General features: G+C 61.3%; 51 protein-coding genes and 1 tRNA gene (1 of these 52 only partly in view). 25 read left to right on the forward strand and 27 right to left on the reverse strand.

Annotated features, from left to right (window positions below):
• The 3 genes in view from P9250_RS19930 to nagE are tightly spaced (at most 57 nt apart) and all read left to right on the forward strand, a layout consistent with a single transcriptional unit that may run on beyond the window.
• Nucleotides 1-545: the 3' portion of an SIS domain-containing protein gene (locus tag P9250_RS19930; protein WP_244827954.1), read on the forward strand. 463 nt of this gene lie to the left of the window's left edge; only the last 545 of its 1,008 coding nucleotides appear in the window; its start codon lies beyond the left edge, outside the window; its stop codon occupies nt 543-545.
• A 12-nt stretch (nt 546-557) separates the two neighbouring features.
• A complete protein-coding gene (ptsP, locus tag P9250_RS19935) occupies nt 558-3,146 on the forward strand; it encodes a phosphoenolpyruvate--protein phosphotransferase (protein WP_310394757.1) in 2,589 nt (862 codons plus the stop codon).
• A 57-nt stretch (nt 3,147-3,203) separates the two neighbouring features.
• Entirely contained in the window at nt 3,204-4,988 is a 1,785-nt protein-coding gene (nagE, locus tag P9250_RS19940; RefSeq protein ID WP_250491731.1) for an N-acetylglucosamine-specific PTS transporter subunit IIBC, read from the forward strand.
• Nucleotides 4,989-5,464: 476 nt separating this feature from the next.
• On the opposite strand, the gene rpoH is transcribed toward nagE, so the two are convergent.
• Entirely contained in the window at nt 5,465-6,400 is a 936-nt protein-coding gene (rpoH, locus tag P9250_RS19945) for an RNA polymerase sigma factor RpoH (protein WP_310396815.1), read from the reverse strand.
• 354 nt (nt 6,401-6,754) lie between these two features.
• Between rpoH and P9250_RS19950 the strand changes: the two genes are divergently transcribed.
• A complete protein-coding gene (locus P9250_RS19950; RefSeq protein ID WP_284502949.1) occupies nt 6,755-7,321 on the forward strand; it encodes an acyloxyacyl hydrolase in 567 nt (188 codons plus the stop codon).
• A gap of 45 nt (nt 7,322-7,366) precedes the next feature.
• Nucleotides 7,367-7,750 (forward strand): nuclear transport factor 2 family protein, encoded by a 384-nt coding sequence (locus P9250_RS19955; protein ID WP_250508523.1) that lies wholly within the window; start codon nt 7,367-7,369, stop codon nt 7,748-7,750.
• 23 nt (nt 7,751-7,773) lie between these two features.
• Here P9250_RS19955 and leuA read toward each other — a convergent pair whose 3' ends face one another.
• Both leuA and ybiB read right to left on the reverse strand, forming a co-directional pair.
• Complete coding sequence (leuA, locus tag P9250_RS19960; RefSeq protein ID WP_310394760.1) at nt 7,774-9,429, reverse strand: 2-isopropylmalate synthase; 1,656 nt, start codon at nt 9,427-9,429, stop codon at nt 7,774-7,776.
• A gap of 467 nt (nt 9,430-9,896) precedes the next feature.
• Nucleotides 9,897-10,874: a DNA-binding protein YbiB gene (ybiB, locus tag P9250_RS19965; protein WP_244826899.1), complete on the reverse strand. Its 978-nt coding sequence runs from the start codon at nt 10,872-10,874 to the stop codon at nt 9,897-9,899.
• 297 nt (nt 10,875-11,171) lie between these two features.
• On the opposite strand from ybiB, the gene P9250_RS19970 reads away from it, so the two are divergent.
• From P9250_RS19970 to P9250_RS19980, 3 genes are read left to right on the forward strand one after another with little or no spacing between them, the layout of a single operon-like run.
• A complete protein-coding gene (locus P9250_RS19970; RefSeq protein WP_250462832.1) occupies nt 11,172-11,870 on the forward strand; it encodes a fumarylacetoacetate hydrolase family protein in 699 nt (232 codons plus the stop codon).
• A 9-nt stretch (nt 11,871-11,879) separates the two neighbouring features.
• On the forward strand, nt 11,880-12,524 hold the full coding sequence (gene maiA, locus P9250_RS19975) for a maleylacetoacetate isomerase (RefSeq protein ID WP_250491734.1): 645 nt from the start codon (nt 11,880-11,882) through the stop codon (nt 12,522-12,524).
• Nucleotides 12,521-13,153: a LysE/ArgO family amino acid transporter gene (locus P9250_RS19980; RefSeq protein ID WP_250462836.1), complete on the forward strand. Its 633-nt coding sequence runs from the start codon at nt 12,521-12,523 to the stop codon at nt 13,151-13,153. The genes maiA and P9250_RS19980 overlap by 4 nt, the downstream gene beginning before the upstream one ends.
• A gap of 31 nt (nt 13,154-13,184) precedes the next feature.
• On the opposite strand, the gene P9250_RS19985 is transcribed toward P9250_RS19980, so the two are convergent.
• Both P9250_RS19985 and ftsY read right to left on the reverse strand, forming a co-directional pair.
• Nucleotides 13,185-14,552, reverse strand: a complete 1,368-nt coding sequence (locus tag P9250_RS19985) for a Fic family protein (RefSeq protein WP_310394764.1) — start codon at nt 14,550-14,552, stop codon at nt 13,185-13,187.
• 106 nt (nt 14,553-14,658) lie between these two features.
• Entirely contained in the window at nt 14,659-15,948 is a 1,290-nt protein-coding gene (gene ftsY / locus P9250_RS19990; protein ID WP_310394766.1) for a signal recognition particle-docking protein FtsY, read from the reverse strand.
• 244 nt (nt 15,949-16,192) lie between these two features.
• On the opposite strand from ftsY, the gene rsmD reads away from it, so the two are divergent.
• From rsmD to P9250_RS20005, 3 genes are all read left to right on the forward strand, one after another.
• Nucleotides 16,193-16,840: a 16S rRNA (guanine(966)-N(2))-methyltransferase RsmD gene (gene rsmD, locus P9250_RS19995; RefSeq protein WP_310394768.1), complete on the forward strand. Its 648-nt coding sequence runs from the start codon at nt 16,193-16,195 to the stop codon at nt 16,838-16,840.
• A gap of 103 nt (nt 16,841-16,943) precedes the next feature.
• Nucleotides 16,944-17,450 (forward strand): pantetheine-phosphate adenylyltransferase, encoded by a 507-nt coding sequence (gene coaD / locus P9250_RS20000; RefSeq protein WP_244826906.1) that lies wholly within the window; start codon nt 16,944-16,946, stop codon nt 17,448-17,450.
• A gap of 80 nt (nt 17,451-17,530) precedes the next feature.
• The gene (locus P9250_RS20005) at nt 17,531-17,788 is read left to right on the forward strand and encodes a YfhL family 4Fe-4S dicluster ferredoxin (protein WP_310394770.1); all 258 of its coding nucleotides are present in this window, start codon (nt 17,531-17,533) and stop codon (nt 17,786-17,788) included.
• Nucleotides 17,789-17,805: 17 nt separating this feature from the next.
• On the opposite strand, the gene hisC is transcribed toward P9250_RS20005, so the two are convergent.
• The 8 genes from hisC to P9250_RS20045 all read right to left on the reverse strand — a co-directional run bounded on the left by hisC (nt 17,806) and on the right by P9250_RS20045 (nt 24,951).
• Complete coding sequence (gene hisC / locus P9250_RS20010; RefSeq protein WP_310394772.1) at nt 17,806-18,876, reverse strand: histidinol-phosphate transaminase; 1,071 nt, start codon at nt 18,874-18,876, stop codon at nt 17,806-17,808.
• Nucleotides 18,877-18,894: 18 nt separating this feature from the next.
• Nucleotides 18,895-19,497, reverse strand: coding sequence for an aminoacyl-tRNA hydrolase (gene pth, locus P9250_RS20015; RefSeq protein ID WP_310394774.1), 603 nt, complete (start codon nt 19,495-19,497; stop codon nt 18,895-18,897).
• A 148-nt stretch (nt 19,498-19,645) separates the two neighbouring features.
• The gene (locus tag P9250_RS20020) at nt 19,646-20,263 is read right to left on the reverse strand and encodes a 50S ribosomal protein L25/general stress protein Ctc (RefSeq protein ID WP_244826910.1); all 618 of its coding nucleotides are present in this window, start codon (nt 20,261-20,263) and stop codon (nt 19,646-19,648) included.
• Between the two features lie 152 nt (nt 20,264-20,415).
• A complete protein-coding gene (locus tag P9250_RS20025) occupies nt 20,416-21,369 on the reverse strand; it encodes a ribose-phosphate pyrophosphokinase (protein ID WP_310394776.1) in 954 nt (317 codons plus the stop codon).
• Nucleotides 21,370-21,419: 50 nt separating this feature from the next.
• A tRNA-Gln gene (locus P9250_RS20030) sits at nt 21,420-21,496 on the reverse strand.
• A 53-nt stretch (nt 21,497-21,549) separates the two neighbouring features.
• Nucleotides 21,550-22,431 carry a 4-(cytidine 5'-diphospho)-2-C-methyl-D-erythritol kinase gene (ispE, locus tag P9250_RS20035; protein ID WP_310396818.1) on the reverse strand — a complete coding sequence of 294 codons (882 nt, stop codon included), beginning with the start codon at nt 22,429-22,431 and terminating at the stop codon, nt 21,550-21,552.
• A 16-nt stretch (nt 22,432-22,447) separates the two neighbouring features.
• Nucleotides 22,448-23,083, reverse strand: coding sequence for a lipoprotein insertase outer membrane protein LolB (lolB, locus tag P9250_RS20040; protein WP_310394778.1), 636 nt, complete (start codon nt 23,081-23,083; stop codon nt 22,448-22,450).
• A complete protein-coding gene (locus P9250_RS20045; protein ID WP_310394780.1) occupies nt 23,083-24,951 on the reverse strand; it encodes a tetratricopeptide repeat protein in 1,869 nt (622 codons plus the stop codon). Before P9250_RS20045 ends, lolB begins: the two co-directional genes overlap by 1 nt.
• Nucleotides 24,952-25,037: 86 nt before the next feature.
• Here P9250_RS20045 and mutM point away from each other — a divergent pair, with 86 nt between their 5' ends.
• Both mutM and mutY read left to right on the forward strand, forming a co-directional pair.
• Nucleotides 25,038-25,868 (forward strand): bifunctional DNA-formamidopyrimidine glycosylase/DNA-(apurinic or apyrimidinic site) lyase, encoded by an 831-nt coding sequence (gene mutM / locus P9250_RS20050; protein ID WP_250491739.1) that lies wholly within the window; start codon nt 25,038-25,040, stop codon nt 25,866-25,868.
• A 5-nt stretch (nt 25,869-25,873) separates the two neighbouring features.
• Nucleotides 25,874-26,935 (forward strand): A/G-specific adenine glycosylase, encoded by a 1,062-nt coding sequence (gene mutY, locus P9250_RS20055; protein WP_250525342.1) that lies wholly within the window; start codon nt 25,874-25,876, stop codon nt 26,933-26,935.
• Nucleotides 26,936-26,939: 4 nt separating this feature from the next.
• On the opposite strand, the gene P9250_RS20060 is transcribed toward mutY, so the two are convergent.
• The 11 genes from P9250_RS20060 to kdsD all read right to left on the reverse strand — a co-directional run bounded on the left by P9250_RS20060 (nt 26,940) and on the right by kdsD (nt 36,511).
• Entirely contained in the window at nt 26,940-27,572 is a 633-nt protein-coding gene (locus P9250_RS20060; RefSeq protein WP_244826917.1) for an LON peptidase substrate-binding domain-containing protein, read from the reverse strand.
• A gap of 35 nt (nt 27,573-27,607) precedes the next feature.
• Complete coding sequence (gene rapZ, locus P9250_RS20065; RefSeq protein ID WP_310394784.1) at nt 27,608-28,504, reverse strand: RNase adapter RapZ; 897 nt, start codon at nt 28,502-28,504, stop codon at nt 27,608-27,610.
• A gap of 80 nt (nt 28,505-28,584) precedes the next feature.
• Nucleotides 28,585-29,553 (reverse strand): HPr(Ser) kinase/phosphatase, encoded by a 969-nt coding sequence (gene hprK, locus P9250_RS20070; RefSeq protein ID WP_061172712.1) that lies wholly within the window; start codon nt 29,551-29,553, stop codon nt 28,585-28,587.
• A gap of 222 nt (nt 29,554-29,775) precedes the next feature.
• A complete protein-coding gene (gene ptsN / locus P9250_RS20075; protein ID WP_244826919.1) occupies nt 29,776-30,231 on the reverse strand; it encodes a PTS IIA-like nitrogen regulatory protein PtsN in 456 nt (151 codons plus the stop codon).
• Between the two features lie 396 nt (nt 30,232-30,627).
• Nucleotides 30,628-30,987 carry a ribosome hibernation-promoting factor, HPF/YfiA family gene (hpf, locus tag P9250_RS20080; RefSeq protein WP_244826921.1) on the reverse strand — a complete coding sequence of 120 codons (360 nt, stop codon included), beginning with the start codon at nt 30,985-30,987 and terminating at the stop codon, nt 30,628-30,630.
• Between the two features lie 179 nt (nt 30,988-31,166).
• Nucleotides 31,167-32,684: an RNA polymerase factor sigma-54 gene (locus P9250_RS20085; RefSeq protein ID WP_244826922.1), complete on the reverse strand. Its 1,518-nt coding sequence runs from the start codon at nt 32,682-32,684 to the stop codon at nt 31,167-31,169.
• Nucleotides 32,685-32,833: 149 nt separating this feature from the next.
• A complete protein-coding gene (lptB, locus tag P9250_RS20090; RefSeq protein WP_244826923.1) occupies nt 32,834-33,601 on the reverse strand; it encodes an LPS export ABC transporter ATP-binding protein in 768 nt (255 codons plus the stop codon).
• Between the two features lie 11 nt (nt 33,602-33,612).
• The gene (gene lptA, locus P9250_RS20095; RefSeq protein ID WP_309841269.1) at nt 33,613-34,314 is read right to left on the reverse strand and encodes a lipopolysaccharide transport periplasmic protein LptA; all 702 of its coding nucleotides are present in this window, start codon (nt 34,312-34,314) and stop codon (nt 33,613-33,615) included.
• A 40-nt stretch (nt 34,315-34,354) separates the two neighbouring features.
• Entirely contained in the window at nt 34,355-34,957 is a 603-nt protein-coding gene (gene lptC, locus P9250_RS20100; protein ID WP_244826925.1) for an LPS export ABC transporter periplasmic protein LptC, read from the reverse strand.
• 4 nt (nt 34,958-34,961) lie between these two features.
• Nucleotides 34,962-35,528, reverse strand: coding sequence for an HAD family hydrolase (locus P9250_RS20105; protein ID WP_310394788.1), 567 nt, complete (start codon nt 35,526-35,528; stop codon nt 34,962-34,964).
• Nucleotides 35,528-36,511 (reverse strand): arabinose 5-phosphate isomerase KdsD, encoded by a 984-nt coding sequence (kdsD, locus tag P9250_RS20110; protein WP_244826927.1) that lies wholly within the window; start codon nt 36,509-36,511, stop codon nt 35,528-35,530. Before kdsD ends, P9250_RS20105 begins: the two co-directional genes overlap by 1 nt.
• A gap of 161 nt (nt 36,512-36,672) precedes the next feature.
• On the opposite strand from kdsD, the gene P9250_RS20115 reads away from it, so the two are divergent.
• The 5 genes from P9250_RS20115 (at nt 36,673) to purU (ending at nt 41,839) form a co-directional block, all read left to right on the forward strand.
• Nucleotides 36,673-38,667: a monovalent cation:proton antiporter family protein gene (locus P9250_RS20115; RefSeq protein WP_250462867.1), complete on the forward strand. Its 1,995-nt coding sequence runs from the start codon at nt 36,673-36,675 to the stop codon at nt 38,665-38,667.
• A 57-nt stretch (nt 38,668-38,724) separates the two neighbouring features.
• Nucleotides 38,725-39,291 (forward strand): adenine phosphoribosyltransferase, encoded by a 567-nt coding sequence (locus P9250_RS20120; protein ID WP_244826929.1) that lies wholly within the window; start codon nt 38,725-38,727, stop codon nt 39,289-39,291.
• 1 nt (nt 39,292) lies between these two features.
• Nucleotides 39,293-39,907, forward strand: a complete 615-nt coding sequence (locus P9250_RS20125) for a LysE family translocator (RefSeq protein ID WP_309841275.1) — start codon at nt 39,293-39,295, stop codon at nt 39,905-39,907.
• A 192-nt stretch (nt 39,908-40,099) separates the two neighbouring features.
• Nucleotides 40,100-40,945, forward strand: a complete 846-nt coding sequence (locus P9250_RS20130; protein WP_250462876.1) for an NUDIX hydrolase family protein — start codon at nt 40,100-40,102, stop codon at nt 40,943-40,945.
• Nucleotides 40,946-40,969: 24 nt separating this feature from the next.
• On the forward strand, nt 40,970-41,839 hold the full coding sequence (gene purU, locus P9250_RS20135; RefSeq protein WP_310394791.1) for a formyltetrahydrofolate deformylase: 870 nt from the start codon (nt 40,970-40,972) through the stop codon (nt 41,837-41,839).
• Nucleotides 41,840-41,911: 72 nt separating this feature from the next.
• Here purU and P9250_RS20140 read toward each other — a convergent pair whose 3' ends face one another.
• Together P9250_RS20140 and uvrA are read right to left on the reverse strand one after the other, a co-directional pair.
• Nucleotides 41,912-43,000: an AI-2E family transporter gene (locus P9250_RS20140; RefSeq protein WP_244826933.1), complete on the reverse strand. Its 1,089-nt coding sequence runs from the start codon at nt 42,998-43,000 to the stop codon at nt 41,912-41,914.
• A 103-nt stretch (nt 43,001-43,103) separates the two neighbouring features.
• A complete protein-coding gene (gene uvrA, locus P9250_RS20145) occupies nt 43,104-45,977 on the reverse strand; it encodes an excinuclease ABC subunit UvrA (RefSeq protein WP_250462882.1) in 2,874 nt (957 codons plus the stop codon).
• A 348-nt stretch (nt 45,978-46,325) separates the two neighbouring features.
• Between uvrA and P9250_RS20150 the strand changes: the two genes are divergently transcribed.
• From P9250_RS20150 to P9250_RS20175, 6 genes are all read left to right on the forward strand, one after another.
• Nucleotides 46,326-47,528 carry an MFS transporter gene (locus P9250_RS20150; protein ID WP_250462885.1) on the forward strand — a complete coding sequence of 401 codons (1,203 nt, stop codon included), beginning with the start codon at nt 46,326-46,328 and terminating at the stop codon, nt 47,526-47,528.
• Between the two features lie 117 nt (nt 47,529-47,645).
• The gene (locus P9250_RS20155; RefSeq protein WP_310394794.1) at nt 47,646-48,170 is read left to right on the forward strand and encodes a single-stranded DNA-binding protein; all 525 of its coding nucleotides are present in this window, start codon (nt 47,646-47,648) and stop codon (nt 48,168-48,170) included.
• 425 nt (nt 48,171-48,595) lie between these two features.
• Nucleotides 48,596-49,243 carry a response regulator transcription factor gene (locus P9250_RS20160; protein WP_250525352.1) on the forward strand — a complete coding sequence of 216 codons (648 nt, stop codon included), beginning with the start codon at nt 48,596-48,598 and terminating at the stop codon, nt 49,241-49,243.
• Between the two features lie 120 nt (nt 49,244-49,363).
• Complete coding sequence (locus P9250_RS20165; protein ID WP_310394796.1) at nt 49,364-50,044, forward strand: response regulator transcription factor; 681 nt, start codon at nt 49,364-49,366, stop codon at nt 50,042-50,044.
• Nucleotides 50,045-50,134: 90 nt separating this feature from the next.
• Nucleotides 50,135-50,785 (forward strand): response regulator transcription factor, encoded by a 651-nt coding sequence (locus tag P9250_RS20170; RefSeq protein WP_250508538.1) that lies wholly within the window; start codon nt 50,135-50,137, stop codon nt 50,783-50,785.
• A 180-nt stretch (nt 50,786-50,965) separates the two neighbouring features.
• Nucleotides 50,966-54,022 carry an ATP-binding protein gene (locus tag P9250_RS20175; RefSeq protein ID WP_310394799.1) on the forward strand — a complete coding sequence of 1,019 codons (3,057 nt, stop codon included), beginning with the start codon at nt 50,966-50,968 and terminating at the stop codon, nt 54,020-54,022.
• A 55-nt stretch (nt 54,023-54,077) separates the two neighbouring features.
• Here the strand turns inward: P9250_RS20175 and P9250_RS20180 are convergent, their stop codons facing one another.
• Nucleotides 54,078-55,013, reverse strand: coding sequence for a LysR family transcriptional regulator (locus P9250_RS20180; protein WP_310394801.1), 936 nt, complete (start codon nt 55,011-55,013; stop codon nt 54,078-54,080).
• 437 nt (nt 55,014-55,450) lie between these two features.
• On the opposite strand from P9250_RS20180, the gene P9250_RS20185 reads away from it, so the two are divergent.
• The gene (locus P9250_RS20185; RefSeq protein WP_409014968.1) at nt 55,451-56,635 is read left to right on the forward strand and encodes a porin; all 1,185 of its coding nucleotides are present in this window, start codon (nt 55,451-55,453) and stop codon (nt 56,633-56,635) included.
• Nucleotides 56,636-56,783 lie beyond the last annotated feature (148 nt).

The following is a 56,783-nucleotide window of genomic DNA, read 5'->3' on the forward strand; positions in this document are numbered from 1 at the left end:
CCATCGTCGTCGCGCATGTTCAACGCGATACCGAACTGCTCGACGCGCTCGAGTCGTTGCCGGACGCCTTGCGCGCGGCGGGCAAGCTCGACTGGACGCGTGCCGTGAACGAACTCACGAACGTCGATCGCATGATCGTGATCGGCCGTGGTCTCGGTCTCGCTATCGCGCAGGAAGCGGCGCTCAAGCTCAAGGAAACCTCCGGCATTCAGGCGGAAGCGTTCTCCAGCGCCGAAGTGCGTCATGGTCCGATGGAGATCATCGACAAGGACTATCCGCTGCTCGTGTTCGCCCCGCGCGGGCCGGAGCAGGCAGGCTTGATTCAACTGGCGGCCGACATGCGCGCACGCGGCGCACGCGTGCTGCTCGCGGCGCCTGCCGACGTGCCCGGCGCGGAATTGCCGCTCGTCGCCACTAATCACCCGGCGCTCGATCCGATCGCCGCAATCCTTTCGTTCTATGTGATGGCCGCGGGTCTGGCCGCCGCGCGCGGGCGCAATCCCGACGCGCCGCGCCACCTGAACAAGGTCACCGAAACCCACTAAGCGAGTAAGCCGATGCGTCGCGCCGAGGAGTCACTGTTGAATCATCCCATCGATAACCCGAACGACGTCGTGTTGCTCGCGCCGTTCACCGGCCCCGTCGTCCCGCTCGCCGACGTGCCGGACCCTGTGTTCGCGGAAGGCATGTTCGGCGACGGCATCGGCATCGATCCGCTCGATGGCGTGCTCGTCGCGCCTTGCGACGGGACGGTGACGCATCTGGCGCGCACGCATCACGCGGTCACGTTGCGCACGCCGCACGGGGCGGAAATTCTCGTGCATATCGGCATCGATACGGTCGAATTGGGCGGCCAGGGCTTCGCGCCGATGATCGAGCAGGGCGCAACCGTGCGCGCGGGTCAGCCGCTCATCGAGTTCAATGCGGATTTCGTCGCGCAGCACGCGCCGAGTCTCGTCTCCGTTATTGCCGTCGCCAATGGCGATGCCTTCGAAGTCATCGAGCGTGCCGGTCGCGGCATGTTGAAGGCTGGCGCACGCATGCTCGTGCTGCGCGCGAAAGACGGCGCCAGGGCCGAAAGCGCGCGTTCGAGCGCGAACGTGACGGAAGAAGCGCGCCGCACGTTGACGCTCGGTCACGCGGGCGGTTTGCATGCGCGTCCGGCGGCGCGCGCGCGCGAAGCCGCACGCGGTTTCGATGCAAAGGTCGAGATCCGTTATCAAGGCCGCAAGGCGCCGGTGGAAAGCGTCGTCGGGTTGCTGGGTCTCGGCGCGGGCGAAGGCGCGACCGTCGAGCTGCTGGGTATCGGCGCGCAGGCGAAGGAAGCCGTCGAAGCCGTCGCGGCGGAGTTGCTGCGCGCGGGTCAGGGCGAAGTCGAAGAGTCACCGGCACGCGCGAAATCGCCCGCGCCGGTCGTCGCTGCGAGCGCGGTCGCGCAACCGCTCGCGCCGAACACGCTTGCGGGCGTGTGCGCGGCGCCGGGCATCGCGGTCGGGAAACTGGTGCGCTGGGACGATAAGGAAATCGTGCCGCCCGAAGCGGCCACGCAATCGTCGGCGGCGGAAAGCCGTGCACTCGACCGCGCCATCTCGCAAGTCGATGCCGAACTCGACGAAACCGTACGCACCGCATCGCAACGCGGCGCGGTCGGCGAGGCGGGAATCTTCGCGGTGCATCGCGTGTTGCTGGAAGACCCGACGCTCGTCGATGCCGCGCGCGATCTCATCAGCCTCGGCAAGAGCGCGGGCTTCGCGTGGCGCGAGGCGATCCGCGCGCAAATCGCGCTCTTGAACAACGTGAAGGACGAACTGCTCGCCGAACGCGCCGCCGATCTGCGCGATATCGAGAAACGCGTGCTGCGCGCGCTCGGCCACACGAACACCGCCGCGCGCGAATTGCCCGCTGAAGCCGTGCTCGCGGCTGTCGAATTCACGCCTTCCGATTTGTCTTCGCTCGACCGCACGCGCGTGACCGCGCTCGTGATGTCGCGCGGCGGCGCCACGTCGCATGCGGCGATCATCGCGCGACAGGTGGGCATTCCGGCCCTCGTCGCCATCGGCGATGCACTGCACGCGATTCCCGAAGGCACGCAAGTGGTCGTGGACGCGTCGGCGGGACGTATCGAACATGCGCCGACCGAACTCGATGTCGAACGCGCGCGCAACGAACGCGATCGTCTTTTGAACGTGCGCGAGGCGAATCGCAAGATGTCGGGACAGGCCGCGACGACCCGCGACGGTCACGCCGTCGAAATCGCCGCGAACATCGCCACGCTCGAAGATGCGCAAGCCGCTGTCGAAAATGGCGCCGACGCGGTCGGCCTCCTGCGTACCGAATTGCTGTTCATTCATCGTCAGTCGGCGCCGACGCCCGGCGAACATGCGTCGAGCTATCAGGGAATCGTGGATGCGCTGCAGGGCCGCACCGCGATCATTCGCACGCTGGATGTCGGCGCGGATAAGGAAGTCGATTATCTGACGCTGCCGCCCGAGGAAAATCCGGCGCTCGGTCTGCGCGGCATTCGCCTCGCACAAGTGCGGCCCGATCTGCTCGACGATCAACTGCGTGGTCTGCTCGCCGTGAAGCCGCTCGGCGCGGTGCGCATTCTTCTGCCGATGGTCACCGACTCCGGCGAACTGCAACGCCTGCGGGTACGGATCGACGAACTGGCGCGCGAAGCGGGCCGCACGGAACCGATCGAAGTCGGCGTGATGATCGAAGTGCCGTCAGCGGCGCTGCTTGCCGATCAGCTCGCGAAATACGCGGATTTTCTGTCCATCGGCACCAACGACCTCACGCAGTACACGCTCGCGATGGACCGTTGCCAGCCCGATCTCGCCGCGCAATCCGACGGCCTGCATCCGGCCGTGCTGCGGCTCATCAAGACGGCCGTGCAAAGAGCGCAAAAGCACGGCAAGTGGGTCGGCGTGTGCGGTGCGCTCGGCGGCGATCCGCTCGCGGTGCCGTTGCTGATCGGCCTCGGCGTGACGGAATTGTCGGTCGATCCGGTGGCGGTGCCCGGCATCAAGGCGCGCGTGCGTAATCTCGATTACCAGCTTTGCCGGCAGCGCGCGGAAGACGTGCTCGCGCTCGAATCCGCGCAGGCAGTAAGAGCGGCCAGCCTTGAAATCTGGCCGCAAGACTGACGAACGCAGTCATCCCCAAGCAGCAAAGACAAGACCTATATCTTTTGGAGAACCCCGATGGACGCTAACCCGTTTGCAAAGATGCAGCGCCTGGGCCGAGCCCTGATGCTGCCGATTGCCGTACTACCGGTAGCCGGCCTGCTATTGCGTCTAGGCCAGCCCGATGTCTTCAACATCAAGATGATCGCCGACGCGGGCGACGCCATCTTCACGAACCTGCCGCTTCTGTTCGCCATCGGCGTGGCGGTCGGTTTCGCGAAGGACAACAACGGCACGGCGGGTCTTGCCGGTGCCATCGGCTATCTCATCGAGATCGCCGTGATGAAGGACATCAACGACAAGCTCAACATGGGCGTGTTGTCGGGGATCGTCGCGGGCGTGGTCGCGGGCTATCTGTATAACCGCTACAAGGACATCAAGCTGCCGGAATATCTGGCGTTCTTCGGCGGCAAGCGTTTCGTGCCCATCGTCACGGGGGTCGCGTGTCTCGCGCTCGGCATCATATTCGGCTACATCTGGCAGCCGGTGCAGGCGGCTATCGACCTGGCCGGAACGTGGCTCACGACGGCGGGCGCGCTCGGCACTTTCGTCTTCGGCGTGCTGAACCGCATTCTGCTGGTGACGGGTCTGCATCACATCATCAACTCGCTCGCGTGGTTCGTGTTCGGCTCGTTTACGCCGCCGGATGGTGGCGCGGTCGTTCATGGCGATCTGCACCGCTTCTTTGCCGGCGATAAAACCGCGGGCGGCTTCATGACGGGCTTCTTCCCGATCATGATGTTCGGCCTTCCGGCCGCGTGTCTGGCGATGTTCCACGAAGCGCCGAAAGAGCGCCGCGCGGTCGTCGGCGGCCTGCTGTTTTCGATGGCGCTCACCGCGTTCCTGACGGGCGTGACCGAGCCGATCGAATACAGCTTCATGTTCCTGGCTCCGGTGCTTTACGCGATCCATGCGGTACTTACCGGCGTGTCGCTCGCGATCTGCTCGGCGCTCGGCATTCATCTGGGCTTCACGTTTTCGGCGGGTGCGATCGACTACGTGCTGAACTACGGTCTGTCGCAACGCGGCTGGATGGCGATTCCGCTCGGGCTCGTCTACGGCGTGATCTATTACGGCCTGTTCCGCTTCTTCATCCGCAAGTTCAACATGGCGACGCCGGGCCGCGAGCCGGCCACGACCGATGCCGAAACGTCCGCCACGCCGGTTGCAGGCGGCTACGGCACGCCGCTGCCGGGTGCAGCGAACACGCGCGCCGCGAAGTACATTGCGGCGCTGGGCGGCGCGTCGAACCTGACGCTCGTCGATGCCTGCACGACGCGTCTGCGTTTGTCGGTGGCGGATACGGAGAAGGTGTCGGAAGCGCAGTTGAAGAGCATCGGCGCGCGTGGCGTGCTCAAGCGGGGCGCGACGAACGTGCAGGTGATCATCGGACCGGAAGCGGACATCATCGCCGATGAAATTCGCGGTGAACTCGAACATTCGTCGACGCGCGGAGCGACGCCGGCTTCGTCCGCTCCGGCGGCTGCTTCGGTGGCTTCTGCGAACGTTGGCGCCTTCGATCAGACTGCCGGCCCGCTCGATCCCGATCCGCTGCGCTGGCTGGCGGTGTTCGGCGGCGCGACCAATGTCGTCACGCTCGATGCCGTCGCGCAAACGCGACTGCGCGTGGTCGTGCGCGATCCTTCGGCGGTGGATCGTCAGCGCCTGTCGACGCTGGATGTCGCGTGGGTGTCGGCGGATACGTTCCACATTGTCGTGGGCGCGGCCGCGCAGCGTTACGCGGCACAACTCGCGACGCGCGTGCCGGGAAGTGGCGGCGGGGCATCGCCGTTGCCGGCTTGATGCGAGATTCGGTCTGGTTTGATGAACGGCGCTTTCGGGCGCCGTTTTTTTATGCCTGGCAAGTTTTGCGTGACAGGCGGAGTTCTTTGTTCGGGAGATTGAGCGGCTGAGTCACCGAGAGCCAAGAACCACGAAGCACGAAGCACGAAGCACGAAGCACGAAGCACGAAGCACGAAGCACGAAGCACGAAGCACGAAGCACGAAGCCAAGAAGCCAAGAAGCCAAGAGGCCAAGAGGCCAAGAGGCCAAGAGGCCAAGAAGCCAACGCCCAAGCCGATTCACTTGTACTTCAAGTCCTGCCGCACAGCCCTTTGCGCCGATGCCAACAAGCGTCATGGACAGAAAAAAACGCCAAGCACTACATTGCTCCGCGCGCCGCCATCGATAGACGAAAACAAAAACCCGCTGTCCTTTCGGAACAGCGGGCTTCGAACTTACTTCAGCACCGAACTACGGTCATCGAGCTACCGCGATATCACGCGTACTCGGCCAGCGCGGAACGCATCTTCTTCATCGCGCTCGCTTCGATCTGACGGATACGCTCAGCCGATACGCCGAATTCGTCCGCCAATTCGTGAAGCGTCATCCCGCCCGAGCCGTCGTCCTGCACTTCGAGCCAGCGCGCTTCGACGATACGGCGGCTACGCGCATCCAGCGATTCCAGCGCGGAAGCCAGACCGTCGCTTTGCAACTTGTCGAACTGACGCGCGGCGATGACATTCGTCGGCTCGCTATGCGAGTCAGCCAGATAGGCGATCGGCGCATAGGCTTCCTCGCCATCTTCGATCTGGCCTTCGAGCGCGATATCTCCGCCCGACAGACGCGTTTCCATCTCGGCGACTTCCTCGCGCTTCACGTTCAACTGGCTTGCCAGACCTTCGATTTCCTCCGGTGTGAACGCCGAAGTGCCGGTCTTGTGGCTGCGCAGGTTGAAGAACAGCTTGCGTTGCGCCTTGGTCGTCGCGACCTTCACCATGCGCCAGTTGCGCAGGATGTACTCGTGAATCTCCGCCTTGATCCAGTGCATGGCGTACGACACGAGGCGTACGTTTTGTTCCGGATCGAAGCGCTTGACGGCCTTCATCAGACCGATATTGCCTTCTTGGATCAGGTCCGCGTGCGGCAGACCATAACCCAGGTAATTCCGGGCGATGGACACGACAAGGCGCAGGTGCGAAAGCACCAGTTGCCGCGCCGCATTCAGGTTGCCCTGTTCGCGAAACTCGGTGGCGTACTGACGCTCCTCTGCTTGCGAAAGCATTGGAATGCGGTTCACCGCTTGTATGTATGAATCGATGTTGCCGATCTGGCCGGTCAACATGGACGATTGTGCGTACGTCAGCGCGCCTGCCGAAGTTGCCTTGGCAGGTGCCGAGCTAAGAACATTCGGAAGGGTCATCGCATTGGACACGCTCATAAGCTCCTTATCAACAAATGCCTGTTGCCGCAAAGGCGCGGCAAGTCAGACATGATATTAGCACTCCGCTTCAACGAGTGCTAAGTGTTAGAGGGGAAACGAATGTGAGAGTTCCCACAAAGCCTATCAACTTTGTGGATTCATAGCCGAGCACTGTATCCGAATCGTACCATTGTTACCGATTCGTCGCGTGCGATAGAATTAGTTACCTTACTTTGACGTAAGGAAGACAGGATATTCAAGCAAATAGGCTAATGGCAATCATTCGTGCAATTATGAGACGATGAATCTACAATGCGCGAAGCCCGCTTGGCGGCTCGACTCGTCAAACCCACAGATGGGGTGTCCATGCAGAAAAATAAAGGCCCTTGGCGTCATCTGTTGTCCCACGGCGCAATTGCCCTGTTGCTAGGAGTCACGTCGGCGGCAGCGCATGCCGACCGCTTTGGTTTGCAAATCGCGGGCGGCGTGGCCGATCGCGACATCAAAAAGGCGGATCTCGGCTTCGTATGGGACCCGAATCTGACCTGGTGGGAAATCGGCGGCTTCCACTTCACCTTGCTCGGCGAAGGTCACGTTGCCTACTGGCACTCGCAGGAAAGCAACGCCGTGCACCCGAACATCTGGGAATTCGGTGTGACGCCGGTTCTGCGCTTCGTGAAGAGTTCGGGATATATCCGGCCGTTCATTGAAGCGGGCGTCGGCGTGCGGCTTCTGTCGCATACGCGAATCACGACGGATTTCACGGTGTCGTCCGCGTTCCAGTTCGCGGATATGGTCGGCGTCGGTGCGATCTTCGGCGAGAAGCAGAACTATCAGGCGGGCTTCCGGTTTCAGCATCTGTCGAACGCCAGTATCAAAGAGCCGAATCCTGGTATAAATTTCAGCCAGCTATATCTGCAATACAACTTCTGACGGGGCGCCGGCGCATCGGTTTCTCGACACAAGGGGAACCGACAGATGCCGGCAAAATCCATGGAGGCCATTCGAGGCCTCGAGCGCGATCGCTTCCGGGCGATGGTCGACAGCGACGGCCCGGCTCTGGATGCGCTTCTCGCCGAGAACGTCAGCTACGTTCACACGAACGGCAAGCGCGAGACGAAGCGCCAGTTCATCGACGCGATCACCGCTGGTCGACGCCGCTATCGGCAGATCGAGATCCAGTCGCAGGACGTGATCGTCGCCGGCAAGGACACCTGCCTCGTCTCGGGACGGGCGCTGATCGAGATGGAATCGAAGAACGGCGCGCTGCTGTTTCCCATTGCCTATACCGCGGTTCACGTTCAGACCGACGGCCAATGGCTGCTGCTAGCCTTGCAGGCGACGCGCGTGGCGCTGGAGTAGCCGCCGCGCGCGACGTCGAGGCATCAAGCCTCGACCGCTTCGTCTTGCCGCTCTGCCTGACGGCCCAATGGTTTCGACCGATTCACCGCACTGACGACCGCATCCACGACAGCCAACGCCGGATTCGCGTGCACCGCGACGCCGAAGCGCAACGGCTCGTCGCCGACGCGGCAGCCTACGAAGACGGCCGTATCGCCGCTCGCCGTTACCGCCGTTTCGAACCAGCTCACGTTTGCCGATACATCGAAACACGCCGCCACGGCTTGCGCGTAGACATCGCCGCTCGTCGCGCCTGATGCCGGCGGCACCGCGACGTTGCGCCCGAACACGGAGAGCGTCGCCGCATCGACGCGCGCGACCACGCCGCCCGCGTCGAAGTATTCTTGCGTGAAGAGTGTGCAGATTGCGTCACCGGTGACTTCCTCGCCCGACATGTCCGCAAGTCTTTGCACGGCGTGGCTGAACTCGATCTGCACGCGGCGCGGCGGCGTGAAGCCGAGCCCGCGTTCGAGCAGATAAGTCGCGCCACCCTTGCCGGACTGGCTGTTCACGCGGATCACGGCGTCGTAGCTGCGACCGAGATCGGCGGGATCGATCGGCAAATACGGCACTTCCCAGACCGTGCCCGGCTGACGCTGCGCAAAACCCTTGCGGATGGCGTCCTGATGCGAGCCCGAAAACGCCGTAAAAACGAGATCGCCCGCATACGGATGACGCGGATGCACCGGCAACTGATTGCAGCGCTCGACGACGCGACGCACCGAGTCGATATCGGAGAAATCGAGGCCCGGATCGACGCCCTGCGTGTAGAGATTGAGCGCAAGCGTGACGAGGTCGACGTTGCCCGTGCGCTCGCCGTTGCCGAAAAGACAACCTTCGACGCGTTCCGCGCCCGCGAGCACCGCAAGCTCCGCGGCCGCGACCGCCGTCCCGCGATCGTTATGCGGATGCACCGAAAGCACGATGCTGTCGCGATAACCGAGATTGCGGTCCATCCATTCGACCTGATCGGCGAATACGTTCGGCGTCGCGGCTTCCACCGTGGCCGGCAAATTGACGATCATCTTGTGATCGGGCGTCGGACGCCACATTTGCGCGACGGCGTCGCAGACTTCACGCGCGAACGGCAACTCCGTCATGCTGAAGGTCTCGGGCGAGTACTGGTAGGTCCAGCGCGTCTGCGGCCGTGCATCGGCGCATTCCTTGATGATGCGCGTGCCTTCCACCGCCAGCGCCTTAACTTCTTCCTGCGACTGATTGAACACGATGCGCCGGAACGATGGCGCGATCGCGTTGTACAAGTGCACGATCACCTTGCTCGCGCCCTCCGCTGCCTCGAACGTGCGCTCGATCAATTCGCGGCGCGATTGCACCAGCACTTCGATCGTCACGTCGTCCGGGATGCGCTTCTCGTCGATCAGCTTGCGCACGAAATCGAAATCCGTCTGCGATGCCGACGGAAACCCCACCTCGATTTCCTTGAAGCCCGTTGCCACCAGCATCTCGAAGAATACGAGCTTTGCGGCGATGCTCATCGGCTCGATGAGCGACTGGTTGCCGTCGCGCAGATCGGTGCTCATCCAGATGGGCGCTTTTTCGATCGTGCGGTTCGGCCAGCGGCGGCCATTCAGGCGGACTTGCGGAAACGGGCGGTATTTCTCGGCGGGGTTCGGCATCATGATCGTCGATCTCTCTTCGGACAGTTTGCGTAGCGTCTGCAAGAGATGCCTTGACCGGCGGCTGGCCGGCAATGGCGCGATGCACGTGAGACAGCGCCTGGCGAGCGTACACGTTGCGTCCCGGCGATGGTGACGCCTGCGACCAACGTGAACGTGCGCGAAGCAGCGTGCATTTGACCCTCGCGTTTTCAGTTCGCAGGATGAGCGAGCCGAAAAGCTGACGACTACAAGTGGTAAGGAAGGAACTACGAGAACTACTGGCAGGACCGCGCGCCTTGACGACGCGAGGCGCTACGCCTGGCGATTTACGCTAGACGTAGCGATAGGGGCCGCGCTAGGCGGCCCGAAATAATTCGGAGGGAGGAAGACTGGGTGAGACGCATATTTGCACTCTAAACCACTGCTTAAGATCGTGTCAAATACGTGCTGAATCTTTTTGCAATCGGCACAAGCCGAATCCGGGGCACTCAGACCGGCTTTCGAACGATCCCGGCGATGACTTCCACCTGACGCGCGATGGCGGGCGGCACGGGCACGTCGCCGCGCATCACGCTTTCGATCCAGCGCGCGGTGATCGCGGCATCGAGCGACTCGGGCAAATCGATGGGCGGCGCATCCGGTTGCGAATGTTCGGGCGAAATCAGCGTTTCCGCGTGGCCGTCGTGGAACCAGTCGACCTGGACTTGCCGGCGCGTGTCTGCCACCGCTTCGCCTTCCGTGCCGCGCGCGAGCAGCGCACCACCGGCAGCGGCGTCCGGATGCTCGGTGAAAAGCCCGGTCAGGCTTTCGCGATATTCCGGATGCGTGTAGTTCACGAGCCGCAAGCCCGGATCGGCGAACGGCTGAAGAATCTTCACGAGCGTATGCGTCGAATTGCGCACGCCCATCACGCGGCGCAGTTTCAAAAGGCGCGCGAGCTTCGGCGCGAGCGAGGCGATCGGCGCGAACGCGAGCCGGCGGGACGCGAGACTATCCTCGATTTCGTCGCGGGAAGCCGCGTGCGGAATGCCGAGTTCGCCGAAAATCGCGGCGCTCGTCACGCGGCCGGGATCGTCGACGACACCGTGCACCAGCACCGGCACGCCTTCGCGCGCGAGCAAAAGCGACAGGAGCGGCGTGAGATTGGGCTGCTTGCGCGCGCCGTTGTAGCTTGGAATCGACACGGGCCGCGCATGTTCGCGGCCTTCCTGCACGTGCAGCGGCTCGAACGAGCGATGCGCGGCGGCAAGCATAGCGGCGAGTTCGGCTGATGTCTCGCCCTTCACGCGATAAGCGAGCAGCACGGCGCCGAGTTCGATATCGGACACGCGGCCGTCGAGCATGGCTTCGTAGAGCGCGTAGGTGTCGTCGCGAGACAATGCGCGCGCGCCGTTCGGCCCGCGGCCGATTTCCTTGATGTAGCGTGCGCAGGCAAAGTGGTTGGCGGGGGTTTCTGTCTCTGTCATTGGCGGCTTGCGCGGGCCGCAGGCTCGATGTTCAAGTTCGTGAGCGATGCGGCACGCGAGTTCGAAGGAGCGGGATAGACCTTCAGTATCGCATTTAAGCGATGCTGGCAAGTTGCCAACGCCGAATCCGTTCGCGCCGGTAAGCCCGCTGTCGGCTCGGCGAAAGCACGCGAATGCCCGCGAAAGCCCGCCAGACAAGCGCCGCCACGATTCGGCCTCGCGCGTTACACTCGCTCTCTCGCCGCGCGTTCGCACCGAACGAGGCGGCAACCCAGAAAACAGCAAAAGGAGAGCGGAATGAGTTACGTGTTTCCTCCGGCGCCCGCAGCGGCGGTGCCAGTCGACGGTTCGAGCGAGCAATTCCCGGTGCGCCGCATTTACTGCGTCGGCCGCAATTACGAAGCGCACGCGCGTGAAATGGGCCACGATCCCGACCGCGAACCGCCGTTCTTCTTCAGCAAGCCCGCCGATGCCGTGCTGTATGTCGCGCCGGGAGCCACGGGCGAGTTTCCGTATCCGTCGCAGACGAAAAACCTGCACTTCGAGATGGAACTCGTCGCCGCTATCGGCAAGCAGGGCAAGGACATTCCCGCCGACGAGGCGCTCGATTACGTCTACGGTTACGCGCTCGGCCTCGACATGACGCGTCGCGACTTGCAAGCCGAAGCGAAGAAAATGGGTCGCCCGTGGGATACCGCGAAGGGTTTCGACCGCTCCGCGCCCATCGGTCCGATTCATCCGGTATCGAAAGTCGGGCATCTGGAAAAAAGCGCGATCTGGCTGACCGTCAACGGCGAGGAAAAGCAGCGCTCCGACATCTCGCAGCTGATCTGGTCGGTCGGCGAGACGGTGGCTTACCTTTCCACGCTTTTCGAACTCTTCCCTGGCGATCTCATTTTCACCGGCACGCCCGAAGGCGTCGGCGCGGTGGTGAAGGGCGATCTGCTCAAGGGCGGCGTGGAAGGTATCGGCGATTTCTCCGTGCGCGTGGTTTGAGGCTCACCCGTGAAGCTCTATAGCTACTTTCGCAGCTCGGCGGCGTATCGGGTGCGTATCGCGTTGAATCTGAAGGGGCTCGGCTACGAGTACGAGGGCGTTCATCTGCTGCGCGAAGGCGGTCAGCAACTGAAGCCCGAATACCGCGCGCTCAATCCGGACGGCATCGTGCCGACGCTCGTCGATGGCGCTGACGTGCTCACGCAGTCGCTCGCGATCATCGAGTATCTGGAGGAGACGCATCCGCAGCCGCCGCTGTTGCCCGAGCGCCCGGTGGATCGCGCGTTCGTGCGTTCGGTCGCGCTGCAGGTCGCGTGCGAGATTCATCCGCTCGACAATCTGCGCGTGCTCAAATACCTCAAGCACGAAGTGAAGACGCCTGATGACGTGAAGGACGCCTGGTACCGGCACTGGGTGGAGGCGGGGTTCGAATCGCTTGAGAAGCGGCTGGCGCGCGACGAGCGCGTCGGCGCGCTCACTTTCGGCGATACCCCGACCGTCGCCGATTTATGCATCGTGCCGCAGGTGTTCAATGCGCGACGCTTCGGTATCGATCTGAATGCGTATCCGACGATCACGCGCATTGCCGATCACGCCGGCCAGATCGACGCCTTCGCGCGCGCCGCGCCTGGCCAGCAACCGGACGCCGAATGACGGCGGTGATTCCGGCGGGTGCGCTGTCGAGTTATCTGTCAGGCGCGGGTTTGGGCGCGAGTCTGATCGTCGCGATCGGCGCGCAGAACGCGTTCGTGTTGCGGCAGGGTCTGAAACGCCAGCACGTGGGGATCGTCGTGGCAATCTGCGCGGCTATCGACGTCATGTTGATCGGGCTTGGCATTGGCGGAATGGGCGCGCTGATCGAACGTGCGCCGGTTCTGCTCGACGTGATCCGCTGGGCGGGCGCGGCTTTCGTCTTTCTGTACGGCGTGCGGGCGTTTCTCGCGGCGTGGCGCGGGCCGGGACATTTGAATGCCTCGGAGCGCGATTCGCAGACGGCGGCTGGCGCGGCGGCAACGGTTTTTGCGTTGTCGCTGCTGAATCCGCATGTTTATTTGGATACCGTGGTGCTGCTAGGTGGAATCGGCGCGCGCTATGCGTGGCCGGGAAACGCGTGGTTCGCGGCGGGCGCGATGTGTTCGTCGGTCGTCTGGTTCACGGCGCTAGGGTACGGCGCGCGGTTGCTAAAACCGTGGTTCGAGAAGGACGTGTCGTGGCGCGTGCTGGATGTGATCGTCGGCTGCGTGATGTGGTGGATTGCGGGGACGTTGGTGGTGGCGCGGTGAAGAGTCCAGCGCGCCATGAAGCAAGCCGACGCTAGAAGCGGCGTCCTTTGTCTATCCATTCCTGTGTCTTGATCATCGGGAGACGATATCTTGCACAGTTGAACGCTTCGAGGTGCTCGAGTTCTGTCCTGAGCATTCCGTTGAAAGCGGCCATATCGGTTTCGGATAAGCCTGCGCCTTCGACTGCCTGATTCAAGGTAGAACCGAAAAACACGATCTGTCGAATCGCTTCACCAAGCTGCTCACGATAGCGGGCTCTCAACGGGTCTGGGCCGCCCATGGACTCGACGATGACCTGATATTTATCGATCGAGCGGCGGTAGGTCCACTCGAACAAATCGATTGCCAAAGTGACGTCGAGTCGCTCGTAGACGCCTATCATCGCCAGCGCGTAATCGCTTTGCTCGACGTCGAGGAAGGACAAGGGTGCGCAATTCGACAACATGAGCGGCATATTTGCGCTCAGGCGACTAGTGCGCTTGTTCCCGTCGACGAAAGGCTGCAGATACGCGAGATTCACCCAAACGAAAAACGCTGCTTCCACAGGATTATGGATTCGAGTCGCTTTATCGATGATTTGCAAAAGCATCTCTTCGAGCAGCTTCGGCACCTGACTGGGCATGTACACCGACCCATGAATGCTAACGATCTTGCTTCGGATAGCACCGAGATCGGCTGCATCCGGCAGAAGATCGCGCATGAGCAGACTCTGCAAATTTCGAACGACAGGCACCGTCATGCCTTCGGTGGGAACCGCATCGACCATGAATTCGATCGCTTCCTTGTGATTCAAAAGCATGGTCGCGTCGCGGTCATCGGTTTCCGTTCGTCCCCTTTCGAACAGTTCTCGCGTATCTAGCAGGGTCTTCTGATTGCCTTCGAGTCGCGATGACGACCATGACAAGTCGATGAGCAGTTGTTCCAAAACTTTTCGCGCATATGTTCCGGCAGGCTGTTGATCCTGCGACTTGCCTTTTGAATACAGATCTTCGGCTAGAGCGGCGGGCAGTAGACCGCCGAAATTCGGCCGATAAGCATCGACAAATGAGCGTTGATAAGAGACAGGTTGTCGCATTCCCAGCGGAGCCGACAGCGCGGCAATCAGTTTCCGCGCTTCGTCATCCAACGCACGATAGCGTGTACCGGCAGGCCCGCGGAGTTCCTCTTGCACCTCGACCAACGACGAAGAATTGGGCGTTCGATAGATGGTCGACCTTCCCGCGCCTTGTCGCTCCAGTGAGCCTTGCGCGACCAGCCGGGCCAGAGCGCGGTTGACTGTCGGTCTGGACCACGGCCCGATGCTTGCCTCGATGACGCCAGCAGAAACACCGGGATCACCCGCCTCGATGCGTTGCGCTACGCACTGGACGATGGCTAGAAGAAGCGATTGGTCGATCATAACGGCGCCGATGATAAGAATAGCTTAATCTTATCATCGGCTTGATAAGATTGATAAGATTGATAAGATTAACGCCGATCTCATCGAATCTCATCAGCGCCACACCTCACCCCAACAACGCGTCCGCGAACTCTTCCGCGCTGAACGGCTGCAAATCCTCGACCTTTTCTCCAACGCCGATGAAATACACCGGAATCGGCCGCTGACGCGCGATAGCCGCGAGAATGCCGCCTTTCGCCGTGCCGTCCAGCTTGGTCACGATAAGACCCGTCAAGCCGAGCGCGTCGTCGAAAGCCTTCACTTGCGCGAGAGCGTTCTGTCCCGTGTTGGCATCGATCACGAGCAGCACTTCGTGGGGCGCGTCGGGCATCGCCTTGGCGATCACGCGGCGCACCTTGCGCAGTTCTTCCATCAAATGCAACTGCGTCGGCAGGCGGCCGGCGGTGTCGGCCATCATCACGTCTATCTTGCGCGCGCGGGCAGCGCCCACGGCGTCGAAGATGACGGCGGCCGCGTCGCCGCTTTCCTGCGCGATCACCATCACGTTGTTGCGCTCGCCCCAGACCGTGAGTTGTTCGCGCGCGGCGGCGCGGAATGTGTCCCCGGCGGCGAGCAGCACCGACTGATTGAAATGCTGCAGATGCTTCGCCAGCTTGCCGATACTCGTCGTCTTGCCGACGCCGTTTACACCCGCGATCATCATCACGAGCGGTTGGGCGCGGCCGAGCATCAGCGACTTTTCGAGCGGACGCAGCAAGTCGATCAAGAGCACGCGCAGTGCGGCCTTCACTTGCGTGGCGTCCGTCAAACGCTCGGCGCGCACTTTTTCGCGCAAGGATTCAAGCAGATATTCGGTGGCATCGACGCCCGCGTCGGACATCAGAAGCGCGGTTTCGAGCTCCTCGTAGAGATCTTCGTCGATCTTCGCGCCGACGAAGATTCCCGTGAGGCTCGTGCTCGTCTTCGATAACCCATTGCGCAGACGCGCGAGCCAGGACTTGCGCGCGGCCGGATCGGGCTCGGGCGGCGGCATGATTTCCTCGCTCGCCTGATCGGTCTCGGGCGCGCGCAGCCATTGAGATTCGGTGCGGCCTTGCCAGTATTGCGTAGGCTCTGCGGCCGAAGGCGCCGGTGCTCGATGTGATGATGTGTTTGCAGCTTCAGCCTGATGCGGCTTCGCGTTGCCGCCATGAACATGTTCGTCAGACGCCGCCGCGTCGCCGCGAATAGCTTGCGTGTTCGAGGCCGCCGCGTCTTCACCATGAACATGCTCGCCCGACGCCTCGTCCTCTAATGCAACCGAGGAACCGTCGTCGTCCGCTTCGAGGTTGTCCTCTTCCGGCGTGTAGAGCGGCTCGTCAGCCGGCTTTTTGAATCGTTTGAAGAAGCTGAACATAGTATGTGAGGAGAGCGCGCGTGCTTGCCGGTTCGCGTCTACGCGCCGATGCGCTCGCGTTTGCGCGGCTCGCGCTGAGATGTGTAAGCCGCGTATTTTATCAGGCGCGGCCCGACGCGCCTGTGCGCCTCCCGGCACGACGCCGCGCTGTGGTAACGTGGGCGCTCACGGCCCGCGCCAGTCGCCGGGAACAGTCAAAACGCCCATCGGCCGGGCCGCGCGCCAGTCTCACTCAATCTCTTTTATGTCCCGTTCGTCCGACACTCGTCCGCATATTCCGGCCCGTTCCTCGGCCTCTTCGAGCCGCGCGTCATCGCGCAGCGGCAAGCCGCACACCATTCGCATCATCGGCGGAAACTGGAAGCGCACGCCGCTGCCCGTCCTCGATCTCGACGGTCTGAGACCCACGCCCGACCGTGTTCGCGAAACGCTCTTCAACTGGCTCGGCCAGGACCTCGATGGCCAGCGCTGTCTCGACCTGTTCGCCGGCAGCGGCGCGCTCGGTTTCGAAGCCGCGTCGCGCGGCGCGGCACGCGTGCTCATGGTCGAGCGTAGCGGCCGCGCGGTCGCGCAACTCAAAGCGAATCAGGCGCGGCTGGATGCGCGCAACATCGAGATCGCCGAAGCCGACGCGCTGCGTCTGGCTCGCAGTCTCGCGCCAGGCTCGTTCGATGTCGTGTTCCTCGATCCCCCTTTCGGCGATCAGGCTTTGCTCTTGCGCGCCCTTGAGATCGCCGCGCCGCTCGTCGCCGCAGATGGCGCGCTCTACGTCGAATGCGGCGATTCGCTGGAACCGGCGAGCATCGACGCTCTGGCGGGCTGGGAAATCACGCGCGAAGGGAAAGCGGGCATGGTTCGCTATCATTTGCTGCGCCGCCAAAATGATGAATAATGCGCGTTCCCCGATCTGGCGCGCCCGGCGCGTTCGGACGGGGGCGGGGAAAATGGGCCATCGCTGTCACGCGGTCCAAGGTAAATAAAAGAGGAGAAAGCTCATGGTTGTCGCCGTGTACCCGGGAACGTTCGACCCGCTGACGCGCGGGCATGAAGACATCGTCCGGCGCGCATCGAGCATTTTCGATACGCTGGTAGTCGGCGTGGCCGACAGTCGCGCGAAAAAGCCGTTTTTTTCGCTGCAGGAACGGCTGGATATCGCCCACGACGTGCTCGGGCATTATCCGAACGTCCAGGTAAGCAGTTTCACCGGGCTACTAAAAGATTTCGTGCGCAAGAACAACGCGCGCGTGATCGTGAGGGGCCTGCGCGCCGTATCGGATTTCGAGTACGAGTTTCAGATGGCCGGCATGAATCGCTATCTTTTGCCCGACGTCGAAACCATGTTCATGACGCCGTCGGACCAGTACCAGTTCATTTCGGGCACCATCGTGCGCGAGATCGCCCAGCTTGGCGGCGATGTGAGCAAGTTCGTGTTTCCATCGGTGGAGAAGCGGCTGACCGACAAGGTCGGCGTGGCCGCCCAGAAAGATCCTTCGGCGCCTTGAGCGCCGGGTCCGCGTATCAGCGCTCGCGCGATGCGCGGACTCCATGCCGGAACATCGCCGGCGCAAGAGAGTGAAGCATCATGTCTTTGATCATTACCGACGAGTGCATCAACTGCGACGTGTGCGAGCCCGAGTGCCCGAACGACGCCATTTCGATGGGTACGGAGATCTACGTGATCGATCCGAACAAGTGCACGGAATGCGTCGGCCACTTCGATGAGCCGCAGTGTCAACAGGTGTGCCCCGTCGAATGCATTCCGCGCGACCCGGCGCACGTCGAGTCGCCGGAGCAGTTGATGGACAAATGCCGCGCGTTGATGGCGGCGAAAGGCGAGTAACCGCCTTATTTCTGTTCTTACGCGCCGGCGAGTTCGGTCAGTGCAGCGACGAGCGCATCGCATTCGTCTGGCGTGCCGACCGTTATCCGCAAATGCTGGTCGATGCGCGGCAGCTTGAAATGCCGCACGAAGATTTCCTTCGTTCGAAGCGCGGTGGCGAGCGCGAGCGCGTCGTGCGCGGGGTGTTTCGCGAAGACGAAATTCGCCGCCGACGGCACCACTTCAAATCCCAGCGCGCTCAATTGCGCCGTCAACTTGTCGCGACTCGTGACGACTTTGCCGCAACTCTCCTCGAACCACGCGCGGTCTTCATACGAAGCGAGCGCCGCTACTTGCGCGAGCCGGTCGAGCGGATACGAGTTGAAGCTGTCCTTCACGCGCGTTAGCGCTTCGATCAGGCTTGCATCGCCGAATGCGAAACCCACGCGCATGCCCGCAAGCGAACGCGCCTTCGAAGTCGTGTGCACAACCAGCAGATTGGGATAAGCATCGACCAGATTCACGGCCGATTCCGCGCCGAAATCCACGTACGCTTCGTCGATGATGACTGGCGCATCCGGATTCGCCTTCAGCAGCACCTCGATTTCGGAGAGCGGCAGGGCGCGGCCCGTCGGCGCATTCGGATTCGGCAACAGCACGCCGCCGCCTGGCGCGCGGTAATCGTCGGTATCGATACCGAAATCCGCGTTCAGCGGGATCGCCTCGTATTCCACACCGTACAACTGGGCATAAACCGGATAGAAGCTGTACGTGATGTCGGGAAAACGAATCGGCCTGTCGTGTTTCAAGAGCGCCTGAAACGCGTGCGCGAGCACTTCGTCCGAACCGTTCCCCGCGAACACCTGCTCCACGCGCAAACCGTGATGCTTCGCCACCGCCTCACGCAACGCGCGCGCGGTCGGATCTGGGTACTTGCGCAGCGACGCGCCGTCCTTGCCGAGTTCGCGCGTAATCGTCTCGACCACGCGCGGCGACGGCGGATACGGATTCTCGTTGGTGTTGAGCTTGATGGGATGTGCCAGCGCGGGCTGTTCGCCCGGCACATAAGGCGTCAGTCGATGGACGATATCGCTCCAGAAACGGCTCACGGTCTGCTCCAGTGGAAGTCAGGGATTGCGATGCAGGTTCATCATCGCGCGTTCGTTTTCGCCCGCGACGACGAAGGGCATGACGGCGAGCGCGCGCTCGATCGACTGATCGATCACGTCCTGCTCTTCGCGGCGCGGCGGCTTCAGTACGAAATTGGCGACGTCCGGCTTCGCGCCCGCACGCGCGCCTTCGGGAATCAGATCACGCGGATGCCCGATGCCAATGCGCAGCCGCCAATATTGCTGCGACGACAGATGTGCGGAAATATCCTTGAGCCCGTTGTGGCCTCCGCTGCCGCCGCCCAGCTTCATCTTGACGGTGCCGGGCGGAAGATCGAGTTCGTCGTGTGCGACGAGAATCTCATCGGGAAGAATCTTGAAGAACTGCGCGACCGCAACCACCGATTGTCCCGAGCGGTTCATGAACGTCTGCGGTTCCAGCAGATGGATTTCATGCGCGTTCAGACGTCCGCGCCCATAGTGACCGTGAAAGCGGCGCTCGTCGCGCAGACTCGCGCCGGCGTCGCGCGCCAATTGGTCGACTAGCCAGAAGCCCGCGTTATGGCGCGTCGCGGTGTATTCGGCGCCCGGATTTCCCAGGCCAACGATCAGCTTGATCATGTCGAATCATCGCAGGCTAAGAAGCCTGCTCGTATCGTTTGGTGTTGATGCGAAAAAAAACCCGCCGAGGCTTGCGCGCCGGCGGGTCACGTCGACCGTTCTTGCGAACGGATCGAGAGGATAGCGATACTTCGCTAGCTGATGCGTTTTACTCAGCAGCCGGCGTTTCACCCGTGGCTTCGTCCGTCGAATCCGACACGACAGCAGCCGGAATGGTCGCCGATGCAACCACCGGGTTTTCCGCTTCGATCGCGATCGTCAGGCTCACGCCCTTCGGCAGCGGGATGTCCTTTGCGTGCATCGTCTGGCCGGCTTCGATGGTCGCCAGATCGATTTCCAGGAACTCGGGCAGGTCTGCCGGCAGGCATTCCACTTCCAGTTCCGTCACGACGTGCGAGATCACCGCGCCCGCGAGCTTCACGGCCGGGTTGGTCTCTTGATTCATGAAGTGCAGCGGCACCTTGGTGTGCAGCTTCTTGTTCGCGTCGACACGCTGGAAATCCACGTGCAGCACCAGTTGCTTGAACGGGTGATATTGCACGTCGCGCAGCAGAACTTGTTGCGAACCGCCAGCGACTTCCAGTTCCAAAATCGACGAATGGAAAACTTCCTTCTTCAGCGCGTGCCACAGGGCGTTGTGGTCCAGTTCGACCAGTTGAACGTCCTTGTCCGCACCGTACACAATAGCCGGGGTCTTGCCCGAATTGCGCAGGCGGCGGCTCGCACCCGTACCTTGCTTGCTACGCTCGAAAGCGACGACTTTCATTTGAAACTCCTATATCTGCCCGCGACCAGGCAGTGAAAATCGGGATCAACGAAAATGCGCTGATCCCACAACAACGGCAAGAACCTTCGTTCGTTCCTGCCGATCATGCAAAAACGCGAAGCTCGTGCTCCGCGTTCCTTGCTAATTCTTGCTCAACCTTCCGCGAAAAGCGACATGACCGAGTCGCCGCGCCGGATTCGGGAGAACGTCTCGGCGAGCAGACCCGCGCTCGACAGCGGACGAATCTTCGGGCACGCGAGTGACTCCGCCGACAACGGAATGGTGTCCGTCACCACGAGTTCGTCCAATTGCGACGCCGCGATACGCTCCGCCGCGCCACCCGACAGCACCGGATGCGTGGCATATGCGAAAACTTGAGTCGCGCCGCGATCTTTCAGCACTTGCGCTGCCTTGCAGAGCGTGCCGGCGGTGTCGACCATGTCGTCCATGATGACGCAGGTACGGCCTTCCACTTCGCCGATCACGTTCATCACTTCGGCGACATTCGCTTTCGGACGACGTTTGTCGATGATCGCGAGATCCGTATTCAACTGCTTGGCGAGTGCACGTGCGCGCACCACGCCGCCGACGTCCGGCGATACAACCAGCAGATGATCGTGATTTTGCTTACGCAGATCGCCGAGCAAAACGGGCGTAGCGTAAATATTGTCGACGGGGATGTCGAAGAAACCTTGAATCTGGTCGGCGTGAAGGTCCATGGTGATCACGCGATCGACGCCGGCAATTTCCAGCATGTTCGCGACGACCTTCGCCGAGATGGCCACTCGCGCCGAACGAGGACGGCGGTCCTGACGCGCATAGCCGAAATAGGGGATGGCTGCAGTGATCCGGCCTGCTGATGCGCGCTTGAGCGCATCGACCATGATCATGAGTTCCATCAGGGTGTCGTTCGTCGGTGCGCAGGTGGACTGCAGAACGAATGCGTCTTTACCTCGAACGTTTTCCTGAATCTCGACCATGATTTCGCCGTCGGAGAAACGGCTGACCATCGCTTTGCCGAGAGGAATTCCAAGGATCTTGACGACTTCCTGTGCAAGCGCGGGATTTGCGTTGCCAGTAAATACCATCAGGCCGTCACTGCTCATCGTGCACCTGTCTGCGGCTGGAGGCGAGAGGAAAAACGCGAGAAAAGGAATGGCAGGGGAGGAAGGACTCGAACCCTCGCATGCCGGAATCAAAATCCGGTGCCTTGACCAACTTGGCGACTCCCCTACACAACTTTGAGTCTCGCCGGGAAGTGTAGGACATACCCGGCAAAACGAAACCTATGACGCGAAAGCAAAGAGAGGATGACGTTCCAGACTGCTTGTCACCACGCTCTTCCAGCTTGCCGGGAGTTTGGCTTGCGCCATCTCTGCTTCGGCTCGGCTCGGGAAAGCGGCGAACACGCTTGCTCCAGATCCGGTCATTCGCGCGGGTGCGAGATTGGAAAACCACTCGAGCACCTGTGCAACTTCCGCGTACTTTCTTGCAACTACAGCCTGCATGTCATTTCGACCGAAGCTGTCTGGCCAGTTAGTGTCTGACTTTTGCGCTGCAAGAAAGTCCGTCATTGTGGCGACCTTCGTATCCCTTGTCAAGGCCTTTTCCGAAAAAATCGCCGAGGTCGGGACGTGAACTGAAGGAGTAACTACCAGGAAAAAACGCTTGGGCAGAACGACTGCCTGCAGCGCTTCGCCAACACCTTCTGCAAAAGCATTTTGCCCAAAGACAAAAAACGGCACGTCCGCGCCGAGTTGCAGGGCGAGATTCTGCAGAATCTCACGCGAAAGATCAACACCCCAGAGACGATTCAACGCTAAAAGAGTCGTTGCCGCGTCGGAACTTCCTCCACCAAGCCCCGCGCCCATCGGCAGATGCTTGTCGATCTCGAGCTCGACGCCAAAGCGACTGCCGGTGTGCTTCTGCAGCAGGCGCGCCGCGCGCACGGCCAGATCGTCCGCTTCCGGTACGCCCGGCACGAGCGTCTTGCGCGTAACGATGCCGTCATCGCGTCGCTTGAAGTGCAGCATGTCGCCCCAGTCAAGCAACTGGAAGACAGTCTGCAGCGAGTGATAGCCATCCGGACGACGGCCCGTGATGTGCAGAAAGAGGTTCAGCTTGGCGGGCGCGAGGCAGTTGCAAAGCGAGTCGTGAGTCGATGACATTTCTGATGCGAAGGCGTTATTCATCGAGCACCAGCTTGATATCGAGCGGCGGTTCCGAGCGGACCAGGTTCACGCGCTTGACGCCCGTCGCGGGCGCGTCGGCATAGGCGAGATAGTCGATGGTCCAGCCGTCCTGTCTGATCTCTTTGGGGCGGCCGTTGTTGGCTTCGGGATCGAGCGTGGTCTGCGCGCGCGAGGTTGGCGCCGCGGACGGCTGCAGCCAGTAGCGCAAGCCCTCGACCGGCAGCGCGAAGCCAAGCGTGTTCTGCATCAGCTCCGACACGTTCTCGGCGTTCACTGGCGGCCGGTTCGGCAGTTCGAGCGTCGCGAGCGACGGCGACGAAGTGACGATCGCCATGGTCTGGCCGAGCGGGTTGCGCAACTGGAGCGTCACCGTGTCCCCGGTTTCCTGCCAGTCGAAGTTGCCGTAGGCGTTGCGCGTCGTGCCGTTCTGGTCGTTGTACTGCACGGCGAAGCGTCCGTGATACGCGCGGCTCGTCTGCGTGGTGAGCGAAGTCGTCTTATCCGATGTGGTCGGCAAACGCGGCTGCAATGCGCAACCGGCAAGCATCAACACGGTCGCGGCCGTGAAACCGAGCGCGCCTTTGCGCATGAAACCGCGCGACGCGCCGGCAATGAAATCGAAAGCCATCAAAGATCGTTTACCTGAAGTCGTTTGAGCGTTTTGACGAGCGTGTCGTTGTCGGGTTCGAGCTTCTGCGCCTGACGCCACGTGGCGCGCGCCTGATCCTGCTCCCCGGACTTCCACTGCACCTCGCCGAGATGCGCGCCGATCTCCGCGTTCGGCTGAATCTTGTAGGCGTCCGAGAGAATTTTTTCGGCTTCGGCCGCGTTGCCCTGGCGAAAGCGCGCCCAGCCGAGGCTGTCCATGATGAAGGCGTCGTTCGGCGCGAGCGACACCGCCTTCTCGATCAGCTTCACCGCTTCGTCGACGCGCTGGTTGCGATCCACGAGCGAGTAGCCGAGCGCGTTATATGCCTGCGGATTGCTCGGGTCCACGCGCATGAGCTTGCGCAACTGCGTTTCCATTACGTCGTAGTGACCATTCTTTTCGGCGGCCATGGCGTAGTCGTAGGCGAGATCCGGATCGTCCGGGAACGCGGCCACGGCCTTCGCGAGATTCGCTTCCGCTTCGTCGTAGCGATGCGCCTCGAAAAGAATCGCCGAGTCGGTGCGCGCGAGCAATGCGAGGTCGCGCGGATCGGAACTTTGCAGGCCATTGAGAAGCGATCGCGCTTCATCCACCTTGCCTTGCTTCGCGAGCAGTTGCGCGCGCGTGATCTGCGCGGGCAAATATTGCTGGCTCGTGCGCGGAATCTTGTCGAGCCACTGGCTTGCTTGCGCCTCGTCCTTCTGTTCGAGCGACAGTTGTGCGAGGTAGATGTAAGCCTGTCCCGGATCGCCGTTGGGCGACGCCTCCGCAGCCTGCGCGTACTGCTTGAGCAGGTCCTGCGCCTTGTCGAACTGCTTCTTCTGAATGTCGATGAGCGCGAGCGCCATGAGCGGCGTCAGATCTTTCGAGTCGTTCTTGCGCATGATCTCGAACTGCTTCTGCGCGTCGTCGAGCCGGTCCGACGACAGATACAACTGCGCCAGCGCGAGCCGCGCGTCATGCGACTTCGGATTCTTGTCGAGATACTTCTCGAACGAAGCGATGCCTTCCTTGCGCTCTTCCGGGCCCATGCGCGCGAGCGTGAGCGCCGCGGGCAAGTAATCCGGGCGCAGCTTCAACGCCTTTTCCAGCGATGCCTTCGCGCCCGGCTGGTCGTCCGCGAGCAACTGCTGACGGGCGAGCGCGAGTTGCGTTTCGGGCAGATCCAAGTCGTTCGCGGAGAGATCCTTCAGGACATTCAGGCCGCCTACGCGATTCGGTCCGCGAGCAAGCAGCGTCTGCAACGAAAGAATGGCTTCGCCGCGTTGCTCGGCCGGAACCTTGGCGAGTTCGTTTTGCAGCGTGGGCTTCGCGTCGTCGGGCTTGCCGGACACGATCAACAACGAAGCGCTCAACTGCGCGGCGCGCTCGGAATGCGGCGCAAATTGCTGCCAAAGCTGCGCGGAGGTCATTGCGTCGGTGGGGCTCTGCGCGGCAATGGCGATTTCCGTGGCGCGCTGAGCGAAGCGTGGATCATGCGTGTCGCGCGCGAGCGAGAGGTAAGTCTGATAGGCGGGCGCGGCCTGGCCGCGCTGCAAGGCGACTTCCGCCGCCAACACCTGAAAGACGATCTGGCTGGATGCCGCCACGTTCGGCAAATCCTGCGACTCCGCGTTATTGACAGGCGCGGTCAGAAGATCAGACGCGTTTTGCGCCGCAGCCTGATCGTCGGTGCTCGGCACGGGTGTCGCGTTCGGTACCTGAGCGTGCGCGGGCGTGAAAGCGATCGCGGACAATGCAACTGCAATCGCGCCGGCCATGCGCGTGAACCGCGCCCTTGACCGTGCACGCGATCGGATGAGGCCGGCCTGACGCAACGTATTCAGTTTGATTTCGAACGGGTTCATGGAAATCCAGACGATGTTTCGGTCGATTGTAACGCGGTGGCTAAAATACCGGCACACTCGTCCCAGCAAGACGCTCTCCAGGAAATATGCCAGAACTGCCGGAAGTAGAAGTCACCCGTCGCGGAATCGAACCGTATGTCGCCGGAAGGCGCGTCGAGCATGTCGATGTGCGTACGCCCGCGCTGCGCTGGCCCATTCCGGCGCATCTCGCAAAGACGCTCGCGCGCCTGAAAATAGAGAAGGTCGAAAGGCGCGGCAAATATCTGCTTTTCGAGACGGCCGAAGGCTGGCTCATCGTGCATCTCGGCATGACAGGCACGTTGCGCGTCTTGCGTAACGTGCCGCGCCCACCGGATGCCGCCAAGCACGATCACGTCGATATCGTGTTCGATGACTTCATCCTGCGCTTTCGCGATCCGCGTCGCTTCGGCGCGATTCTGTGGCACGCACGCGCCGATGGCGACGTCCTCGCTCATCCCTTGCTCGCGAGTCTCGGCGTCGAACCGTTCTCGCCCGAATTCTCGGGCGCGCTGCTGTTTCGCGCGACGCGCGGGCGCAAGGTGTCGGTGAAGCAGGCGCTGCTTGCGGGTGGAATCGTCGTGGGCGTGGGTAATATCTACGCGTCGGAGAGCTTGTTTCGCGCGGGCATTCGTCCGACGACTGCCGCCGGGCGCATCTCGCTCGTGCGCTACGATCTGCTCGCCGATGCCGTGCGCGTGACGCTCGCGGCGGCGATCGAAAAGGGCGGCAGCACGCTGCGCGACTTTGTCGGCAGCAATGGCGAATCGGGCTACTTCCAGCTCGACTATTTCGTCTATGATCGCGCCGGATTGCCCTGCCATGTTTGCGGCACCGCCATCAAGCAAATCGTCCAGGGGCAACGCTCGACGTACTTCTGCCCGCGCTGCCAACGTTGAACTCAATGCTCGCTCTTACAGACTTTTCCGCGCGCCTGATCGCGTGGCAACGCATTCACGGCCGTCACGACCTGCCGTGGCAGAACACGCGCGATGCTTACCGCATCTGGCTCTCGGAGATCATGCTGCAGCAGACGCAGGTCAGCACGGTCATTCCGTACTACGCGCGTTTTCTCGAACGTTTCCCGACCGTGACTGCGCTCGCGGACGCCCCGATCGACGACGTGATGGCGCTCTGGGCCGGGCTCGGCTATTACTCGCGCGCGCGCAATCTGCATCGCTGCGCGCAGGTCGTGGCGTTCGAACACGGCGGCGCGTTTCCGCGGACAGTCGAAGCGCTCGCGGAATTGCCGGGCATCGGCCGATCGACGGCGGCGGCGATTGCATCGTTCGCGTTCGCTGCGCGCGCGACGATCCTCGATGGCAACGTGAAGCGTGTGCTTGCGCGCGTGTTCGGCGTCGAAGGTTTTCCGGGCGAAAAGCGTGTGGAGAACGCAATGTGGACGCTCGCCGAATCGCTCTTGCCCGATGCCGCCAACAAGGATGAAGTCACCGCCTACACGCAAGGCCTGATGGACCTCGGCGCGACGCTGTGCGTGCGCGGCAAGCCCGATTGCGCGCGCTGTCCGTTCGCGCCGGATTGCGTGGCGAACGTGGAAGGACGTCAGCGCGAGTTGCCGGCGGCGCGTCCGAAGAAAGCGGTGCCGACGCGCAAGACGTGGATGCTGGTGCTGAAAGACGGCGATTCGATCCTGCTAGAAAAGCGTCCGCCGACGGGAATCTGGGGCGGTCTCTGGAGCTTGCCCGAAGCCGCCGACGAAGCCGCGCTCGCGGCCGTGGCGCACAGTTTTGGCGGCGACGCGCACTTGCAGCGGCTTGCGCCGCTTTCGCATACGTTCACGCATTTCAAACTGGAAATCGAGCCGCGTCTCGGCGAAACCCGTGGCACGCCGCGCGAACTGAACAACGCGCAAACCGTCTGGGCGCCGCTTTCCCGGCTCGATGCGTTCGGCGTTCCCGCGCCCGTTCGCAAGCTGCTCGACGGGCTCACCGGCTCGCTCATCTGAAGCGCTAAAGCAGTTGATGATGCTGCATGTAGTGATGCACGACGTCGATACGCGCGCCGGCATCCATCAGTTCCATGAGCTTCTGGCGCGCGCGCATGGGAATCGGCAGGATTTCGGCAAGACGGTTCGACACCCAGGTGGGGTCGTCGAAGAGATAGGGCTCGACGAACGGAAGGTTCTGCGGCTCGCGCGTTTTGATGGTCTCGATGATGCGCTCCAGCACCTCCGCGCACGCGCCGAACTTGGCGAGCGTTTCGGCGCCATGCAGCGGCTGATCCTCGCCCAGCACTTCCGCCGTTCCAACCAGCAGATTGCTCGGGTCGACGCGATGCGTCACGAGCCGAAAGCGTTCCGTTCCGCGCGCCTGCACGAGCAGGAGGCCGAAGGTATCGACATCGCATTCCGTGATTTCGGCAAGACAGCCGATGCTTTCCGGCACCGACGGATCTCCCGGCGACGCGATCTCATGACCGCTCTTTAACAGGCACACGCCGAACGGCGACTTCTCGCGCAGACACGAACGCGCCATGTCGAGATAGCGCGCCTCGAAAATCTTGAGCGGCAGCAGGCCGCCGGGAAAGAGGACGGTGTGAAGCGGAAACAGCGGCAAGTCGGCTAGAACGGGGTTCGAGGACATTGCGCGCCTCCAGTTTGCGACCGCCGACGCGGCGATCAGGTTCGCGTGTGGATTGCGCTGTCATCCACGGGGATGGGCGCGTCACGATGCCGCACGATCACATTGGCGTCGCCGCGAAAGTGCGCGGCCAGCGCCTGTGCGATGTACACCGAGCGATGTTGCCCGCCCGTGCAGCCGATCGCAACCGTGAGATAGCTGCGGTTATCGTCGCGAAAGCGCGGCAGCCATTTGCCGACGAATTCGCCGATGTCGTCGATCATCTCGCCGACCATGGGCTGCGCCGAAAGATAGTCGATGATCGGCTGATCGAGGCCCGTGAACGGGCGCAACTCGCGGTCGTAATACGGATTCGGCAGCGTGCGCACGTCGAAAACAAGATCGGCGTCGAGCGGCACGCCGCGCTTGAAGCCAAACGATTCGAACATGAGGGTGAGGTCGGCGGCATCGGTTTCGACGAAGCGCTTGACCCACGCGCGCAGAACGTTCGCGCGCAGATTGCTGGTGTCGATCTGATGGCCGTATTCGGCCAGGTCGGCCACGAGTTCGCGTTCCCGCTCGATAGCTTCCGCGAGCGAGTTGAGCACGCCGACATCGGCCTCGTGCATGGGTGAACCGGAAAGCGGGTGACGGCGACGCGTCTCGGAGAAGCGCTGAATCAGCGACTGCGTGCTTGCGTTGAGGAACAACAAGCGCAGGTCGTACTTGCTAGACAGTGTGTGGATGATGCCGGGAACATCGTCCAGGGAATGGCTCGAACGCGCGTCGATGGCGACGGCGAGACGCTGCTGTCCTTCGCTCGACAGGTAATCGGCCAGTTCGGGCAAGAAGCGCGGCGGCAGATTGTCGACGCAGTAGTAGCCGCCGTCCGCGAGAGCGTTCAGCGCAACCGATTTGCCAGAGCCGGAGATGCCGGTGATCAGGATGATACGCATGGGCTTCGCTTCAATTGCCTTATCTTAGCACTGGCTTTTAGTCCGTTTTTCGCGCTTCGAGCGTGAACTCGGGCGGGAAATTAGATCAGTTTGCCGGGGAACTGGCTATCCGGGTCCTGCATGGCGAGCCGCTGACGGTCCATGAAGTCCCGCAACGTGTCGATGCCGCGCAATTGCAGGATCGTATTGCGTACCGCCGCTTCTACCAGCACAGCAAGGTTTCGGCCCGCGGCGACTTGAATCGTCACTTTGCTGATCGGCAGACCGAGGACATCCACGGTCTGACTTTCCAGCGGAAGCCGTTGAAACTCGCCATCCGGCCGACGGACCAATTGCACGATCAGCTTGAGTTTCATTTTGCGGCGCACGGCGGTCTCGCCGAAAATCGTCTTGATGTCCAGCAGACCGAGACCGCGCACTTCGAGCAGATTTTGCAGCAGGGGCGGGCAGCGCCCTTCGACGAAATCAGGACCAAGGCGCACGAAATCCACGGCGTCATCGGCCACCAGACCGTGGCCACGGCTGATCAACTCCAGCCCGAGTTCGCTTTTGCCGAGGCCGGAGTCGCCGGTCAGAAGCACTCCCATGCCCAGAATGTCGATGAACACGCCATGCAGCGTGGCGCGTGGTGCGAGAATGCGTGACATGTAAGCGCGCAGACTGTCGATGACCGCGGCCGCGGACATGCGCGTCGTGAAAAGCGGTGTGGACGATCGCGTGCAGCGCAGCACGAGTTCCGGCGGCGCGCCGACTTCGCCGGCCACCACGAGAAACGGCGGTTCCAGCGCGATCAGTTCGGCCATGTGGCGCGAACGGTCTTCGTCGGACTGGCGCTGGTAGTAGTTGATCTCGGCGTCGCCGAGCACCTGGATACGGTTGGGGTGAATCAGATTCAGGTGGCCGACCAGGTCCGCGCTGGAGGTCGCGTTGGCAACGGTTTCACTCGAAAACCCGCGTTCCCAGCCTTCGTGCCCAGTCAGCCAACTGAGCTTCAAAGTGGCGGCGTTGTCGTCGAAAATGCTTTGGGCGTTGATGCTGGACGTATCCATGAGGCCGGAACTCCGTTGGAAGCCGGGAGCAGCCAACGCGCGCCGAAGCGAATTGCTTCAATCAGCCGCATGGTGCTGCATTTCACTGCGTTTGACCCGCGTTCAGACCGCGTTTGAAACGATTGTGCCGCAGAAGCACCGCATAAGCGAGACGCCCCAAAAAGCCTGGAAAGGGCGGCCGGCCTGCTGCAAATGCGGCTCTCGGCAGTGCGAGCGCGCCGCTTACGGCTGCCACTGCGTGAGGACCTGATACAGGGCCTCGCGATTTTCTTCCTTATGCAAACGCTCGCGCGCTTCGCTGTCGGAGAGTAATTGCGCGATCTCCGAGAGAATTTCAAGATGCTGCTGGGTCGCCTGCTCGGGCACGAGCAAGAAGATCAGGAGCGAAACCGGCTGCCCGTCGGGCGATTCGAACGCGACAGGCTCCGCCAGGCGCACGAAGGCGGCGAGCGGTTGCTTCAGCCCCTTGATGCGGCCATGTGGAATGGCGACGCCTTCGCCGAGGCCAGTCGAGCCGAGACGCTCACGAGCGAAGAGATTGTCGGTGACGATGCTGCGGGCGATGCCGTTCTGGTTCTCGAAAATCAGACCCGCCTGCTCGAATACACGCTTCTTGCTGGTAACGGCCAGTCCGAGAACCACGTTCTCGATGGGAAGAAATTTGGCTAAACGATTCATGTTGGCAGGCTGATGCGTGGCCTGATAGCTCCTCATCGTGGCTACTGTAAGCGCTCACGGCGACGATCGGACGGAAAATGCGCTTGGGCTTCCTGCAGCGTATCTGTTTGGTTAACCCCTGTAACAACCGGGCCATTATAGAACAGGGTAATGCGTGATGGTGCGGCGCGCCATTGCCCTATTGCAACTCAATGTGCAGTACAAAACCCGGGAAATCAATGGCTTGTACTGACTCGTCACCGATTCCCAACAAAAAAGCCGCCAAGGCGGGCGGCTTTGCTCTGGTCTGTGCTCTCGATGACTGTTCGGCCAAGGTTGGAGGATTTCCTCCAAACTCGCCCACCGGCTGGCGGCGGGCACGTGCAAAACGACTTCGGATCACGCGACGCGCCGCATTCAGGGCGACGGCGCTTCCAGTTCTTGCGCTTCGGCGCGGTACTTGATGGCCTCGTGAGCGTGGCCCTGGATCTTGTCCTTGTGCTTGATGACCTGACGATCCAGCTTGTCCACCATCAGATCGATGGCCGCGTACATATCAACGTCACAACTCTCGATGAAAATGTCCTTGCCCTTCACGTGCAAGTTGATTTCACACTTTTGCCGCTTGTCCTTTTCCCTATGATTGTCGACCGAGAGGACAACGCTGCCGTCGATCACTTGATCGAAGTGACGCAGCACCCTGTCCAGTTTCGTGATCACGTACTCGCGCAACGCAGGCGTCAATTCGAGGTGGTGTCCACTGATCTTCAAGTTCATAGTTGCTCTCCAAGCTGATGGCCGCCAGGCCAAGGCTCGTCCGATACCGGTCGGCGATGCGACTCCAGAGCGCATGAGCTACGAGCGCGTGAGGAAAGGCGCACCGACCGGCTCGTCCGCGCATTTGCGCTGCGGCCGGTAAACGTCCGTCGCGACATGCGACAGACTATAGAGACGGGTCAAAGAGACTTGCGCAGATTCACTGCGGGAATTCTCAGTGCCTCGCGATACTTGGCGACAGTGCGCCGCGCAACCACGAAGCCTTGTTCCGCCAGCAGTTCGGCGATGCGGCTGTCTGAAAGAGGAGTTTTGGGGTCTTCCGCTCCTATCAGTTGCTTGATGAGGGCCCGGATCGCCGTGGACGATGCCGCGCCTCCAGTGTCAGTCGAAACATGCGATCCGAAGAAGTACTTAAATTCAAGCGTCCCGAATGGGGTGAGCATGTACTTTCCGGTCGTCACGCGTGAAACCGTCGACTCGTGTAAACCCAGCGTATCAGCTATTTCCCTCAAAACCAAGGGCCGCATGGCGATTTCGCCATGAGCGAAGAAGTTCTTCTGACGCTCGACAATGGCCTGCGCGACGCGAAGAATCGTCTCGAATCTCTGCTGAATATTCTTGATGAGCCAGCGCGCTTCCTGAAGTTGTTGCCGCAACGAACCGCTGCCCGGATCACCACGGTTGTTGCGCAAAATGTTCGCGTACAAGTGGTTGATACGCAGCTTCGGCACAATCTCCGGATTCAACTCGGCGGTCCACCCGCCAGACATCTTGCGCACGAGAATGTCCGGTACGACGTAATCGGCTTCGCTCTTGCCATAGGCAGCTCCTGGAAAAGGCTCCAATGACTTGATCAGCAAATGCGCGTCCCGCAGCGAATCGTCGCTCGCCTTCAGGTGCTTGCGCAGACGCGTGAAATCTCGCGCGGCAAGCAATTCCAGATGATTGTTGACGATGTCCAGCGCAAGCGTGCGCGTGGGCGAACCATCCAGTCGCAGCAATTGCAGCTTCAAACACTCGGATGCCGAGCGGCCGCCCACACCGGGCGGATCGAAACTCTGCAGCAAGGCGAGTGCCGCGCTAAGTTCGTCGACATCGACTTCCAGTTCGTCGGGCAGATCGGCCTGGACTTCTTCGAGCGTGGCCGTTAGATAACCGTCTTCGTCCAATGACTCGATCAGGAACGTGATCAGCGCGCGGTCGCGCTGGTTCGCCGACGTCATGCGCAACTGCGCGGTCAGATGGTCGCGTAGCGTCGTGGTCGATTCGTGGATTTGCAGTGGCGGGAGATCGTCGTCGTCCGAGGCGTTATTCGAACGGCCATAGTCTTCGAGGTTCCACGAACTGGAATCCGCGCCGTTGTCGGAGCCCATGCCGTTGTATTCGTCGACACCTTGCGGCTCGCCATTCTCCGAGCGATCGGAACTCGATGTGCTCGATGACGAGCCGTTGCTCATCATGGGTTCGGGCGCCGAATTGTTCGAAGCGGGAGACGAGATCAGCGAGCCGTCTGCCGCGACGCGCAGCGGGCTTGCAATCCAGTCGTCCTCGTTCTCGAGCAGCGGATTTTGCGCGATGGCCATCGCCACTTCCTGCTGCAATTCGAGCGTCGACAACTGCAGCAGCCGGATGGACTGCTGCAGTTGTGGGGTCAGCGCAAGATGCTGCGATAGTCGGAGTTGGAGGCTGGCTTTCATGGCAAATTTTTATTCATTGTAGAGAGTTTGCCACGCGCGCGAAACCTCGCGGCGAATCCAAAAAAGCGTGTGCCGCCTCGGTGGGCGGCACGTAAAAATTGCACTTGCGACTTGATGCGGCGCGGTACGCGCGCCTTTCGTCCTACGCGTTACATGCGGAAATGCTCACCCAGATAAACGCGCCGCACGTTTTCATTCTCGATGATCTCGCTCGGCGCACCCGCTGCCAGCACGCTGCCATCGCTGATGATGTACGCGTGGTCGCAAATGCCGAGCGTCTCGCGCACGTTGTGGTCCGTGATCAGCACGCCGATGTTGCGCTGCTTCAGAAACTTCACGATCTTCTGGATTTCCAGCACCGCGATAGGATCGACGCCCGCGAACGGCTCGTCGAGCAAGATGAAGCTCGGGTTGGTTGCAAGCGCGCGCGCAATTTCAACGCGTCGGCGTTCGCCGCCCGACAGCGACAATGCCGGATTCTCACGCAGATGCGCAATCTGCAGTTCATCGAGCAGGGCTTCGGCGCGCTGTGTAATGGCGTCTTTGGACAGGCGTTTGCCCGTTTCGTCCGTCTGCAGTTCGAGCACCGCGCGAATGTTCTGCTCGACGGTGAGCTTGCGAAACACCGAGGCTTCCTGCGGAAGATACGACAAACCGAGATGCGCGCGCTGGTGAATGGGCAGAAGGCTGATCGAGGTATCGTCGAGCACGATTTCGCCTGCGTCGAGCGGCACGAGGCCGACGATCATATAAAACGACGTAGTCTTGCCTGCGCCGTTCGGCCCGAGCAGACCGACGACTTCGCCGCTCTTCACATCGAGCGACACGTCTTTCACCACGGTGCGCGAGCCGTAACGCTTCTTCAGATTGCGCACGACCAGCGAGCTCGACTGGCCTTCCGGCTTACGGTGGGGCATGGCTGGCGAGTTCACTGCTGCGGCGTTCCCTTTAGAGTGTTCGACGGTGCAAGCGTGGCGGGCGGGCCATCCAGCGACGCCGCGTTGCCGCTGCGCGGCGCGAGCATGGCGCGCACGCGGCCGGTCGGATTGCCTGGTGAGGCCACGTCCTTGCCAGCGGTTGCCGTGTAGAAGTCTTTCTGACCGTCGTAGGTGATGACGCTGCCGTGCACTTCGTCCTGCACCTTGGTCAGGCCTTGCAGGCGGCGCACGGTGGCGCGCGTCGTGAGTTTGGTGAAGTCGTTCTTGCCGTCGTAGTCGATACGGACCGCGTTGCCGTCGATGTACTCGTCGAGGCCATCGCGCTTTTGACGGAAGTACGAGAGATTGTTGCCGGTCGAGGTGCCGGTCGCGTACTGATAGCCCTGTGGATCTTGCGTGACATCGACGCGATCCGCCTTGATGACGATCGTGCCTTTGGTCGCAACGACGTGACCGGTGAACACGTTCTTCTGGTTCAGGTCGTCGTAGGACATGTTGTCCGCTTCGATGTTGAGCGGCTTGTCGCGGTCGGCCTTTTCGGCGTGCGCCGGAGTTGGCAGCGCCAGCATCGCGGTGAGCGAAGTCAGCGAGACCAGGGCGGCCGCGAGCCCAGCCCGCACGGCGTGCGCGGTGCGGCGCGCGAACATTGCGCGCGTGTGGCCGCCATCGGGACGAGGGAAGCTTTGGTTCATGCAGTCACAAAATTCGGAAGGATTTGCCGGGATAACTAGGTTACTTTGACGAGCCGCCATTGATGTCCGACGCGGCTATCGCGCCGCGCACGTTACCAAAGAGCTTCATTTCCCGGGTCACGTTGTTGTAGTTCATGCCGTTGGCCGTCATCACGGACGGGCCGCGCTGAAGTCTAACCGGTTTTTCCGTCTCGATGACATCGTCGTTCACCAGCACGCGAAAATGCTGCGAATCCGCTTGCATCTGCGGATCGCCGAAACCGGCTGCGCGCAGGATGCGGGCGTTGTCGTACAGATCGACGATGGACACGTCGCCGTTCACCGTGCCGCGCTGCGCCGTCGCCGTGACGGTGGGCTTTTGCGGCTGGAACATGCGCATGGCGGGCAGCGTCAGGTCGCTGTTTTCGTCGTCTTCGTAATGCACCATGGACTTGGCCGTGAGGCGATACTGCGTCGTGCCCGAGGTATCGAGTTCGGAGACGGAAAAATTCTCGGCGAAGTAATCGGCGGTATGACGCTTTGGCTGCTCGGGCGCGGGCGCACCGGACGGCAGCGTGCTCTGCAGAAGCCAATAGGTGATGCCCGCGAGCGCCGCCATGGCGACGAGCGGCAGCAAGGAGGAGAAACGGCCGGGACGAGGCATTGGCTTATTCTCCGAGCGCCGCGGCTAGCAGCGCGTCGTAGCGGTTCTGCGCGCGCAAGATGACGTCGCAGACTTCGCGCACCGCGCCTTGACCGCCACGCGCTTCGGCCACGAAATGCACGCGTTGGATCACTTCCGGATGCGCGTTCGCCGGCGCGGCCGCGAAACCGCAGCGGCGCATCACGGCGAGGTCGGGCCAGTCGTCGCCCATGTAGCCGGCTTCGTCGGCGGCTATTTTGGTCGCGGCGAGCAACCCGGCGAGGGCAACGGTCTTGTCCGCGACGCCCTGATAAAGATGCGTGACGCCCAGTTCCTTCGCGCGCGCCGCGACGATGCCCGACTTGCGGCCCGTGATGATCGCCGTCTGTACCCCGACCGACTGAAGCATCTTCACGCCGTGGCCGTCGAGCGAGTTGAACGATTTCATCGCGTCGCCTTCGGCGGTGAAGAAGAGGCTGCCGTCGGTGAAGACTCCGTCGACATCGAAAATCATGAGCTTCACGCGGCTCGCGCGTTCGGTAGCGGACGCGGCGGATACGTCAGAAGCGGCGGAAGAAGGCGTTTGCGCCATCAGATCACCTTCTTGGAAAAGAGGTCGTGCATGTTCAGCGCGCCGATCAGTGTCGCGTCGGCGTCCACGACCAGCATCTGATTGATACGAAAGCGCTCCATCAGTTCCACGGCTTCGACGGCAAGATGGTCCGGACCGATTGTGCGCGGATTACGCGTCATGACATCGGCGAGTTTCAGCGCGCGGAAATCGCCGTCGCGCTGCAGGATGCGACGCAGGTCGCCGTCCGTGAAGATGCCTTCCACGTGACGATCGCCGTTGATGACCGCCGTCATGCCCATGCGCTTGGCTGTGATCTGAAAGAGCGCGTCCGATACCGTGGCGTCGAGCGAGACGACCGGCACTTCGTCGCCCACGCGCATTACGTCGCGCACATAAGTCAGGAGGCGCCGGCCGAGCGCGCCGCCCGGATGCGAACGCGCGAAATCCTCGGGACCGAAGCCGCGCGCATCGAGCACGGCGACGGCGAGGGCATCGCCCATGGCAAGCGCGGCCGTGGTGCTGGCCGTGGGCGCGAGATTCATGGGACACGCTTCCTTTTCGACGCGCACGTTCAGATGCATGTCCGCAAGTTGCGCGAGGCTGGATTCGGGCCGTCCCGTAATGGCGATGAGTTTTGCGCCAAGACGCTTGATGAGCGGCAAAATAGCGACGAGTTCCTCGGTTTCGCCCGAGTTGGACAACGCGATGAAGATGTCGTCGGCCGTGACCATGCCCAGGTCGCCATGGCTCGCCTCAGCCGGATGCACGAAGAACGCCGGCGTGCCCGTGCTTGCGAGCGTGGCGGCGAACTTGCGCGCCACGTGTCCCGACTTGCCGATGCCGGACACGACCACGCGCCCGCGGCAGGCAAGCAGCGTTTCGACTGCGTTCGTGAAGTTTTCGTCGAGAAGTTCTGAGAGCCCGCGAACGGCGTCGGCTTCGATCTGGATCACGTCGCGAGCGAGTCCCAGTGCCCGGTCGCCATTGATTTTCGCTATCATGCGCGGAGTATAGCAAAGGCGTTTCTTCGCCGCGCCGCTCAAGGGCGTGACGCGCCGCCGCCTATCCGCCCCCGCAGGCCCCGGCGTCAGGGGCCTTTCCACGACACCGTCGCGCGGCCTTCGCGCGTGCCGGAACGCCGACGAACGAGGACGCTGGACGGATGATTTCTCCGCTCGAAATGACGCTGTTGTTGCTGCTCTGCTCAGTGGCAGGCGTCGTCGTATTTCGCTTTTTCAATTTGCCGCCGATGCTCGGTTATCTGACCGTCGGCATCATCGTGGGTCCGCATGCGGCCGGCATCGCGCCGGATAGCGACCGCGCCCAGCATCTCGCCGAATTCGGCGTGGTGTTCCTGATGTTTTCCATCGGACTCGAATTCTCGCTGTCGAAGCTGCGCTCGATGCGGCGCATCGTGTTCGGACTCGGCGCGAGCCAGGTCGGGGCGACCATCGTGCTTGCGCTGCTGTTCGGCTGGATCGCCAATTTCTGGATTCCGATGTCCTGGCAGGCGAGCTTCGCGCTCGGCGGCGCGTTGTCGATGTCCTCGACCGCGATCGTCAGCAAGCTGCTCGCGGAACGGCTCGAACTCGAATCGGAGCACGGCCGCAACATCTTCGGCGTGCTGCTGTTTCAGGATCTGGCGGTGGTGCCGCTGCTCATCATCATCGCGGCGTTCGGCAACGGCAATTCGTCGCAACTCGCGATGTGGCTCGGCATCGCGGCGATCAAGATCGTGGTCGCGTTGACGGTGCTGCTGTTCATCGGCCAGAAGTTCATGACGCGCTGGTTCGATCTGGTCGCGCGCCGGCGCTCGCAAGAACTCTTCATGCTGAACCTCTTGCTGGTGACGCTCGGCGCCGCGTTCATCACCGACAAGTTTGGGCTGTCGCTTGCGCTGGGCGCATTCATCGCGGGCATGTTGATCGCCGAGACACCTTACCGGCATCAGGTGGAAGAGGACATCAAGCCGTTTCGCGACGTGCTGCTCGGGCTTTTCTTCGTGACGACCGGCATGCTCCTGAACCCGCGCGTGATCTGGGAGCATCCGTTCCTCGTGCTCGGCTTTCTGATCCTGCCGATTCTGCTCAAGGCCGTGATGATCACCGGGCTCTCGCGTCTGTTCGGCGCGACGCCGGGCGTCGCCATGCGCACGGGTCTCGGGCTTGCGCAGGCGGGCGAATTCGGCTTCGTGCTGCTGAATCTGATTCTGGATTCGCATCTCGTCGATCCGACCATCCTGCAGGCCATTCTTTCCGCGATGCTGCTGTCCATGCTCGCCGCGCCGTTCATCATCCAGAACGCCGACCGGATCGTGCTGCGGCTGTCGTCGACGGAATGGATGCTGCAATCGCTGCAAATGACGAAGATCGCGACGCAAAGTCTCAAGCAAAGCGGTCACGTGATCATTTGCGGATACGGCCGCGCCGGGCAGAATCTCGCGCGCATGCTGGAGCAGGAAGGCATTTCCTACGTGGCGCTCGACCTCGACCCGGATCGCGTGGCGGCAGCGGCGGCGGCCGGCGAATCGGTCGTGTTCGGCGATGCCGGGCGCCGCGAATCGTTGCTCGCGGCGGGTCTGCATCGCGCGGCGACGGTCGCGATCACCTACGCCAATACGCCATCCGCGATGCGCGTGCTCCACAACATCCACGAACTCGCGCCCACCTTGCCGGTGATCGTGCGTACCGTCGACGACGCCGATCTCGAAAAGCTCACCGCAGCGGGCGCGACGGAAGTGATTCCGGAGATCGTCGAAGGCAGCCTGATGCTGGCGTCGCACACGCTCGTGCTGATGGGCGTGCCGATGCGCCGCGTCGTGCGGCGCGTCGAGGAAATGCGCGACGCGCGCTACAGCATGCTGCGCGGCTACTTTCACGGCGCCGATGACGATGACGACGACGATGGCCACGAGCAGGTGCGGCTACAATCCGTACCGATCGACGAGAAATCGGACGCGGTCGGGCATTCGCTCGACGATCTGGGGCTCGTCGGCAACGGTGTCGAGGTCACCGCGATCCGGCGCCACGGCATCCGGGGCGTCGAACCCGCCCCCGACACCAAGCTGCGCGCGAACGACATCGTCGTCTTGCGCGGCATGCCCGAAGGGCTCGCGCAAGCCGAAGAGCGGCTTTCGCGCAACCGCCGGGCAGCGTAACTTTTTCTCTTCATCGTCAAGGCGGGCGCGGCCTCACAGCGCGGACTTGGAGAAGTCATGTCCTTTACCCCTACGAACGTCACGCCGGACGCCGCGCGTTTCATCAAGGAGCGCGTGCGCACCGTCGAAAACTGGCCGCAGGCCGGCGTGCAGTTTCGCGACATCACGCCCGTCTTGCAGGACCGGCGCGCGCTGCGCACGTTGATCGACCTGTTCGTGCAGCGTTATATCGATGCAAAACTCGATTCGATCGCCGGTCTCGATGCGCGCGGTTTCATCATCGGGCCGATTCTCGCGTACGAACTGAGCCTGGGTTTCGTGCCGATCCGCAAGAAAGGCAAGCTCCCGTACAAGACGCTCTCACAGTCCTACGAGCTCGAATATGGCAGCGCGACCGTCGAGATTCACGAAGACGCGTGCAAACCGGGCGATCGCATCGTGCTCGTCGACGATCTGGTCGCGACCGGCGGCACCATGATGGCAGGCAAGATTTTGCTGGACCGGCTCGGTGCGGAAGTGGTGGAAGCGGCGGCGATCATCGACTTGCCGGATTTGGGCGGCTCGAAACTGCTGCGTGAAAGCGGCGTGCCGCTTTACACCGTTTGTGAATTCGCGGGGCATTGAGATGCCGAATTTCCTCCTCTTTCTTGCCGCATCGGTGGCGATTACCGTCGCGCCGGGGCCGGACAATCTGCAAGTGCTTGCGCGCGGCATCTCGCAAGGACGGCTTGCGGGCATCGTGGCGGCGCTCGGCTTTGCGTGCGGCGTGATCTTTCACACGACGCTCGCGGCGCTCGGCATTGCGGCGCTCTTGCGCTCGTCGCCGATGGCGTTCGAGGCCGTGAAGCTCGCGGGCGCGGCTTATCTCGTGTGGATCGGCATCAAGGCTTTGCGCAGCCGTGGCATCGCGACCGCGCATGAACGCGCGAGCCAACCGCTTTCGACCGTGTTCCGGCAGAGCGTGATCGGCAACATGCTCAATCCGAAGGTCACGTTGTTCTTTATCGTGTTTCTGCCGCAATTCGTCGATCCGCACGGCGCGCAAAGCGTGATGCTGCAGATGTTCGAACTTGGCGGCGCGTTCATGCTGCAAACGGTCGTGGTGTTCTCGCTCTTCGGCATCGGCGCGGGCATGATCGGTTCGTGGCTCAAGCGCCGTCCGCGCGTGGGCTTGTGGCTGGATCGTCTGGCTGGCGTGACGTTCATCGCGCTCGGGATTCGCGTCGCGTTGAAGGATTGAGGCGGGCGCTTTCGAACGCTCACGAACGCCACGAACACTCACCAGCGCTCACCAGCGCTCACCGAACGCTCACGAGCGCTCACCAACGCTCACCAACGCTCAAGCCGCGAGCGCAAAAGCCCAGCCTTCGATTCAATTGGCCGCGCTACAATTTTCGGCCTTTCACGGGCCGCCGAGCCTGCCGGAGCCTTCATGTCCCTGCCTTCGATCGCCGCTGCCCGCCATTTCGACGCCACCCTGCATGTGCCTTTTCTGATCGGCGAGGAGCGCGTCGGCTGGATCCGCGCTTTCGATGTCGCATCGCTCACGCGCTGGCCGAACATCTTCGTAGTCGATGCAACCGCGGTGCGGCTGCATCCATCGCTGAACGACGTCGATGCGCGCACGGCCGCGCTTCACGATGTCATCGACACGCTCGCTCAACAGGGCAAGATTCCCGGCTGGCGCAACGAAACCTACGCGATTCGCAACGACTTCCAAGCAGCGCCGCTCGCGTTCATCGAACGCGCGGCCTCGCGCTTCTTCGGCACGATGACTTACGCAGTGCATCTGAACGGCATCGTAAAATATCGCGATGGCGCGCCGCGGTTGTGGATCGCGCGCCGCAGCGATACCAAGTCCGTCGATCCCGGCAGGCTCGACAACGTGGTCGCGGGCGGCATCGGCTGGGGTATGGATATCGAGCCGACGCTCGTGAAGGAATGCTGGGAAGAAGCGGGCATGCCGGCCGAACTCGCGTCGACGGCCACGCCCGGCGGCACGCTCCACGTGCTGCAGATGATTCCCGAAGGCACGCAGGCCGAGCAGCTTTTCGTCTACGACATCGAGCTTCCGGACGACTTCACGCCGCAAAATCAGGACGGCGAAGTCGGCGAACATCGCCTGGCGCGCATCGAGGATGTCGCGCGCTGGATCGAGGAAGGCGAATTCACCGTCGATGCGACGCTCGCCACCCTCGATTGCCTGCTGCGCCACCGCTGGATCGACGAGGAAGCGTGCGAAGGCATCGCCGCGCTCTACACGCCGCCATCGCTCTAACAATGATTAAGGAGTAACCGGGTCATGTCGACCGAACATAGTTTCATCCTGAAGTTGTCGTGCCCGGACCGTCCGGGAATCGTGCATGCCGTTTCCGGGTTTCTGTTCAATCTCGGCGCGAACATTCTGGACTCGGCGCAGTTCGGCGACAGCCACACCGGCGAGTTCTTCATGCGCGTGCATTTTCAGGAAGTCGGCGGCGATCCCGGCCTCGAAGCGCTGCGCACGTCGTTCGGCGAACTGGCCGACACGTTCGGCATGCGCTGGGAGTTGCACGATGCATCGGTGAAGCCGCGCGTGGTCATCATGGTGTCGAAGATCGGCCACTGTCTGAACGATCTGCTGTTCCGGTATCGCACGGGCCAGTTGCAGATCGACATCGCGGCTATCGTGTCGAATCACAAGGATTTTTATCAGCTCGCCGCGAGCTACGACATTCCGTTCCATCATCTGCCGCTTCTCAACGGCACGCCGCAGGCGAAGGCCGCGCAGGAAGCGCGCGTGATGGAGATCATCGACCAGAACGATACCGACCTCGTCGTGCTCGCGCGCTACATGCAGATTCTCTCCACCGAAATGTGCGACAAACTCGCGGGCCGCGCGATCAACATTCATCACTCGTTCCTGCCGAGCTTCAAGGGCGCGAAGCCGTACTATCAGGCGTTCGATCGCGGCGTGAAGCTGATCGGCGCGACCGCCCATTACGTGACGTCCGACCTCGACGAAGGGCCGATCATCGAGCAGGAAGTGGAGCGCGTCGATCACAACATGACGCCGGATCAACTGACCGCCATTGGCCGCGATGTCGAATGCGTGACGCTCGCGCGCGCGGTGAAGTGGCATGTGGAGCATCGCGTCGTGCTGAATGGGAGCAAGACGGTGGTGTTCCGGTAAGCATCGCCGTCAAAACGAGAAACTTCGCTGAATTCAAAGATTCAGCGGGGTTTTTTTATGTCGATGCACGCTTCAGACGAGCCGCAAATAAATCAGTTCGCGCTTGATATACGCGTAGAAAATCGGCGCGGCGATTACGCCCGGAAGACCGAACGCGGCTTCCATCGCGAGCATGGCGAGCAGCAGTTCCCACGCGCGCGCCTCGATCTGCCCGCCGATGATGCGCGCGTTCAGGAAATACTCGAGCTTGTGAATGACGATGAGAAAGCCGAGCGACGCCACCGCCGTGCCGAACGAAACCGACAATGAAATCCCGACAATGATGGTGTTGGAAATGAGATTGCCGATTACCGGCAGCAGACCGACGATGAACGTGATCAGCACGAGCGTCTTCGACAGCGGCAAACGCTCGTGAAAGAGCGGCAACGCGACCAGCAAATACAGCGCGGTGAAAACCGCGTTGATCGCCGAAATCTTGATCTGCGCGAAGACGATGCGGCGGAAGGCATCCGAAAAACGCGACACGCGCGTGACGAGCGCGGTGGATAACGGCAACCGATGCGCCTGCTTCGGCGCTCCGACCGCGATGATCGCGCCAATGATCATGCCGATCAGAATATGCCCGAAGCCGCGCGCCATTTCCTTGCCGCCTTGCTGCAATTGCTCGGCGTGCTTGTGCATGAGGTCGGCGGCGCGGTCTTTCATCTGATCGGCATCGACCGGGAGGTAATTGGCGATCCAATCCGGCACGCGCAGCCTTGCGTGCGACGTGATGCTCATCAACTGATCCAGCAATTTTTGCAGGCTCGGCACGTCTTGCTGGAAGTGCTCGATGATGGCTATCGTCGCGAACGTGAGCCCGCCGATGATGATCGTGGAGATGATGACGACGGACACCAGCCGCGCGCCGCGGCTCATGACGTGCCGCTCGATCACGGGCGCGATCATGTGAACCAGTTGGAACACCAGCATGCCGGCGAGCAGTCCGCCCAGCAACTTCAGCTGCAAAACCAGGTACATACCCGCGAACGCCGCCAGATAGCTGCCGATCTCCACGGCGGACAACTTCGGCATGCTCATGTCGCTCGTCAGCCTGACGGGGCGCGCGGGAAGATCCCGTATGCGTCGCTCCTCGTTGGCCGCTTCGTTGCGCTTCGCCATGACTGCGTTCCTTTTCCCTGCTTGCGACGGTTATTCGTGCCGCGTATCGCGGCGCATTTCGAACGGCTATGGCGCGCGGCGCAAGTGACGCGCCGCAACCATGCTACGCCGCCGACTTGGGCCGTTGCAGCAAGGGTGCCAGATATCTGCCCGTAAAGCTCGCTTTCGATTTCGCGACCTGCTCGGGTGTTCCCTGAGCGATGATCTGGCCGCCGCCCGCGCCGCCTTCCGGACCGAGGTCGATGACCCAATCCGCCGTTTTGATCACGTCGAGATTATGCTCGATGATCACGACCGTGTTGCCCTGATCTCGCAGACGGTGAATCACTTCGAGCAGAAGCGCGATGTCGTGGAAGTGCAGACCGGTCGTCGGTTCATCGAGGATATAAAGAGTCCGACCGGTGTCGCGCTTGCTCAGTTCCAGCGAAAGCTTGACGCGCTGTGCCTCGCCACCCGAAAGCGTGGTCGCCGACTGGCCGAGCCGGATATAACCGAGGCCCACTTCCAGCAGCGTCTTCAGCTTGCGCGCGACGACCGGCACCGGCTTGAAGAACTCGTGCGCGGCTTCCACCGTGAGGTTGAGCACTTCGCTGATGTTCTTGCCCTTGTACTGAATGTCGAGCGTTTCGCGGTTGTAGCGCTTGCCGTGGCACACGTCGCAGGGCACATAGACATCCGGCAGAAAGTGCATTTCGACCTTGATGACGCCATCGCCCTGACACGCCTCGCAGCGTCCGCCCTTCACGTTGAACGAAAAACGGCCGGGATCGTAACCGCGCTCCTTCGCGGCCGGCACGCCGGCGAAGAGTTCGCGGATGGGCGTGAACAGTCCGGTATAAGTGGCCGGGTTCGAGCGCGGCGTGCGGCCGATCGGTGATTGATCGACGGCGATCACTTTGTCGAAGTGTTCGAGACCTTCGATGGACTCATACGGCGCGGGCTCGGTCGATGATCCGTACAAATGTTGGGCAACCGCGTGTTGCAACGTGTCGTTGATAAGCGTGGACTTGCCCGAACCCGAGACGCCGGTCACGCAAGTCAGAAGCCCGACGGGCAAATCGAGCGTCACGCGCTTCAGATTATTGCCATACGCCTCGACAATACGAAGCTGCCGCTCGTCCGGCGCGGTCCGCTCGGACGGATAACCGATAGTCCGCTTGCCCGACAAATACTGTCCCGTGATCGAATTCGGGTCTTTCTGCACCTGATTCGGCGTGCCTTGCGCGACGATCACGCCGCCATGCACGCCCGCGCCCGGCCCCATGTCGACGACGTAATCGGCCATGCGGATCATGTCTTCGTCATGCTCGACCACGATCACCGAGTTGCCGATATCGCGCAGATGCTTGAGCGTGGCGATGAGCCGGTCGTTGTCGCGCTGATGCAGGCCGATGGACGGCTCATCGAGCACGTACATCACCCCGGTCAAGCCCGAGCCGATCTGCGACGCGAGCCGGATGCGCTGCGCCTCGCCGCCCGAGAGCGTTTCGGCGCTGCGTTCGAGCGACAGGTAATCGAGCCCGACGTTATTCAGGAACGACAGCCGCGCGACGATTTCCTTGACCACCTTGTCCGCGATCTCACCTTTCGCGCCGTCGAGCCGTAGCGTCTGGAAGTAGCCGAGCGTATCGCGCAACGGCCAGCCGCTGACTTCGTAGATGCCGCGAGCGTCATCGCCGGAACCGACTTTGACGAAACGCGCCTCGCGGCGCAGACGCGTGCCCTCGCAGGCCGGGCACGCCTGATTGTTCTGATACTTCGCCAGTTCCTCGCGCACGGCGGCCGAGTCCGTTTCGCGATAACGACGCTCCAGATTCGGCAGGATGCCTTCGAATGCGTGCTCTCTCACCGAAGCGCGCCCGCGCTCGTTGATGTACGAGAACGGAATGACCTGCTTGCCCGAACCGTACAAAAGCGTCTTGCGCACCTTTTCCGGCAGTTCCTCGAACGGCGCGTCGATGTCGTATTCGTAGAACGCCGCGAGACTTTGCAGCATCTGAAAATAGAACTGATTGCGCCGGTCCCAGCCCTTCACCGCGCCCGCCGCGAGCGAGAGCGAAGGATGCGCGACCACGCGCTTCGGATCGAAAAACGTGATCTGGCCCAAGCCGTCGCATTCCGGGCACGCGCCCATCGGATTGTTGAACGAGAAAAGGCGCGGCTCCAGTTCCGGCAGCGAGTACGAACAGATCGGGCACGCGAACTTCGAGCTGAAGAGCTTTTCGTTTTCGGTATCCATTTCGAGCGCGATCGCGCGGCCATCGGCGAGACGCAGCGCGGTCTCGAACGATTCCGCCAGGCGCTGCTTCATGTCCGGACGCACTTTAAGCCGGTCGATCACCACGTCTATGGTGTGCTTGTCGTTCTTCTTGAGCTTCGGTAGCGAGTCCACTTCATAGATTTTCGCGACGCCTTCGTTCGCCGTGCCGCCGCCCGAACGAATGCGAAAGCGGATAAAGCCCTGCGCCTGCATCTCTTCGAATAACTCGACGTGCTCGCCCTTGCGATCCACGACGACGGGCGCGAGGATCATCAGCTTGGTTTCCTCGGGCAGCGCGAGCGCGGCATCGACCATTTGCGAGACGCTTTGCGCTTCGAGCGGAATCAGATGATCGGGGCAATAAGGTGTGCCGACGCGCGCAAACAGCAGACGCAGATAATCGTGAATTTCGGTGACGGTGCCGACCGTCGAACGCGGATTATGCGAGGTGGCTTTTTGTTCGATCGAAATGGCCGGTGAAAGGCCTTCGATCAGATCGACATCGGGCTTTTCCATCAGCTGCAGAAATTGCCGCGCGTACGCCGAGAGGCTCTCGACGTAGCGGCGCTGACCTTCGGCGTAAAGCGTATCGAATGCGAGCGACGACTTGCCCGACCCGGACAACCCCGTAATCACAATCAGCTTGTGACGCGGCAAGTCGAGATTGACGTTCTTCAAATTGTGGGTGCGAGCCCCACGAATACGAATTTCTTCCACGAGTCTCTTCCGGGTTCTTTCGGGGGTCTTTCGGGCGTCTTTTAGGTCGTGGCGCGGGGTTTCCTGCGACTACCGGACGACAAAGTAAGGGGGCTAAACCTGCTACTATAACGACTTTTGCAGGGTGCGGCGCCCGTGCCAAAAGGCTCTCGGGGGCTCTCAAGGCTTCTCGGCGGCTTTCCAACGGCTTTTCCGTTTCCCAGGCGCTTTCGCGTTAATGGCCGCAGGTCGTGCGGCGCGCGAGCCGCCGTGTGTCGCATATAGTGCCGTTTCGAGCCAGAACAAGGCGGCCGCGCCGCGCTCCCCACGCGTCAGGCCAGTCGCGACCCTCACCCATTTCCGTTCCTGATGTCCAATCCGTCTGCCACGTCCACACGTTTGTCCGCGCCGGAATTGCGCGCAACCGTGTCGCTCGCCGCGATCTTTGCGCTGCGCATGCTCGGCCTCTTCATGATCATGCCGGTGTTTTCCATTTACGCGAAAACCATCCCTGGCGGCGATGACGTGTTTCTCGTCGGCATAGCGCTCGGCGCTTACGGCGTCACGCAGTCCATGCTGTATATCTTCTATGGCTGGATTTCGGACAAGCTGGGCCGCAAACCCGTGATCGCATTCGGCCTGCTCGTGTTCGCGCTCGGCAGCTTCGTGGCGGCGGCGGGGCACTCCATGGCGTGGATCATCGCCGGACGTGTGATTCAGGGCATGGGCGCGGTGTCGTCGGCGGTGATCGCGTTCATCGCCGATCTGACTGAAGAAGAAAATCGCACCAAGGCCATGGCGATGGTCGGCGCGAGCATCGGCGTCTCGTTCGCGGTCGCTATCGTTGGCGCACCGATCCTGTTCCACTGGGTCGGCATGAGCGGCTTGTTCACGGTGATCGGCGTGCTGTCGATCGTCGCGGTCGGCGTGGTCCTGTGGGTCGTGCCGGACCCGCCCGTGCCGCCGGTTCACGTCAAGGCACCATTCGCCGAGGTGCTGCACAACGTCGAGTTGCTGCGTCTGAACTTCGGCGTGCTGGTGCTGCACGCAACCCAAACCGCGCTCTTTCTCGTCGTGCCGCGCATTCTCGAAGCGGGCGGGTTACCGGTCGCCTCGCACTGGAAGATTTATCTTCCGGTGATGGGCCTCGCTTTCGTGATGATGGTTCCGGCAATCATCGCCGCCGAGAAGCGCGGCAAGATGAAAGCGGTCATGTTGAGTGCGATTTTTCTTATCCTGATCGGCCAGTTGTTATTAGGCGCGGCTCCCCATACGCTATGGTCCGTGGCCGCGATCCTGTTTGTGTACTTTTTGGGCTTCAACGTGCTGGAGGCGTCGCAACCTTCGCTTGTGTCCAAACTGGCGCCAGGCACGCGCAAGGGCGCGGCCGCCGGGGTGTACAACACGACGCAGTCTATCGGGCTCGCGCTTGGTGGCGTGATCGGCGGCTGGCTGCTCAAGCTGGATGGCCCGAGTGCGGTGTTCTTCTCGTGTTCGGCGCTGGTGCTGGCATGGTTGATCGTCGCGTCGAAAATGAAGGCGCCGCCGCGCAGGGTCGAGCGCGCGGCGTAGCGAATCTGTATTAATCATATTGAGGCAGTGCGATGTTTCCCGTCCTCTTCCCTGGAAGAGGGTTGAACTGATAACGTCGCATAACTGCTAGTGGGCAAGGAATTTACCGGAGAAATCATGGCATCTGTCAACAAGGTCATTCTCGTAGGCAATCTGGGCGCCGACCCGGAAACGCGCTACCTTCCGAGCGGCGACGCCGTGGCCAACATTCGTCTCGCGACGACCGACCGTTACAAGGAAAAGTCGTCTGGCGAGATGAAGGAACTCACGGAGTGGCATCGCGTGGCGTTCTTCGGGCGTCTTGCCGAGATCGTGAACGAGTATTTGAAGAAGGGCTCGTCGGTGTATATCGAAGGGCGCATTCGCACGCGCAAGTGGACCGATCAGGCGGGGCAAGAGCGCTATTCGACCGAGATCGTTGCCGATCAGATGCAAATGCTCGGTGGCCGCGGCGGAGCAGGCGGCGGCGATGACGGCGGCTACAGCCGCAGCGCGCCGATGGAGCGCTCAGGCGGCGGTGGTGGCGGCCGCGCGCCGGCAGGCGGGCGCGCTGCGGGCGGTGGAGCGGGTGGCGGATCGAGCCGTCCGAGCCAACCTGCGGGCGGCGGTTTTGAAGACATGGACGACGATATCCCGTTCTGACAAGTCGCAACAAATTCGTTTAAACACTAAGCCTCTGGCATTAATTGTCGGAGGCTTTTTTTTATCAAATCGGCAAGGCGTTTTCCGAAATATAACTTCGAGGCTCTCCGCGATTCCCGCAGCCGTATTACGCTTCCGATTAACCGCGAATAGGTGGCTTTAATCCCGTCAACAAGGAGTCATTGGAAGCCTAATCGGAGTAGTCCTATGGTGCGCGGCTTGTTTGCGTCCTACTTTGATTCATCGAGTTTAGAACGTTTAGTTACTCGCTGCTTTTAGGCATTCATTTATTGATTTCAGATGTTTACTCGATTTTATTGAGTTCGAGCAAACGTTACGGAAGAGAGACTTCGTTGATTGCATAAAGCAATAAATGCGTTCTGACCAAAATCTAAAAATCAACAACATCATTTAGAGGGGCGACTTTGAAACTTCGCGTAGTGCTGGCCGACGATCATCCTTTCGTGGTCCTTGGCGTAAAGGCGCTTTTCAAGGCCGACGAAGGGATCGATGTCGTCGGTGAGGCGAATAATGCGAGCAGCCTCGTGGTCGAACTCGCGAAGACGCCATGTGACGTGCTTGTCACGGATTTCGCCATGCCTGAGCCTGGGCCGGACGCTTTAGACGGATTACGGCTGATTCGTAGAGTCAGGCAAGAGTGGCCAAGCATCAAAATCGTCGTGCTGACGAGCGTCAGTAATGTCGCGATTCTTCGTTCTATTCTGAATGCCGGTGCCATCGGACTCGTGAATAAGGCGGAGGCTATTGAACTCGTGGCGACTGCCGTGCGCCATGCGGGAATCGATCGCCGTTATGTCAGTGGGTCTTTTGTTACCGCGTTAGCGGAAGCGGGCGCGGAAACCGAGTCATCACCAGAGGAACCGCGGCTTTCGCCCCGGGAAGAAGAAGTCGTTCGTTTGTTCGCCAAGGGTCGCACGATTACCGAAATCGCCAAAGCGTTGAACCGCGATGTGCGCACTATCAGTCGACAGAAGCGAGATGCGATGAACAAGCTCGGAATTAGAAACGACCCGGGTTTGTTCGCGTTTGTACGCGCTCAAGGACTCGGCTGAGTTATCGGTGTGGTGAGTTCGAATTCGGATGCATCTTATGTTTTTTAATGTTTCGGTATCCGATTCTTATCGGTGTCAAGAATGAATTTGAGTTCGCTCAACGCGTGAAGGTTTTAAGTGATGGAATCATTGAATGAAGGTCAAGTGTTCTCGCATGCCAGGAGAATTCGGTTAGCAATAGCGGACGATCATCCGCTCGTCATTCTCGCTATCGAACGGCTGGCTGGGAATTTTCCCAATGTAGAAGTGGTGAGTCGAAGCATCGATTCCACGCAGCTCGACGAGTGTCTGGCACGCGGTGAATGCGACGTGGCCATCGTCGACTTCTTCATGCCGGGGGGGCGCCATGGTGACGGCGTTCAACTCGTGCAGCACATTTCTGCGACTTATCCGAATGTGCACATCGTCGTGCTATCGCGCACCGATAACGCGACGCTCATCAAGCAGGCGCTGGACGCGGGCGCGCACGCGTTCCTCAGCAAAGAGGACCGGCTTGACCTCATCTATGTCGCGATCGTCTCGGTCATTGCCAACGAGACCTATCTCGGACCTGCAATTCGCCGTGCTTTGGCCATTGCGAATACGGAAAGTCACGCTCTGTTCATTCGGCAGAGACTGACTAGCCGGGAAATGGAAGTCATTGAAAACTATGCGCGCGGTGCCAACGTGACTGAGATCGCAAGGAAGCTGGGCCGTAGCGTAAAGACCATCAGCGCTCAGAAATGCGCCGCCATGCGCAAGCTGGATCTGTCCACGGACGCAGATCTGTATCGCTTCGTCGCGGACACGAACCTGATCTGACGCGCGCTTACAAGCAGCTTTGATCGGCCGGCGTAGAGACGCATTGCCCTCGTTAGAAGGGCATGCCGGCTTTTAAAATAAAAGAGACCAATGAAAACAAGAATGCCGCTGAGGGCAATCATCGCCGATGATCACCCAATTGTCGTGAAGGGTATCAAGAGCTATCTCGAACGGGACGGCGCCGTCGAAGTAGTGGCGACGGCGCACGACACCCAAGAGCTGGCCGAAGCGCTGGATTCGACTGCTTGTGACTTCGTCTTTTCTGACATTGGAATGCAGGGGATGGAAGGTGAGAGCAGTTCCATCACATTCCTGAGGCGTTTTTCCAGTCGGGTCGAGCGGCCGAGGCTGGTCGTTATCACCATGCTTTCACAAGCTCGAATGCTAGCGGGACTCTTACGAATGGGCGTCGACGGTGTGGTCGACAAGCGCGACGGACTGGAGTCTCTCGAAACCGCAATTGCGGCCATCAGCGCAGGCAGACGGTTCGCCTCGCCGCTTGCCATAGATGCGTTGAGCAGCCTTCCAGAAACCATGCCCGCATGTGTCGGCGTATTGAGCCGGCGCGAGTGGGAAGTGTTTCGGCTGTACGCCAGTGGCATGGTGGTGCACGAGATTGCAAGCCGATTCGGACGAAGCAGTAAAACCATCGCTACCCAGAAACGCAGTGGCATGCGGAAGCTGGGCCTAAGTTCGGAGGCCGATCTCGTCGAGTATTTCAGGCAGGTGGGCCTCGTCTGACTGAAGCGGACGGTTGGCGTCATCAGAATTATTTAAGACGGTTCCGATGTCTGCGCCAACGGATGCGTATCAGACTCTACTGTTTGACGGCGCCAGCGACAGCCTGTGTTGCAGCGTACGCAAGATTTCCCATGCGGCGTCCTCTCAACGACGCCGACTTTTACCTTTGAGAGATTCGATTTGAGTTCCGTCGTCGTGCGTTGCTGGTTCCTGCTCGTCGTGCTCCTGTCACCGTATTGCACGGAGGTGCGCGCGGATAGTGTCGCGTCCGACGCGCGTGCAACGGCGGCAGATATCTCGCCCGCCAGAGAAAGCATTCCGCCTATCGATGCGGATGCCTTCATGTTTCGCGCTAACGACGCGCTCTCGAACGTTTATGTCTCGGCAGCGCCGTCCCGTGTTCTGAGCGTTACCGCACTGCGCCTGCTTCCTGCACTCATTGGCGTGCTGGCCGTTTTGATCGTCACGCTTCGGGCATTCGTCCTGTTGCAGCGGGAAATGCGAAAGCGTCTCAAGATCGAACAGCAACTCGCGACGCAGTTGAGCTTCCAGCAGACCATGATGGAAGTCGTGCCGTATCCGCTTGTCGCGAAGGACATGGACAATCGCTACGTCGCGGTCAACCGTGCGTTCGAGGAGGCCCTGGGCGTTCGCAGGACGGATATCGTCGGACAGACGGCGCTCGAAGTGGGCGCGTGGGGAGCAAAGCACAGCCGTTTGCTGCACGATCTCTCTGGTTGCACGCTCGCCACGGGCAAGCGTCAGGAAGTCGAGGCCGAGTTCTTCGACGAGTTCGGCAGATCGCGCTACGGCCTCTTTTGGACCGGTGCATTTCTGGCACCGGACGGCGAGCGAGCCGGCGTAGTCGGCACGATGATCGACATTACCGATATTCGCGACGCCGAGATGCACGCCCGTCGCACAGAACGGCGCCTGCACGATGTTACACGCTCGCTTCCCGCTGTCGTCTTCCAACTGCGGCGTGCGCGCGATGGCGCTTACAGTCTTCCGTATATCGACGGCGACACGCGGCAACTGCTTGGCCTCGATCTTGGAGCGTTGGCTAACGATCCGCTCAAGGTATTGCGTCAAGTCAATTCCGAGGACGGCGTGCGCCTGCTGGCGGAAATCGAGCGGTCATCGCTCACGCTTGAGCCCTTGCATACAGAATTTCGAGCCGTCGTCGGCGGCGTGACGCGCTGGTTTCGCGCAGACCTCGTCGCTCATTGCGAAGACGACGGCGCCGTGGTCTGGAGCGGATATTGGGTGGATGCGAGCGTCGAGCACGCGCGCGCTGAAGAGCTTGCGCGGGCGAGAGATATCGCGGAAGCCGCATCGAGAGCGAAGGACGATTTTCTCGCCATGATGAGCCACGAAATCCGCACGCCTATGAACGGCGTTCTGGGTCTCGTCGAAGTGTTCGAAAATACGCCGCTCAATCCGGATCAGTCGCAAATGCTCGGCATGATTCAGGATTCAGCCAGCGCTTTACTTCAGATTCTCGACGATCTCCTGGACTATTCGAAGATCGAAGCAGGCCGTCTGACGATCGAGCCGACCGCGATCGATTTGCGCGAACTCGTCGATAGCGCCGTCGGCTTGCTGGCGGGCAGGGCACACGAAAAGGGCTTGCGCGTGCGAGTCAATGTCGCGCCGGAAGTGGCGGCTACCGTGCAGGGCGACAGCGTGCGTCTGAGGCAGATCATCTTCAACCTGCTGAGCAACGCGATCAAGTTCACCAGCGCTGGTGAAGTCGCCGTGCACGTACGGAAAGTGGGATCGACGGAGTCCACTCAGCTGCTCGAACTCTGCGTGAAGGACACGGGCATTGGTATCGCGTCCGAGTCGCAGGCGAGTCTCTTCGAGCCGTTCGTGCAAGCGGAAAAGTCCACTACCCGACGCTTCGGCGGTACGGGCCTCGGACTGACCATTGTCAATCGGCTCGTGGACTTGATGGGTGCCACACTGACGTTACAGAGCGAAGTAGGCGTCGGCACATCCATGACGCTTCGCCTCGAACTGCCGGTCGAGACTTTGCAGTATCAGATCGACGGCTTGCGCGGCCGGCGAGGCATCGTGGCGATCGACGAAGAGCGCGTCGCCGACGCGTTGGTGAACTACGGACAGGCGCTCGGTCTGGTGCTTCAGCGCATTCCGTCGGATAGCCCGAGCCTGATGCTTCCGGAGACGTTCGAAGGCGTCGATATCGTATTTCTGAGCGATACGCACAAGGACAAGCTGCCGTTCGGCTCCCGCGTCATTCACGCGACGGAAAAGCCGAAGCCAACGGGTTATCGAATTCTCGAAGACGATATTCGCGTCAGCATCAATCCCATCTCTTGGCGAGGGCTTGGCGCTGCCTGCGTCGCGGCCTTGACCGGCATGCCGCAGATTGCGGCGCGCGCGACAATGGGCCTCGAACCGAAGAAGGAAGCGCCCGACCGCGAGGATGCTTTGCGCAACGGCAGGCTCGTGCTCGTGGCGGAGGATCATCCCGTTAATCAGGAGTTGATTCGCCACCAGCTTTCGTTGCTCGGGTTCGCCTGCGATGTCGTGCAGGATGGCGTCGAGGCGCTTGCGGCGCTCGAACAGACGCATTACGGCTTTCTGATCACGGACTGCCATATGCCGAACATGACCGGCTACGAGCTGACGAGACGCGTGCGCGCCAACGAAGCGGGAACAGCGGTCCGACTGCCGATTCTCGGTATCACCGCTAGCACGGCGGCCGAGGAGCGCACCATGTGCCGCGACGCGGGTATGGACGATTGCCTCATCAAACCCACTCGGCTCGCGACGCTGCGCGAGCATCTTAACCGGTGGTGGTTGAAGGACACGGTCGCGCCTGAGCCGGAAGGACGGGCAGTCGGCGACGCCGAAGCAAGGCACGCGGAAGAAGACGAAATCGACCTTGGCGCGATGGCGCAACTTTGGGGCAGCGAGGCGACCGTCAAGGCGCTTCTCGATGCCTTCGTATCCTCGTTCCGCGACGATCTCGCCGCGCTCGAACCACTGCTTGCACGCGGCACGGTGGAACACTTGCGCGAATGGCATCATCGCGTGTCTGGGGCGGCGAGCGTCTTGCAGTATCGGCCGCTGCTTGATGCGCTGGAAACATTCAGGCGTGACTTGTCGAGTAAGCCACTCGCAATGCGTCGACAGGATGGAAATCTGTTGATCGTTCGCTGCAGGCAATTGCTCGAACGCATAGAGGCGCAAGGCGCCGAGCTCGTTTAAGCGGTCGAATCAATCAAAGCGCGACGCGAATCAAACTGCGTCGCGCTTTTTTCTTTTAGTCGGAAAGACTGGCCGCGCCGAAATCGGACGTCGCACGGTCCCGGAAATGCGTCAGCGCAAAGTCGACGAATGAACGCGTCTTGGCCGATACGTGTCTGCGTCCCGGATAAACGATCGACACTTCCTTGTCCGCGTCGTTCAGCGTGTAGGCCGGCAGCAGGCGCACGAGCGCGCCCGCTTCGACGTCCTGCCGGACATAGCTCTCGGGCAATACGGCAATGCCCATTCCCAATATCGCCGCCTGCCGCAACATGGGTGAACTGTTCACCGTGTACGACGGGTCGATCGACACTTCCTCGCGCGAACCCGTCGGACTGGTGAATGACCACTTCGATCCGTGAATATCCGTGGATGGCGCGAGAAACTCGTGTTTGACGAGAGCGGCGGGCCGCGCCGGCATGCCGCGGCGGGCGAGATAGTCGGGCGATGCGACGAGTGCCGCGGCGACCTTGAAAAGCGGCCGGTTGATGAGCGTGCCGCTATTGACGAGATGCGGCACGACGATGCCGACATCGAAGCCTTCATCGACGAGATCGACCGGCCGATGGAGCAGCGTAAGACTGAGCTTCACGCTCGGATAGCGATCGCGATAAGCGCGCAGCATGGGCGTGAGTTCGAGCAAGGAAAACGATGCCGATGCAACGAGCTTGAGTGTTCCGGATGGATCGACTGAACTGTTCGCTACTGATGCCTCGATATTCTCGACGTGTTCGATCACTGTTCGGCAGCCATCGGCGTATTCCTTGCCCGCTTCGGTCAGCGACACGCTTCGTGTCGTGCGATTCAGCAAGCGGGTATTGAGATGCGCTTCGAGTAGCGAGACATAGCGCGTGACCACGGCGTTCGAAAGATCGAGCGCTGCGGCCGCGCGGCCAAAAGAAGATGTCTCCGCGACTTTGAGGAAGACGCGCATCGCCTGTAATTGGTTCATGAGCGGATGGCCTGGCGAAAGCGTGAACTGCGGGTGATCGGTGCGAAGTCAGCAAGGGCAGGAGTGCCGCCTCGCGTGCGCGATGTTACGTAGCCCGATACATCTTGTGAATAGGATGACTCCGAAGTCTTCTCGCTGTCGCTCGTCAGCCACTGTCGCATGTGTGCAACGATGCTGCGCCTGGTCCATCTCGTTAAAGAAAAAGCATTCGGGTAAGTACCAGATGTGTAAGCGTTAAGTCATATTGAAATTCTATTTTTTGATTTATTCGAAAGACCTTTTGCGTGTTCCTTGGTGGTCTCTGCAAAAAGCTGCGCCATACACTTTGGGCTGCCGAATATCGGTGTGAGGCTTTCTCCGGGGCTTCGATCCCAGATGTGCCGCGCCGCGGCCTTAAGCAACTCATCGAGTCTCGTGACTCAATCAAAGGAATTCGCATGAAAAAGAATCTTATCGGAGCCGCAGTGGCCGCTCTGGCTGCATCGTTCGCCACGGCTGCAAGCGCACAAAGCAGCGTCACGCTGTACGGCACGTTGGACGCAGGTTTCACGTTCGTGAACAACGTGCGCTCGGCACCGGGTTCGGACTACAACAAGGCAAGCGCATGGGGCGTCACTGGCAACAACGTGCAAGACAGCCGTTGGGGCCTGACGGGCGCTGAAGATCTGGGCAACGGCATGAAGGCAGTCTTCAGGCTGGAAAGCGGCTTCAACCCGGCAAACGGTAGCGGCGCCGGTGCTGCTCGCCAATCGTATGTCGGCATTTCGACGAACCAAGGCACGGTAACGTTGGGTCGTCAGAACGACGCCGTGGCTGACTACCTCGGTCCTTTGAGCGCAACGGGCACGTTCGGCGGCACGTACTTCGCGCACCCGGACAACCTGGATAACCTGGACGGCAACAACTTCCGTCTCAGCAACTCGGTCAAGTTCCAGAGCGCCAACTATGCTGGTCTGACGTTCGGCGGCGAGTACGGCTTCTCGAACTCGGCAGGCAGCTTCGCGGCGAATCGCGCGTACAGCCTGGGTGCTGGCTACGCTAACGGCCCGATCAAGGCTGGCATTGCTTACACGCAGGCAAACGGCATCAACAGCAACAACGCTGGCGCCATCAACGGTGCTACGGTCGTTCCGCATGTCGTCGGTGACGCGTTTGTAGCAGCCGGTCAGCCGGCAGAGGCAGCAGAAGCCGCATTCGGCACGATCCGTCAACGTACGTTCGGCGCAGGCGCCAGCTACTCGACGAATGCTATGCAATTCGGCCTGCTGTGGACGCAAGTTCGTCAAGACGGCAGCAACTTCGACGCTACGGCCGTCACGAACAACTACGAAGCAAACGCTCGTTACGCTCTGACGCCGGCGCTGTCGCTGGGTGCGGCCTACACGTTCACCAACCAGAAGCTGGGTGCCGCAGGCGAATCGACGCGCGTTCGCTATCACCAGTTCGGCTTGCAGACCGACTACGCGTTGTCCAAGCGTACGGACGTCTACGCTGAAGGCGTGATGCAAATTGCAAGCGGTCTGCCGGAAAACGAATACCCGTCGGCTCAAATCAGCGGTGCAGCAGCATCGTCGAGCAGCCGTCAGGTTCTCGTGACGGCTGGTATCCGTCACCGCTTCTAAAGCGGGCTGAGTTGTAAGCAGTAGCTAGCTAGCAGTAAAAAGAAAAGGGCGCCGCGCGGCGCCCTTTTTGCATTCGCGCGCGCGAACGGCGTACGCTGGAAAACATCGATCATCCGAATGCTCTACCATGGCGATGCCGTAAGCGCAT

Origin of the sequence: Caballeronia sp. LP006 (genome assembly GCF_031450995.1) — a bacterium.
Taxonomy (GTDB): domain Bacteria; phylum Pseudomonadota; class Gammaproteobacteria; order Burkholderiales; family Burkholderiaceae; genus Caballeronia.

Excerpts from the sequence above, each read along its gene's own strand:
- ptsP (WP_310394757.1), top strand. The coding sequence starts at position 558 with ATGCGTCGCGCCGAGGAGTCACTGTTGAATCATCCCATCGATAACCCG.
- nagE (WP_250491731.1), top strand. The coding sequence starts at position 3,204 with ATGGACGCTAACCCGTTTGCAAAGATGCAGCGCCTGGGCCGAGCCCTG.
- P9250_RS19950 (WP_284502949.1), top strand. The coding sequence starts at position 6,755 with ATGCAGAAAAATAAAGGCCCTTGGCGTCATCTGTTGTCCCACGGCGCA.
- P9250_RS19955 (WP_250508523.1), top strand. The coding sequence starts at position 7,367 with ATGCCGGCAAAATCCATGGAGGCCATTCGAGGCCTCGAGCGCGATCGC.
- leuA (WP_310394760.1), bottom strand. The coding sequence starts at position 9,429 with ATGATGCCGAACCCCGCCGAGAAATACCGCCCGTTTCCGCAAGTCCGC.
- ybiB (WP_244826899.1), bottom strand. The coding sequence starts at position 10,874 with ATGACAGAGACAGAAACCCCCGCCAACCACTTTGCCTGCGCACGCTAC.
- P9250_RS19970 (WP_250462832.1), top strand. The coding sequence starts at position 11,172 with ATGAGTTACGTGTTTCCTCCGGCGCCCGCAGCGGCGGTGCCAGTCGAC.
- P9250_RS19980 (WP_250462836.1), top strand. The coding sequence starts at position 12,521 with ATGACGGCGGTGATTCCGGCGGGTGCGCTGTCGAGTTATCTGTCAGGC.
- P9250_RS19985 (WP_310394764.1), bottom strand. The coding sequence starts at position 14,552 with ATGATCGACCAATCGCTTCTTCTAGCCATCGTCCAGTGCGTAGCGCAA.
- ftsY (WP_310394766.1), bottom strand. The coding sequence starts at position 15,948 with ATGTTCAGCTTCTTCAAACGATTCAAAAAGCCGGCTGACGAGCCGCTC.
- rsmD (WP_310394768.1), top strand. The coding sequence starts at position 16,193 with ATGTCCCGTTCGTCCGACACTCGTCCGCATATTCCGGCCCGTTCCTCG.
- coaD (WP_244826906.1), top strand. The coding sequence starts at position 16,944 with ATGGTTGTCGCCGTGTACCCGGGAACGTTCGACCCGCTGACGCGCGGG.
- P9250_RS20005 (WP_310394770.1), top strand. The coding sequence starts at position 17,531 with ATGTCTTTGATCATTACCGACGAGTGCATCAACTGCGACGTGTGCGAG.
- pth (WP_310394774.1), bottom strand. The coding sequence starts at position 19,497 with ATGATCAAGCTGATCGTTGGCCTGGGAAATCCGGGCGCCGAATACACC.
- P9250_RS20020 (WP_244826910.1), bottom strand. The coding sequence starts at position 20,263 with ATGAAAGTCGTCGCTTTCGAGCGTAGCAAGCAAGGTACGGGTGCGAGC.
- P9250_RS20025 (WP_310394776.1), bottom strand. The coding sequence starts at position 21,369 with ATGAGCAGTGACGGCCTGATGGTATTTACTGGCAACGCAAATCCCGCG.
- ispE (WP_310396818.1), bottom strand. The coding sequence starts at position 22,431 with ATGTCATCGACTCACGACTCGCTTTGCAACTGCCTCGCGCCCGCCAAG.
- lolB (WP_310394778.1), bottom strand. The coding sequence starts at position 23,083 with ATGGCTTTCGATTTCATTGCCGGCGCGTCGCGCGGTTTCATGCGCAAA.
- P9250_RS20045 (WP_310394780.1), bottom strand. The coding sequence starts at position 24,951 with ATGAACCCGTTCGAAATCAAACTGAATACGTTGCGTCAGGCCGGCCTC.
- mutM (WP_250491739.1), top strand. The coding sequence starts at position 25,038 with ATGCCAGAACTGCCGGAAGTAGAAGTCACCCGTCGCGGAATCGAACCG.
- mutY (WP_250525342.1), top strand. The coding sequence starts at position 25,874 with ATGCTCGCTCTTACAGACTTTTCCGCGCGCCTGATCGCGTGGCAACGC.
- P9250_RS20060 (WP_244826917.1), bottom strand. The coding sequence starts at position 27,572 with ATGTCCTCGAACCCCGTTCTAGCCGACTTGCCGCTGTTTCCGCTTCAC.
- rapZ (WP_310394784.1), bottom strand. The coding sequence starts at position 28,504 with ATGCGTATCATCCTGATCACCGGCATCTCCGGCTCTGGCAAATCGGTT.
- hprK (WP_061172712.1), bottom strand. The coding sequence starts at position 29,553 with ATGGATACGTCCAGCATCAACGCCCAAAGCATTTTCGACGACAACGCC.
- ptsN (WP_244826919.1), bottom strand. The coding sequence starts at position 30,231 with ATGAATCGTTTAGCCAAATTTCTTCCCATCGAGAACGTGGTTCTCGGA.
- hpf (WP_244826921.1), bottom strand. The coding sequence starts at position 30,987 with ATGAACTTGAAGATCAGTGGACACCACCTCGAATTGACGCCTGCGTTG.
- P9250_RS20085 (WP_244826922.1), bottom strand. The coding sequence starts at position 32,684 with ATGAAAGCCAGCCTCCAACTCCGACTATCGCAGCATCTTGCGCTGACC.
- lptB (WP_244826923.1), bottom strand. The coding sequence starts at position 33,601 with ATGCCCCACCGTAAGCCGGAAGGCCAGTCGAGCTCGCTGGTCGTGCGC.
- lptA (WP_309841269.1), bottom strand. The coding sequence starts at position 34,314 with ATGAACCAAAGCTTCCCTCGTCCCGATGGCGGCCACACGCGCGCAATG.
- lptC (WP_244826925.1), bottom strand. The coding sequence starts at position 34,957 with ATGCCTCGTCCCGGCCGTTTCTCCTCCTTGCTGCCGCTCGTCGCCATG.
- P9250_RS20105 (WP_310394788.1), bottom strand. The coding sequence starts at position 35,528 with ATGGCGCAAACGCCTTCTTCCGCCGCTTCTGACGTATCCGCCGCGTCC.
- kdsD (WP_244826927.1), bottom strand. The coding sequence starts at position 36,511 with ATGATAGCGAAAATCAATGGCGACCGGGCACTGGGACTCGCTCGCGAC.
- P9250_RS20115 (WP_250462867.1), top strand. The coding sequence starts at position 36,673 with ATGATTTCTCCGCTCGAAATGACGCTGTTGTTGCTGCTCTGCTCAGTG.
- P9250_RS20120 (WP_244826929.1), top strand. The coding sequence starts at position 38,725 with ATGTCCTTTACCCCTACGAACGTCACGCCGGACGCCGCGCGTTTCATC.
- P9250_RS20125 (WP_309841275.1), top strand. The coding sequence starts at position 39,293 with ATGCCGAATTTCCTCCTCTTTCTTGCCGCATCGGTGGCGATTACCGTC.
- P9250_RS20130 (WP_250462876.1), top strand. The coding sequence starts at position 40,100 with ATGTCCCTGCCTTCGATCGCCGCTGCCCGCCATTTCGACGCCACCCTG.
- purU (WP_310394791.1), top strand. The coding sequence starts at position 40,970 with ATGTCGACCGAACATAGTTTCATCCTGAAGTTGTCGTGCCCGGACCGT.
- P9250_RS20140 (WP_244826933.1), bottom strand. The coding sequence starts at position 43,000 with ATGGCGAAGCGCAACGAAGCGGCCAACGAGGAGCGACGCATACGGGAT.
- P9250_RS20150 (WP_250462885.1), top strand. The coding sequence starts at position 46,326 with ATGTCCAATCCGTCTGCCACGTCCACACGTTTGTCCGCGCCGGAATTG.
- P9250_RS20155 (WP_310394794.1), top strand. The coding sequence starts at position 47,646 with ATGGCATCTGTCAACAAGGTCATTCTCGTAGGCAATCTGGGCGCCGAC.
- P9250_RS20165 (WP_310394796.1), top strand. The coding sequence starts at position 49,364 with ATGGAATCATTGAATGAAGGTCAAGTGTTCTCGCATGCCAGGAGAATT.
- P9250_RS20170 (WP_250508538.1), top strand. The coding sequence starts at position 50,135 with ATGAAAACAAGAATGCCGCTGAGGGCAATCATCGCCGATGATCACCCA.
- P9250_RS20180 (WP_310394801.1), bottom strand. The coding sequence starts at position 55,013 with ATGAACCAATTACAGGCGATGCGCGTCTTCCTCAAAGTCGCGGAGACA.
- P9250_RS20185 (WP_409014968.1), top strand. The coding sequence starts at position 55,451 with ATGAAAAAGAATCTTATCGGAGCCGCAGTGGCCGCTCTGGCTGCATCG.